53 protein-coding genes and 1 pseudogene are annotated in these 56,250 nt (G+C 38.6%); 28 read left to right on the top strand and 26 right to left on the bottom strand.

The window, feature by feature from the left end; genetic code table 11:
• The first annotated feature begins 107 nt into the window (after positions 1-107).
• The 19 genes from CH377_RS18415 to CH377_RS18325 all read left to right on the top strand — a co-directional run bounded on the left by CH377_RS18415 (position 108) and on the right by CH377_RS18325 (position 18,201).
• The gene (locus CH377_RS18415; RefSeq protein WP_100725202.1) at positions 108-920 is read left to right on the top strand and encodes a MotA/TolQ/ExbB proton channel family protein; all 813 of its coding nucleotides are present in this window, start codon (positions 108-110) and stop codon (positions 918-920) included.
• 33 nt (positions 921-953) lie between these two features.
• Positions 954-1,373, top strand: coding sequence for an ExbD/TolR family protein (locus CH377_RS18410; RefSeq protein ID WP_100725201.1), 420 nt, complete (start codon positions 954-956; stop codon positions 1,371-1,373).
• A gap of 3 nt (positions 1,374-1,376) precedes the next feature.
• Positions 1,377-1,796, top strand: a complete 420-nt coding sequence (locus CH377_RS18405; RefSeq protein WP_086446850.1) for an ExbD/TolR family protein — start codon at positions 1,377-1,379, stop codon at positions 1,794-1,796.
• Positions 1,793-2,386 (top strand): energy transducer TonB, encoded by a 594-nt coding sequence (locus CH377_RS18400; RefSeq protein ID WP_100725200.1) that lies wholly within the window; start codon positions 1,793-1,795, stop codon positions 2,384-2,386. Before CH377_RS18405 ends, CH377_RS18400 begins: the two co-directional genes overlap by 4 nt.
• 145 nt (positions 2,387-2,531) lie before the next feature.
• On the top strand, positions 2,532-3,884 hold the full coding sequence (locus tag CH377_RS18395) for a spinster family MFS transporter (protein ID WP_341476380.1): 1,353 nt from the start codon (positions 2,532-2,534) through the stop codon (positions 3,882-3,884).
• 209 nt (positions 3,885-4,093) lie between these two features.
• Entirely contained in the window at positions 4,094-5,770 is a 1,677-nt protein-coding gene (locus tag CH377_RS18390) for a hypothetical protein (RefSeq protein ID WP_100725198.1), read from the top strand.
• Positions 5,771-5,791: 21 nt separating this feature from the next.
• On the top strand, positions 5,792-6,241 hold the full coding sequence (locus CH377_RS18385; protein ID WP_100725197.1) for an LA_3150 family lipoprotein: 450 nt from the start codon (positions 5,792-5,794) through the stop codon (positions 6,239-6,241).
• A gap of 178 nt (positions 6,242-6,419) precedes the next feature.
• On the top strand, positions 6,420-7,259 hold the full coding sequence (locus CH377_RS18380) for a phosphate ABC transporter substrate-binding protein (RefSeq protein ID WP_100725207.1): 840 nt from the start codon (positions 6,420-6,422) through the stop codon (positions 7,257-7,259).
• A 61-nt stretch (positions 7,260-7,320) separates the two neighbouring features.
• Entirely contained in the window at positions 7,321-8,403 is a 1,083-nt protein-coding gene (pstC, locus tag CH377_RS18375; RefSeq protein ID WP_100725196.1) for a phosphate ABC transporter permease subunit PstC, read from the top strand.
• A 24-nt stretch (positions 8,404-8,427) separates the two neighbouring features.
• Positions 8,428-9,372 carry a phosphate ABC transporter permease PstA gene (gene pstA / locus CH377_RS18370; protein WP_100725195.1) on the top strand — a complete coding sequence of 315 codons (945 nt, stop codon included), beginning with the start codon at positions 8,428-8,430 and terminating at the stop codon, positions 9,370-9,372.
• A 12-nt stretch (positions 9,373-9,384) separates the two neighbouring features.
• Positions 9,385-10,149: a phosphate ABC transporter ATP-binding protein PstB gene (gene pstB / locus CH377_RS18365; RefSeq protein WP_100707948.1), complete on the top strand. Its 765-nt coding sequence runs from the start codon at positions 9,385-9,387 to the stop codon at positions 10,147-10,149.
• A gap of 99 nt (positions 10,150-10,248) precedes the next feature.
• Entirely contained in the window at positions 10,249-10,794 is a 546-nt protein-coding gene (locus CH377_RS18360) for a hypothetical protein (RefSeq protein ID WP_100725194.1), read from the top strand.
• A complete protein-coding gene (locus CH377_RS18355; RefSeq protein ID WP_100725193.1) occupies positions 10,794-11,870 on the top strand; it encodes an ATP-grasp domain-containing protein in 1,077 nt (358 codons plus the stop codon). The genes CH377_RS18360 and CH377_RS18355 overlap by 1 nt, the downstream gene beginning before the upstream one ends.
• Before the next feature lie 78 nt (positions 11,871-11,948).
• Entirely contained in the window at positions 11,949-13,163 is a 1,215-nt protein-coding gene (locus CH377_RS18350; RefSeq protein WP_100725192.1) for an adenylate/guanylate cyclase domain-containing protein, read from the top strand.
• 58 nt (positions 13,164-13,221) lie between these two features.
• Complete coding sequence (locus tag CH377_RS18345; protein WP_100725191.1) at positions 13,222-14,631, top strand: MBOAT family O-acyltransferase; 1,410 nt, start codon at positions 13,222-13,224, stop codon at positions 14,629-14,631.
• Positions 14,632-14,633: 2 nt separating this feature from the next.
• Positions 14,634-15,509 carry a hypothetical protein gene (locus CH377_RS18340; RefSeq protein ID WP_100725190.1) on the top strand — a complete coding sequence of 292 codons (876 nt, stop codon included), beginning with the start codon at positions 14,634-14,636 and terminating at the stop codon, positions 15,507-15,509.
• A 174-nt stretch (positions 15,510-15,683) separates the two neighbouring features.
• A complete protein-coding gene (locus CH377_RS18335) occupies positions 15,684-16,511 on the top strand; it encodes a MetQ/NlpA family ABC transporter substrate-binding protein (RefSeq protein ID WP_100725189.1) in 828 nt (275 codons plus the stop codon).
• Entirely contained in the window at positions 16,490-17,530 is a 1,041-nt protein-coding gene (locus CH377_RS18330) for a methionine ABC transporter ATP-binding protein (protein ID WP_100725188.1), read from the top strand. Before CH377_RS18335 ends, CH377_RS18330 begins: the two co-directional genes overlap by 22 nt.
• Positions 17,527-18,201 carry a methionine ABC transporter permease gene (locus CH377_RS18325; RefSeq protein ID WP_100725187.1) on the top strand — a complete coding sequence of 225 codons (675 nt, stop codon included), beginning with the start codon at positions 17,527-17,529 and terminating at the stop codon, positions 18,199-18,201. The genes CH377_RS18330 and CH377_RS18325 overlap by 4 nt, the downstream gene beginning before the upstream one ends.
• 92 nt (positions 18,202-18,293) lie before the next feature.
• On the opposite strand, the gene CH377_RS18320 is transcribed toward CH377_RS18325, so the two are convergent.
• The 4 genes from CH377_RS18320 to CH377_RS18305 are packed head-to-tail and all read right to left on the bottom strand — an operon-like array spanning position 18,294 to position 21,508.
• Positions 18,294-18,761: a hypothetical protein gene (locus CH377_RS18320; RefSeq protein WP_125172185.1), complete on the bottom strand. Its 468-nt coding sequence runs from the start codon at positions 18,759-18,761 to the stop codon at positions 18,294-18,296.
• An 11-nt stretch (positions 18,762-18,772) separates the two neighbouring features.
• Positions 18,773-19,216 carry a c-type cytochrome gene (locus CH377_RS18315; protein ID WP_243402128.1) on the bottom strand — a complete coding sequence of 148 codons (444 nt, stop codon included), beginning with the start codon at positions 19,214-19,216 and terminating at the stop codon, positions 18,773-18,775.
• A 9-nt stretch (positions 19,217-19,225) separates the two neighbouring features.
• Entirely contained in the window at positions 19,226-20,311 is a 1,086-nt protein-coding gene (locus tag CH377_RS18310) for a metallophosphoesterase family protein (protein WP_207797674.1), read from the bottom strand.
• Between the two features lie 36 nt (positions 20,312-20,347).
• Complete coding sequence (locus CH377_RS18305) at positions 20,348-21,508, bottom strand: cytochrome-c peroxidase (RefSeq protein ID WP_100725185.1); 1,161 nt, start codon at positions 21,506-21,508, stop codon at positions 20,348-20,350.
• Positions 21,509-22,190: 682 nt separating this feature from the next.
• Between CH377_RS18305 and CH377_RS18300 the strand changes: the two genes are divergently transcribed.
• Positions 22,191-22,802 carry a beta-class carbonic anhydrase gene (locus CH377_RS18300; protein ID WP_100725184.1) on the top strand — a complete coding sequence of 204 codons (612 nt, stop codon included), beginning with the start codon at positions 22,191-22,193 and terminating at the stop codon, positions 22,800-22,802.
• A 68-nt stretch (positions 22,803-22,870) separates the two neighbouring features.
• Here the strand turns inward: CH377_RS18300 and CH377_RS18295 are convergent, their stop codons facing one another.
• Positions 22,871-24,220 carry a hypothetical protein gene (locus CH377_RS18295; protein ID WP_100725183.1) on the bottom strand — a complete coding sequence of 450 codons (1,350 nt, stop codon included), beginning with the start codon at positions 24,218-24,220 and terminating at the stop codon, positions 22,871-22,873.
• A gap of 165 nt (positions 24,221-24,385) precedes the next feature.
• Between CH377_RS18295 and CH377_RS18290 the strand changes: the two genes are divergently transcribed.
• Entirely contained in the window at positions 24,386-24,730 is a 345-nt protein-coding gene (locus tag CH377_RS18290) for an ArsR/SmtB family transcription factor (RefSeq protein ID WP_100725182.1), read from the top strand.
• Positions 24,731-24,738: 8 nt separating this feature from the next.
• Here the strand turns inward: CH377_RS18290 and CH377_RS18285 are convergent, their stop codons facing one another.
• Positions 24,739-25,695 carry an NAD-dependent epimerase/dehydratase family protein gene (locus CH377_RS18285; RefSeq protein ID WP_100725204.1) on the bottom strand — a complete coding sequence of 319 codons (957 nt, stop codon included), beginning with the start codon at positions 25,693-25,695 and terminating at the stop codon, positions 24,739-24,741.
• 122 nt (positions 25,696-25,817) lie between these two features.
• Here CH377_RS18285 and CH377_RS18280 point away from each other — a divergent pair, with 122 nt between their 5' ends.
• Entirely contained in the window at positions 25,818-26,759 is a 942-nt protein-coding gene (locus CH377_RS18280; RefSeq protein ID WP_100725181.1) for an LA_2444/LA_4059 family outer membrane protein, read from the top strand.
• Between the two features lie 66 nt (positions 26,760-26,825).
• Positions 26,826-28,802, top strand: coding sequence for a sensor histidine kinase (locus CH377_RS18275; protein WP_100725180.1), 1,977 nt, complete (start codon positions 26,826-26,828; stop codon positions 28,800-28,802).
• On the opposite strand, the gene CH377_RS18270 is transcribed toward CH377_RS18275, so the two are convergent.
• Both CH377_RS18270 and CH377_RS18265 read right to left on the bottom strand, forming a co-directional pair.
• The gene (locus CH377_RS18270; RefSeq protein ID WP_100725179.1) at positions 28,799-30,235 is read right to left on the bottom strand and encodes a RecQ family ATP-dependent DNA helicase; all 1,437 of its coding nucleotides are present in this window, start codon (positions 30,233-30,235) and stop codon (positions 28,799-28,801) included. The two genes, CH377_RS18275 and CH377_RS18270, sit on opposite strands and share 4 nt — an antisense overlap.
• A 133-nt stretch (positions 30,236-30,368) precedes the next feature.
• Complete coding sequence (locus CH377_RS18265) at positions 30,369-33,539, bottom strand: fibronectin type III domain-containing protein (RefSeq protein ID WP_100725178.1); 3,171 nt, start codon at positions 33,537-33,539, stop codon at positions 30,369-30,371.
• A gap of 247 nt (positions 33,540-33,786) precedes the next feature.
• On the opposite strand from CH377_RS18265, the gene CH377_RS18260 reads away from it, so the two are divergent.
• The 3 genes from CH377_RS18260 to CH377_RS18250 all read left to right on the top strand — a co-directional run bounded on the left by CH377_RS18260 (position 33,787) and on the right by CH377_RS18250 (position 35,977).
• The gene (locus CH377_RS18260) at positions 33,787-34,110 is read left to right on the top strand and encodes a DUF2834 domain-containing protein (protein WP_100725177.1); all 324 of its coding nucleotides are present in this window, start codon (positions 33,787-33,789) and stop codon (positions 34,108-34,110) included.
• Between the two features lie 173 nt (positions 34,111-34,283).
• Positions 34,284-35,219, top strand: coding sequence for an ABC transporter ATP-binding protein (locus CH377_RS18255; protein ID WP_100725176.1), 936 nt, complete (start codon positions 34,284-34,286; stop codon positions 35,217-35,219).
• Positions 35,216-35,977, top strand: coding sequence for an ABC transporter permease (locus tag CH377_RS18250; protein WP_100725175.1), 762 nt, complete (start codon positions 35,216-35,218; stop codon positions 35,975-35,977). Before CH377_RS18255 ends, CH377_RS18250 begins: the two co-directional genes overlap by 4 nt.
• Positions 35,978-35,997: 20 nt before the next feature.
• Here the strand turns inward: CH377_RS18250 and CH377_RS18245 are convergent, their stop codons facing one another.
• Positions 35,998-39,177: a SpoIIE family protein phosphatase gene (locus CH377_RS18245; protein ID WP_100725174.1), complete on the bottom strand. Its 3,180-nt coding sequence runs from the start codon at positions 39,175-39,177 to the stop codon at positions 35,998-36,000.
• Positions 39,178-39,289: 112 nt separating this feature from the next.
• Positions 39,290-40,195, bottom strand: a complete 906-nt coding sequence (locus CH377_RS18240) for an AraC family transcriptional regulator (protein WP_100725173.1) — start codon at positions 40,193-40,195, stop codon at positions 39,290-39,292.
• 129 nt (positions 40,196-40,324) lie between these two features.
• Here CH377_RS18240 and CH377_RS18235 point away from each other — a divergent pair, with 129 nt between their 5' ends.
• Together CH377_RS18235 and CH377_RS18230 are read left to right on the top strand one after the other, a co-directional pair.
• Positions 40,325-41,176, top strand: coding sequence for an NmrA family NAD(P)-binding protein (locus CH377_RS18235; protein ID WP_100725172.1), 852 nt, complete (start codon positions 40,325-40,327; stop codon positions 41,174-41,176).
• A gap of 292 nt (positions 41,177-41,468) precedes the next feature.
• Positions 41,469-44,327, top strand: a pseudogene (locus CH377_RS18230) (SpoIIE family protein phosphatase); the annotation flags it as partial.
• A gap of 132 nt (positions 44,328-44,459) precedes the next feature.
• On the opposite strand, the gene CH377_RS18225 reads toward CH377_RS18230, so the two are convergent.
• From CH377_RS18225 to CH377_RS18150, 16 genes are all read right to left on the bottom strand, one after another.
• Complete coding sequence (locus tag CH377_RS18225) at positions 44,460-45,215, bottom strand: phosphatidate cytidylyltransferase (protein ID WP_100725170.1); 756 nt, start codon at positions 45,213-45,215, stop codon at positions 44,460-44,462.
• Positions 45,202-46,080, bottom strand: coding sequence for a diacylglycerol/lipid kinase family protein (locus CH377_RS18220; protein WP_100725169.1), 879 nt, complete (start codon positions 46,078-46,080; stop codon positions 45,202-45,204). The genes CH377_RS18225 and CH377_RS18220 overlap by 14 nt, the downstream gene beginning before the upstream one ends.
• Entirely contained in the window at positions 46,081-46,656 is a 576-nt protein-coding gene (locus CH377_RS18215; RefSeq protein ID WP_100725168.1) for a CDP-alcohol phosphatidyltransferase family protein, read from the bottom strand. It abuts the gene before it with no gap.
• A complete protein-coding gene (locus CH377_RS18210) occupies positions 46,653-47,537 on the bottom strand; it encodes a fatty acid desaturase family protein (RefSeq protein ID WP_100725167.1) in 885 nt (294 codons plus the stop codon). The genes CH377_RS18215 and CH377_RS18210 overlap by 4 nt, the downstream gene beginning before the upstream one ends.
• Positions 47,538-47,598: 61 nt before the next feature.
• The gene (locus tag CH377_RS18205) at positions 47,599-47,961 is read right to left on the bottom strand and encodes a TRL domain-containing protein (RefSeq protein WP_100725166.1); all 363 of its coding nucleotides are present in this window, start codon (positions 47,959-47,961) and stop codon (positions 47,599-47,601) included.
• 3 nt (positions 47,962-47,964) lie between these two features.
• Positions 47,965-48,324 carry a TRL-like family protein gene (locus CH377_RS18200; protein WP_100725165.1) on the bottom strand — a complete coding sequence of 120 codons (360 nt, stop codon included), beginning with the start codon at positions 48,322-48,324 and terminating at the stop codon, positions 47,965-47,967.
• A 2-nt stretch (positions 48,325-48,326) separates the two neighbouring features.
• Complete coding sequence (locus CH377_RS18195; RefSeq protein ID WP_243402129.1) at positions 48,327-48,614, bottom strand: TRL-like family protein; 288 nt, start codon at positions 48,612-48,614, stop codon at positions 48,327-48,329.
• A 6-nt stretch (positions 48,615-48,620) separates the two neighbouring features.
• Complete coding sequence (locus CH377_RS18190; protein WP_100725164.1) at positions 48,621-49,445, bottom strand: hypothetical protein; 825 nt, start codon at positions 49,443-49,445, stop codon at positions 48,621-48,623.
• Positions 49,446-49,582: 137 nt separating this feature from the next.
• A complete protein-coding gene (locus tag CH377_RS18185) occupies positions 49,583-49,912 on the bottom strand; it encodes a hypothetical protein (protein WP_100725163.1) in 330 nt (109 codons plus the stop codon).
• Complete coding sequence (locus CH377_RS18180) at positions 49,909-51,027, bottom strand: serine hydrolase domain-containing protein (protein ID WP_125172184.1); 1,119 nt, start codon at positions 51,025-51,027, stop codon at positions 49,909-49,911. Before CH377_RS18180 ends, CH377_RS18185 begins: the two co-directional genes overlap by 4 nt.
• A gap of 229 nt (positions 51,028-51,256) precedes the next feature.
• On the bottom strand, positions 51,257-51,727 hold the full coding sequence (locus CH377_RS18175; protein ID WP_100725161.1) for an ankyrin repeat domain-containing protein: 471 nt from the start codon (positions 51,725-51,727) through the stop codon (positions 51,257-51,259).
• Positions 51,728-51,787: 60 nt separating this feature from the next.
• Positions 51,788-52,678: an alpha/beta fold hydrolase gene (locus CH377_RS18170; protein ID WP_100725160.1), complete on the bottom strand. Its 891-nt coding sequence runs from the start codon at positions 52,676-52,678 to the stop codon at positions 51,788-51,790.
• Positions 52,679-52,689: 11 nt separating this feature from the next.
• A complete protein-coding gene (locus tag CH377_RS18165) occupies positions 52,690-53,166 on the bottom strand; it encodes an SRPBCC domain-containing protein (RefSeq protein ID WP_100725159.1) in 477 nt (158 codons plus the stop codon).
• Positions 53,167-53,168: 2 nt separating this feature from the next.
• A complete protein-coding gene (locus tag CH377_RS18160) occupies positions 53,169-53,495 on the bottom strand; it encodes an ArsR/SmtB family transcription factor (RefSeq protein ID WP_100725158.1) in 327 nt (108 codons plus the stop codon).
• Positions 53,496-53,599: 104 nt separating this feature from the next.
• The gene (locus CH377_RS18155; RefSeq protein ID WP_100725157.1) at positions 53,600-54,649 is read right to left on the bottom strand and encodes a DUF1574 family protein; all 1,050 of its coding nucleotides are present in this window, start codon (positions 54,647-54,649) and stop codon (positions 53,600-53,602) included.
• A gap of 11 nt (positions 54,650-54,660) precedes the next feature.
• On the bottom strand, positions 54,661-56,031 hold the full coding sequence (locus tag CH377_RS18150) for an MBOAT family O-acyltransferase (RefSeq protein WP_165780521.1): 1,371 nt from the start codon (positions 56,029-56,031) through the stop codon (positions 54,661-54,663).
• Between the last annotated feature and the right edge of the window lie 219 nt (positions 56,032-56,250).

Below are 56,250 nucleotides of genomic sequence, written 5' to 3'. Positions count from 1 at the left end.
CACCCTTCCCCTCCCCAAACTAACCAACCCGTAACTACTTCGTAATAAATATGTAACTCAAATCTCGTAAAAATGTCTCATTACTTCTTATGGAGCTTTCGAAAGCTATGCATAATCGATATACTAATCTCTCTATTCGCCAATGGATTGCCGTTGCGCTTGTTGGAGGATTTGTTCTTACCGCAACATTACCTACTTTTTCTCAAGATGCTGCGCCTACCGACGCAAATAAAACCGAACAAACTACTGCACCTGCAGAACAACCTGCACCGGCTCCTGCTGAAAAAAGTGGAACTTGGGGATTTGTAGACCTGTTCAATAAGGGTGGATGGACAATGTATCCATTGGCTCTTTCTTCTATCATTGCTCTTGCGATTATTTTCGAAAGGATCTACTTCCTTACTACTTCCAAACTTCTTCCTAAAGGTTTTAATATCGATTTAGGGGAGAAGGTTGATGAAAAAGGTTTCGATGGAGCAAAAGAATTCATCGATGCAAATCCTTCTTACAAAATTTCTGATATTTTGAAAAACGGTATCGATGTGTCTGCTGGTAACGCAGAAATTTTCGCAAAAGGTATCGAGAGAGAAGCTGCTGAAGTGATCGTTGTTCTTGAAAGAGGACTCGTGATCTTAGCTGCTGTTTCGACAATCGCTCCTTTGATCGGGTTCTTAGGGACTGTTTCCGGTATGATCAACGCATTCGATGCAATCGCAAATGCTGACCAAGTGAACGCGAAAGTGGTAGCGGGTGGTATTAAAGAAGCTCTTATCACAACTGCGGCCGGTTTGATCATCGCTATTCCTGCTATGACTTTCCACCAATACCTGACTTCCAGAATCGACGGATTCACTTCTGAAGTAGAAGAAGCTGCAAACAGAATTTACAAAGAATTCCTGAAACGTAACGCAAGAGCTTAAGTTTAGCTTTTCCATTAATTAGGAATTCGGAATATGATTCAGCTTAAGAAAAAAAGAGGTTTGGAAGAGATTTCAGCCTCTTCTATGTCAGATATCGCGTTTCTTCTCCTTGTATTCTTTATGGTGACCGCGGTGTTTTTTGTGAAGGAGGGTTTGAATATCCAACTTCCCCGCAAAAACTCCAACCCCACCCTAGTTTTAAGAGAGAATATTTACGAGATATTGGTGGCTGGCGAAACGATCAAGATGAGGAACAAAGTCCTCGGTACTCGGGATTATAAGGATCTAGCAGAATTCAGAAAAGATCTGAACGATATAGAAATCCCGAACCTCGATGAAAAAGTCGCTCTGATCAAAACGACCGGCGAAACAAAATACGGAAATATGTTAGATGCTCTTTCTGCAGTGCAGTTAAGAGGATTTAAACAAGTCTCTGTAAAAAGATTAAAATAAGATATGGCACTTAAAAAGAAAAAAGCTCCACCTTCTATTCCGGTCAGCTCTATGGCCGATATCGCCTTTCTTCTTTTGGTATTCTTTATGGTGACTTCGGTCCTTGATACGGATCCGGATCTTCCAATCGCTCTTCCGGATGTTCCAGGAGGAGAGCAGCTTAATAAAAAAATCGCAAATTTATATTTAAGCGCTGATAACGAGAAGTCCATTTACTTTAACCAAGTAAAGATGCCTTTAAACGAAGCGATCAATAATGTTCGTGCCAAACTTGCAACCACTCCTGATCTAAAAGTTCTTATCCATGCTGATAAGGAACTGAGTTATGCGGATCTGGATAATGTGTTCGAACTTTTGAAAGAAGCCGGAGCATTAAAAGTCTCTCTGGTTACTAAAACTACCCAAGGAGGAGGTTTGAAATGAACCAAGTAGTTTCCTCTCCTTCTTCTTCCAAAAAACGTTCTGGTCTTCGTAGGTTTGTTGATCGTTACAGAATGGAAACCTTCCTAGGTTCTTCCGCTATTCTTCAGATTGCGGCACTTCTTTTCTGGTACACTCCGCCGAATACTTACGATCATCTGGACAAGCTGATCGATGAAGTCGCTTTCGTAGAAAATCTTGTAATCCAGGATCCAAACGTGGGAGAAGCTCCTGACGATGGGGAATTCGAGGTTACTGATACTCTTAAGAAAAAAGAGGATTCCAGGATCGCAGGTGCTCAGGATGCAATCGTTTCCGGTGCCACTGCTCCAGTGGATCTTTCGCCAAACCTTCAACCTGAATATACCAAAGATGCTCAGTCTGCCGGTGTGGGCGGAACTCTTACCTTAGAAGTGATCATCGCCGATTCGGGAGAAGTTTTAAGAGTACGTAATATTGGTAAAACCTTAGGTTACGGATTAGAAGAATCTGCAATCCAAGCATTTTACAAAAAACGTTATTCTCCTTCTATGTTAGAAGGAAAAGCGATCACCGTAAAAGTTTACGTTCCAGTTCGTTTCTCTCTCTATTGATACAATCTTCTTCTTCCAAACGGAAGAAGAAGAGGTTCTAATTTCTAGCCTAACACCCGTTCATTAAGTATCTTTTATATATTATCCCAGAACGATCGTTCGAATTATAATTTTATGATTTGCTTTTTATTCCCCGCCGGAAGTAATTACGGCCCTTGGGAGACACAAAGCGATGGAATCGAACTCAAATCAAGCCAAACATGCATGGAGAATTCTGATCCTTCTATTCTTGGCAAACCTTCTAAATTTTTTTGATAGAACGATCCCTGCAATCATCATAGAACCCATTCGCCATGAATGGGATTTAAGTGATCTTCAATTAGGCATCGTAGGTTCCGCATTCACAGTCATCTATGCCATAGCCGGTCTACCATTAGGAAGACTTGCAGATTCTTGGAGTCGCAAAAAGATCATAGGCTGGGGACTCGCAATATGGAGTACATTCACCGCTTTGAATGGATACGCTTGGAATTATTTATCTTTTGTTTCAGTTCGAATGGGTGTTGGGATTGGAGAAGCAAGTTATGCACCTGCTGCAAACTCTCTTATAGGAGATCTCTTTCCTTCTCATAAAAGAGCAAGAGCAGTCGGGATTTTTATGTTAGGACTACCTTTAGGACTAGTCCTCGCATTCTTCACAGTGGGGGCGATGGTAAAAGCATTCGGAACTTGGAGAGCCCCATTCTTCATCGCAGCCTTGCCTGGGGTCCTTCTTTCTATATTTTTCTTTTTTATCCGAGAACCTGAAAGAGGAGCCGCGGAATCTATCCAAGTATCTAAGGTTCCGCCAACACAACCCATTAAAAAAGTATTAAGAATTCCTACTATGTGGTGGATCATTTTATCAGGCCTCACATTCAATTTTGCAGCATATGCAGTGAATAGTTTCCTAGTTTCTTTATTACAAAGATATTATCATTTCACTTTGGTAAAAGCAGCAATCACAACAGGATTTATAGTAGGGATCACAGGCCTAATTGGGCTCACAGTCGGAGGTTGGATCGCAGATAAGATCCACCAAAGATCGGAAAGAGGTCGCCTTCTTTTCGGCGCATTCAATTTGTTTGTGTCCGGAATTCTGATCCTTCTCGCATTATTACAGTCGGAGGAAATGGTTTTATTCTTCTCCCTATTACTTGGTTTCGGATGGTTACTTTCCTATAACTATTATACCTGCGTCTATCCTGCAATCCAAGACGTGATCGAACCTAGACTCAGAGCAACTGCGATGGCGATCTATTTTGCTGCCATGTATCTATTAGGTGGAGCAGCCGGTCCTGCAGTTGTAGGTTGGTTCTCAGATTATCTGACTCGATCAGCAATGCTCCGTTCAGGTACTTCTGAAATGACCGAACAATTTAAAGCAATTGGTCTTCATGATTCTCTTTATCTGATCCCAGTGACTGTGTTATTGACTTCCCTATTCGTATTCCTTGGTTCCAAAAGTTTTGCTAAGGATGCATCTGAAATGAAGAGAAGTTTAGAAGGAAAGACATGAATACCAATCATATGATTAGCATATTTAGTCTTATTTCTGTAACTTAAATGATACCAGTTTTGCATAAAACTTGGCCCCAGGAGGCTTGTAACTAAATCCTCGTCATACTGTAATCATTTTGTAACCAAAAAAGACCATTCTGTTACCTGAACGTAAAACAGAATTCGCGAGGGGAAAACCCGGGAAGCGAATCGAAAAGGTAACTCTGAATGAAGCAGAAATCTAAAAAGAGAAAGAACTTAGAAGGGATAGTATCTCAATTTCTTATTCTAGGACTCGTCATCTATTCCCAAGCGATTTTCTCCCAGGGAACTTCGCCGGGAGCAGAACTTGCGCAGGCTGGCGAGCCCGCTAAAGTGGAAAAACCTAAACCGGAAGAATTCACTATTTATGAAGATCAGGACGGGCAATTGTATACCAAGCCTGGCCCAGGTCGTTTTAAAAGTAAGATGGATAAAGCCATCAATAAGAACGATCCTAAGTTCAATCCTTATCCAAACCATTTCACTAGCAGACCTGACGAACCTCAAAAGGAAAGACTTACCATCACAGGTAGGATACAATTTAGAGGTATTTCCGCTCAGACCGGATCCAACTATAATAACGGAAATGAAGACTTCAATTCAGTAGATTGGAACTTCAGACGTCTTCGTTTGGGATTCCAATACCAAGGTAATTCTTGGTGGGGAATGGCACTGAACTTAAGGGGAGAGAACATGTTGAATGCTCCTTATATCACCCAAACCAAAAATACTACAGGAGAAGTAACTAATGTTTCCTTAAGAGAAAACAGAGGTTATATCCAAGAAGCGTTCCTTTATGTGAACATTCCGATCTTGGGAGCAAGATTGAGTTTTGGTCAATTGCCTACCCAATTCCACAGAGAATATCTAATGTCTTCCGCGAACTTTATCGCATTAGAACGTTCTTATATGACAAACGCGTATCCTCAGTTCGATATGGGTGTAAACCTAAGACTTTCTCCTTTGAAAGATTTTTTCGAAGGAAAATATGAAAAATATCTAACCGTAGATCTAATGGCCGGTAATGGACACGGTGGCGGCGGTGACTATGGAACAGGTAGACGCCAAGATCTTACCGTTGCTGGTAGACCGAACCAACCTATTTTGAATTCTCCCTTATACTTTGCGAGAGTTCAATGGAACGTGTTGGGTGGTATCGTAAAAGAGAACGGTAGTAATGTAGGCTGGCAAGAAGGGGAAGAGATCTTCCAAAAAGATCTGAAAATTTCCCTGGGTGCTGCAACCATGCAAACTAAGAACGTAAGTTTTAGTTCCGGTCCTGCATCCACTCTTGCTGTGGACGGCGCTATCCCAAGAGGAGCTCCGACTCAGTATCTTCTCACTACTCAAACCACTGCGGACAATAGTACTTACGATTGTACTGCTCCAAGCTACCAAACCAGCTATTGCCAAAAAAATCTGGACCTAAGAGGTTATACCTACGACGGAACCATGACTTGGAATGGTATTTATCTGAGCGGAGCTTATACTACCTATACGGGAGCGGCTTCCAATAATCTCTCCGGATGGCAGGCAACAGTCGGATATAATATCCAATTATTCGATAAATATTATATCATGCCTGTTTTCAGATACGATTTCCTAAAAGGAGATTTCAATCGTAACGGTAAGATAGAAGATAACGATCTGAAAAAATATTACTGGGTTGGTTTAAATCTTTTCGGAGACAAACACCTATTCAAGGCGCAATTGTTCTATCAAATTCCTGTTTTGAAATTGGGAATAGATCCTGTGACCAGAGAACCTGAGACGATTAATAACCAAACCATCTACTTCCAGCTTCAGGCAACTTTCTGGACCGGAATGGTTACACCGGACCAATTAAACACTAGGTTAGATTAAGAAGAGGAAAAAGTAAATATTATGAAATCTAAACTTAAATTCATACTTCCACTTTTGGGACTTTTAGCAATTTCCTGCTCTTCCGATACAAAGGATGATACGGCTCTATTACAAGCATTAGTAGGAAACCCTGATGATGGGAATAATTCCATCGTAGTGGTAGAGGTTGCAGGAAACTTCACGGACTATACCGGAGAATGTTACGATCACTTCACCCTTTTTGGAGCGTCCAATTCCACGATCTCTCCGACTAACTATTATCTTAATGTAATGTTTGGGCATTCTCTGGATACTCAACTTAGGAAATCAGCTCTTTCCAAGCAAACTTGTGGAGCGCTAGGGTTCTTGGGTTCAGGAATTCCTACAAATGCAAGTCCATTGAATTTTAGATATTATACCTGTGATCCGAACCTGGGACAAGCTGGGGGAGATTGTGGGAAAAAGATCAAATCTGCAGTTGGATTTCCATAACAACTAACAATCAAAAGCCCTTGTACTTCTTGCGGACAAGGGCCTTTTTCATAGAATGCGTTAAAATGCCATTTCTATGCAGCAAAACAGAGTGTATCAGGATTGTAATATTCGAGAAATCCATTCGTAACGGTTCTCATTTATGATTCAAAAATATTTCAGGAGAAATATCAAACAGATGAAAAAGATAGGTTTAAGACTTATTGTCTTATTAGCATTCGCTCTTTCTTCATTTTCCGTATCCGGGGAAGAGAAAAAGACAATCACCATTAAAGGATCCGATACGATGGTTATCCTGGTTCAAAAATGGACCGAAACCTTCCCGGACAAATCCGTTCAATTCCAAGTTACTGGAGGAGGATCCGGAACTGGAATCGCAGCTCTAATCAACGGAACTACGGATATTTGCTCAGCTTCTCGCCCTCTCAAACCTCAAGAAATCCAACAATTAAAGGAAAAATATAATTCCAACGGTGTGGAAATCAAGGTTGCAATCGACGGTATTTCTCTTTATGTAAACAAAAAGAATCCAGTCGCAAAACTTTCTCTGGAAGAAATCCGCAAAATTTTCACCGGAAAGATCACCAATTGGAAAGAAGTTGGCGGAGAAGATCATAAAATCGTATTGTATAGCCGCGAGAATAACTCCGGAACTTACGAGTATTTCAAAGAGCATGCTTTGGAAAAACAAGACTTTGATCCTTCTGCTCAACATATGGTAGGAACTGCAGCACTAGTAAACGCTATCTCCAAAGACAAATGGGGAATCGGTTACGGTGGAGCTGCTTACGCTTCCGGAGTTAAAGACCTTGCAGTATCTGCTGACGCAAACTCCAAAGCGGAACTCCCGACTGAAGCGAATATTTTAACCAATAAATATCCTATCTCCAGATATCTATATTTCTATCTGAGAGAAGCACCTAAAGACCAAACTAAAAAGTTTATCGATTGGGTGATTGGAAAAGACGGACAAAAAGTTGTGAAGGACGTAGGTTACTTCCCTCTTAAGAAAAAGTAATATTGTGTGACCGGCTCCCGGAAACGGGGGCCGTTCTTAAATCCAGAATTCGGAATATTCAATGAGCAAACTCGATCCTCTGCTGAGATATCTTTTACATCCGAGCAGAAGAAAAATAGACGTTTTCGCGGAAACCTTAATAAAAGGAACCGCTGCAACTTCCATCCTTATCATTCTTCTTATTTTTTTCTTCGTCTTTAGAGAAGCTTCTTCCTTATTCTTCTCCGATTCTCCGCAAGCCACTTCTACTATCCAAAGCTCTGGAGCTCCAACGGAATATAATCCTGACTCCAGCTCGGATGCTCCTGCGGAATACAATCCAGATGGAGATACTTTAGAATTAAATAAACCTCTAACCGTTGCCGCTCCGGAACCTGAAAAACTTTCTCTTTTTGAGAATCTTTTCAGCAAGGTTTGGCAGCCTGTTTCTTCCGTTCCTAAATTCGGTATTCTACCTTTGATAGTAGGAACTGCAAAAACGACGATCATAGCGATCCTACTCGGAGCACCTTTAGCCATTTTGGCCGCTTTGAATATTACGTTTTTTGTACCTACAAGAGTGCGGGAGATAGTAAAACCAGCTATCGAAATGCTTGCAAACTTCCCTTCCGTAGTAATCGGATTTTTCTGTTTGATGGATGTTGCTACCTTAGTAAAGGCAACCTTCGATATAGATTTCAGATTGAACGCTTTGACTGGAGGGATCGGTCTTGCAATCGCAGTCACTCCAATCATATTTACGGTAGCAGAAGATGCACTAAGCACTGTACCTCAATCTTATAGACAGGCATCCTTGGCATTAGGTGCTACCGAATGGCAAACTGCTTATAGAGTTATGCTTCCAGCCGCGCTACCTGGCGTTTTTGCCGCAGTCCTTTTAGGCGTGGGAAGAGCTTTTGGAGAGACTATGATCGCTCTAATGGCTACAGGTAATGCCCCTATGATGAGTTTCGGTATTTTTGATCCGAGTAGGACATTTGCCGCCACGATCGGTGCGGAAATGGGAGAAGTTATCTGGGGATCAGAACATTATAATATTCTGTTCTTCCTGGGAGTTCTCCTATTCTTATTCACTTTTTCCTTGAACGCAATCACTGAGCTGTATGTTAAAAAACGGCTTATGAAAAAGTTCCAAGGCTCCTAAACAAACAAGATTTGGTAAACCTCTTTGAAATGGAAAAAAGTCAGACTTAAAAGAAGAAGAGTCGTTAAAGATAAAATTTATTCCATATTAGCTCTCGGTGCTCCCATGCTTGCTACAGGACTTATTTTATCTGCAGTCCTTCTCATGCTGGGCAATATATTCTATAAGGGAATTTCTGGTGTTAACTGGGAGTTCCTGACGGAAGCACCAAGAAATAATAACTTAGAAGGCGGGATATTTCCCGCGATCTACGGGACTGTATATCTAGTTTTTATAATGATCTTATTCAGCATTCCAATTGGAACTGCCACTGGGATCTTTCTTTCCGAATATACTGCAAGAGACTCTAAGTTCGCTATGACTGTTAGATTTGCTATCAATACCCTGGCAGGAGTTCCTTCCATTGTATTCGGTCTATTCGGTGTAGGATTTTTCATCCAATTCCTTGGAAAAGGAATGGATTATGTTGCGAGTAACACCACACCAGTTTGGGGAAAACCTGCTCTGATCTGGGCAGCTGCAACCCTTGCAATCCTAACCCTGCCTGTAGTCATTATCTCTGTAGAAGAAACAATGAGAAGTATTCCGAGAGAAATGAGAGAATCAAGCCTTGCGTTAGGCGCAACCAAATGGCAAACCATCTGGAAATTGATCCTACCGAATTCTTTGACCGGAATTTTAACAGGAGCAATCCTTGCAATCGGAAGAGGAGCAGGAGAAGTCGCTCCGATCTTATTCGTGGGAGTTGTATATTCCCTACCGGAATTACCTTCTCACCTTTCAGATCAGTTCATGCAATTAGGTTATCATCTATTCGTATTGGCGACCCAATCGCCTGATGTAGACGCAGCAATGCCCAAACAATATGCAACCACAGTGGTATTATTAACTCTTACCTTCGGGATGAGTTTTTTCGCTACTTTCTTAAGATACAGAATCAGGAAATCCAGGGGTAAGGCCCATGTATAACGTTAATCGCAGATGAAAGATACAAAAGTAAAAATAAAATCCCGCCATTTCAATTTTTTCTACGGTGAAAACCAGGCACTACATGATATCTCTTTAGAAATTCATGCGAAGAAGGTTACAGCGTTCATTGGACCTTCTGGCTGCGGCAAATCCACTTTTTTAAGATCTATCAATCGTATGAATGATGTGATCGATAGTTCCAAAGTGAATGGCAAACTGGAAATAGACGGAATCAATATTTATGATCCTCTAATGAATGTCGTAGAACTCAGAAAAAGGGTCGGAATGGTTTTCCAAAAGTCCTTCCCTTTTCCTAAATCCATTTATGAGAATATCGCGTACGGCCTAAAACTGAACGGCGGAGTTTCCAAAGACCAAATGGATCATATTGTTGAAGAAAGTTTAAGGAAGTCCGCACTCTGGAAAGAAGTAAAAGACAGACTGAACGATAGCGCACTTGGACTTTCTGGTGGGCAACAACAAAGGTTATGTATCGCAAGAGCGATTGCAATGAACCCTGAAGTGATCCTAATGGATGAACCTTGTTCTGCATTGGATCCGATCTCCACTAAAAAGGTAGAAGAGTTCATCTCAGAATTTAAGGATTCTTATACGATCGTGATCGTGACACATAATATGCAACAAGCAGCTAGGGTAAGCGATTATACAGGATTTTTCTATATGGGTCGTTTGGTGGAATTCGATACTACCAAAAAAATGTTCCATGATCCTTCTAAAAAGGAAACGGAAGATTATATTTCCGGAAAATTCGGCTGATCATTTTAGCCTATTTTTCCTGCTCAAAACGCCTGCAAAATGCAGGCGTTTTTTATTCTACACTGTAACCTAACCCACTATTCTTCGAAGTTTCATCCAATGAGGCAGACGAAATCAGACTTAACCGATTCACTCGAGATCATTTTTTTGAGATTTGCGGATTTACTCCTTAGGATCTCAGAAAGAAATTATGCTCGTCCATTACATCTATTGTCAGGTGCAAGTATAGGCAAACAGGTCCGCCATTGTTTGGAATTTGCAGAAGCATTAATAAACGGATATGATACCGGACTTGTCTCTTATGACCAAAGAGTAAGAAATCCTCTTTATGAAAATTCCCCGAAAGCTGCTGCAGATCGCCTTCTTGAACTAATAAAGGAATACGATTTAAAGGATTGGGAAGGAGAAGTCCAAGTTTCTTACTTAGTCCATTCTTCTTCCGGGATAGAGAATATAGTAAATTCCTCATGGGAAAGAGAACTACTCTATGTACAAGAACATACGATTCATCATGAAGCAATTATAAGAGTCGCACTTGAACATGATCTCGGATTTGAAGATATTCCGGATAGTTTTGGGTTTGCAATTTCAACCCTACAATATAATTCAAATCAGCTTATTCTCTCCTGGGACCCAGTCATCTAATGTTAGAAACTCAGACAGAACAAGATCTTCTTAGGCAATCAGATCCTATGGAATTCTGGCCTACGTGGAAATTGTATCTTCCTCTGATCCCGTACATTGTATATGAATCGATTCGCTCTATTCGATCCGGCTCAATTACTTCCTTAGGATTTGGAACAATTGCAGCGGCTAATCCGGAGATCCATCTCGGAGGGCTTGTTGGGGAATCCAAATATCAAATCTTACGAAAACTGGATCCTCAGAATGTATTAAAATTCTTTTTAATTCCAAAAGGTTCCAAAGACACAAATTCTATTTTAGAAAAAATGAATTCATTTGGATTAGAATTTCCGATCATACTCAAACCTGACTCAGGGCAAAGAGGGCAAGGTGTCAGAAAAGTCCAAAATTTAGAACATTTGGAAGAATGTTTACTGGAATCAAACGTAGACCTTATTGTCCAAGAATATCACCCTGGCCCATTCGAAGTTGGGGTTTTCTATTATAGATATCCTAATGAATCCAAAGGCAGGATATTTTCTATCACCAGAAAAGTATTTCCTAAGATAGCCGGAAATGGAATATCAACTCTTTCCCAATTAGTAGAAAACCATCCCAGATTTAAAATACAGAAAGAAACATTTCAAAAAAGATTTTCCGAAACTTGGGATAAAATCCCAAAATTAGGAGAGATCATTTGCCTTTCAGAAGCAGGAAACCATTGCCAGGGGACTTTATTTTTGGATGGTTCCGAATGGATCACTCCAGAATTAGAAAGTAAGATCCATGAAATCTCTTCTTCCTTTAAAGGTTTCAATTTTGGCAGATATGATATTCGATTTAACTCTCTTAAAGATTTTTTAGAAGGAAAGGACCTGCATATCGTAGAATTGAACGGAGTTACTTCGGAATCCACGAACATATACGACCCCAGGTTTTCGCGGGGAGAAAGATATTCCATACTATTCTCCCAATGGAAGATCTTATTTCGAATTTCCAGACAATCCAATGTAAAAGGTGCCGGCCTAGTCTCTATCCTAAAGGCTTTGTATAATTTTTATTTCGGGGACAGGATCGTGTCCGATCTTTCCAGTTGAGGCTTGCAATTATTTCCGAAGTATGAAAGGTTTATCCCTGCTCTAAATATTTAAACTTCTCAAACCCCGGAGAGTTTTATGAAACAAAAGCTAATCCAGCTTATTTATTTGATCTTCGGAGATCCTAAAAAGAACTCCTTAGAGCATAGATTATTCAATGCTATTTCCTTAGTGAACGGAAGTTTGAATATCCTAGGCTCCATCTTCGAAGAAACAACGGAATATTCTCACCGGGTCATTTTTCTAAATCTGATCTCCGGCTCCATTCTACTTATCATGTATTATTTTTCCAGATTTAAGAATATTTATTATGTTCTATTCTGGCCTTTAAATCTGACCATACTCGTATATCTATCTTCTCTTTGGTTTCTACATGGAGGCTCTAATGGAGGGAACCATTATTATTTCATTCCCGCACTCGTAATAGCCACCATTTTATTAAAAAATCATAATATATTTTTCATCTATGCATTTTATGCTTTTGTCACCGGTTTCTTATATATATTCGAATATCTTTATCCGAATTTTATAGTCCCCCAAAAAGACAGAGATGCCGAATATATGGACCTGGGTGGAAACTATATTTTTGTCCAGATCCTAACAGGTATACTTATCTTCATACTCAGTAGAAACCTGAATATAGAGAGAAAAAAATCAGACAATCTACTTCGGAACATTCTGCCCGAATCGATCGCGGATGAGCTGAAAATGAACGATACCGTCCAACCGAAACGTTATGATAGTGTCACTGTATTATTTACTGATATGGCAGGGTTTACTAATATCGCAGAAAAAATGAGTCCTGAAGAATTAGTGAAGGAACTCCACTTCTTCTTTGCAGAATTTGATACGATCGCAAAAAAATACGGCTTAGAGAAGATCAAAACGATCGGAGACGCTTATATGGCTGTCGCAGGACTTCCTACACCGAATAATACTCACGCGAGAGATGCGGTTTTCTGTGGGTTGGAATTCCAACAATTCATGAAAAAACAAAAAATGGAAAGACAGAACCAAGGCCTACCTACCTGGGAACTACGTTTGGGTATTCATACCGGCAGCGTAGTGGCAGGAGTGATCGGAACCGAAAAATTCGCTTACGATATTTGGGGAGACACAGTCAACACTGCAAGTCGTATGGAGAGCTCCGGAGTTGCCGGAGAAGTGAACATCTCCTTAGATACATTCCATTTTGTGAGAGAAGATTTTATCTGCGAGTCCAGAGGATTGATAAAAGCTAAGAACAAGGGAGAGATCGAAATGTTTTTGGTGAAGGAAGCCAGAGAAGTATAATAGGTTCTTGACCTAAGGGTCCCAGGAAAGAATTTGAACCAGTCAGATTTTCTTTCCCATGAATTTTAATAGTTTTGGATTTTTCATATTTTTATTAATCACCTTTACTCTTTACTACCTTCCTTTCCTAAAAAGATTCCAACTTCTGACAGTAGTCGCCGCGAGTTTTTATTTTTACGCTTACACCGATCCTTGGTTGCTCATCTTACTTTTGTTCTCTATCTTTTGGAATGCGAGTATCGTATATCTGATCCAGACCCCGGATTTCAAATCTAAAAAAGCTGTCTTGGCGTTAGGTGTAGTCCTTAACCTAAGCGTATTATTCTTCTTTAAATATAGCGGGTTATTCGCAAAAACTTTCATAGGAAGTTCAGGGTCCTCGGATCTACATTGGATTTTTTTAATCCCTCTTCCGATCGGTATTTCTTTTTATACCTTTCATGGGATCAGCATGGTGGTGGACTTTTATAGAATTGGTCCCGACATATTCAAGGAGAAGGTTCCCTACCCTAAACTGATCCTACAATCCTCTCTCTATATCAATTTTTTCCCTCAGTTGGTAGCCGGGCCAATCGTTAAGGCAAAGGAATTTTTTCCTCAGATAAAAACGAAAAATTTCAAGGACATTCCTTGGATTGCAGCGGCGAAAATATTAATACTTGGATACTTTCTAAAAACTGTGATAGCAGATAACTTGAATGATCTTACGTTCGTTATCGATTTTCCTTATAACGCTCATCACTCTACACTTACGTTGATACTTTTGATCTTCGGTTATTCCGCTCAGATATTTGCGGACTTTGCCGGATATTCTTTGATCGCGATCGGAACTGCATTCTTATTCGGCTACAGGTTACCGACCAATTTCAATTTTCCTTATATATCCTCCAACTTTTCGGAGTTTTGGAGAAGATGGCATATTTCCCTTTCCACTTGGCTCAGGGATTATTTGTATATTCCTCTGGGTGGAAATAGAAAAGGGAATATCCGAACTTATATAAATCTATTTTTGGTCATGGCCTTAGGCGGGCTTTGGCATGGAGCGGAATGGAGGTATATGGTTTGGGGAATCGGACACGGGCTACTATTATTGATCGAAAGATTTTTAGATCAGAATATTCCATTTAAACTTCCTGAGAATCGTTTTTTCTCCTTCATAAAAGCAGGATTTGTATTCTTAAGTGTTTCTCTTTTGTGGCTATTATTCCGTTTGCCTGATTTCGAAACTGCAGTTAAATATTTAAAATTATTGGGAACAAATCTAAGCTTAGGAACGGATGGGGAACTTTGTACATTCTTAATATTCTTTTCGATCCCTGTATTCTTCTATCATTTTTACGGATGGTATAACGAAAAGTATCAGGAAGAAACAAGGGAGAATGTCTCGAATATAGGTTATGCATTTCTTCTATTCCTGATCGTTTTAAACAAGGGGCCTTCTGCCGCATTTATCTATTTTCAGTTTTAATTATGAAATTTTTTATCCGACTCATTATCTTTTTTCTCATCTTCTTAGGAATATACTCTAGTTTTGTATATTTTTTCTCCCCTCATAAAATACCGAAACAAAGTTGGTGGCAGCATAATAGAGTTCGAGTAGAGAGTTTTTTGACCGAAGGAAAAGATTCTAAATTCGTGATCGTTGGATCTTCCATGTCGGACAGAATGTTGCCTAAACCGAACTCAGGTTGGTTCAATCTTTCCTTAGTCGGAGAAGGTGCCCTAACAGGATTATCTATATTAAAGAATTCGGATACTTCTCCCAAATTCGTTCTGATAGAAGTTAATCAACTTTCCGTAAAGGAAAATGAAAAATTTTCCCGAGATAATACTGAGCCTTTTTTCGTTTTTACAAGAAGGAATTTCCCGGTTCTCAAATCCGAAAAACAACCCTTGAATTATGCAGTAGGATTTGTAATCCAATTTACGGATCTTTTTTTTGCGGTAGAAGCAAAACCTAATCCAAATGAAGAAAAAGAAGCTCTCGAAATTTCCAAACGATTAAAAGAAGAACATTTGCAGGAAGTGAAACGTTGGTATGGTGCTGCGGTAGAGCAGAAAAAGTTAAATGAGAGAATGACATATCTATCTTCCGTTCTGAAAGAATTGGAAGCCAAAGGAGTCCGACCAATATTTTTCGAAATGCCAATGCATCCTGAAATTTTGGTCTCAGCGAAAGAAACCAGGACAAGAGAAACTGTTCTAAAAAACTTCCCTCCTTCTCAATACCTTTGGTTTATTGATCATAAAGATATCTACGAAGACAGCGATGCACTTCACCTTGCCTATCCGGAAGCGGATCGATTCTTGTCTAAACTGAAAGAATACGCAGAGTCCTTGCAATAAAGGAGTTCCTACCACCTCCAAAGCCTGATTCTCCTTCTAATTTGAATGAACGAGGGCAATTGCAAATTCGAGTTATATTAAACATTTTATTCAATATAACAGATTTTTCTACTATCCAAGAAGACAGGATTTAAAAATCATTGGACTAGTCTAATTCCGACTATAGGTGAATCAATGAATCGAAAGTTATTTATCATATTACTTGGCCTTCTTCCTTTTTTTATAAATTGCGGAAAGAAAGAAGCCCCTAATCTTCCGGGCGATCGAAAAAATTTGAAGATCGGGATTTGCCCCGGGCCTTATGGGGATCTTTTGAAAAAAGGTGTTTTCCCAGATCTTGAGAAGAAGGGATACAAGATAGAGATCGTTCAGTTCAGCGATTATATACAACCGAATCTAGCGCTGGCTTCCGGGGATATAGATGCGAATTTGTTCCAACATCTTCCTTATCTAAAAAAATTCACTGCGGATAAAAATCTAAAGTTAAGCGCGATCATAAATATTCCAACTGCTCCTATGTCGGTGTTTGCGGGAAAAACCAAAATCCCTAAGGATATAAAAGAGAAGGCGTCGATCGCTCTTCCAAATGATCCGACCAATTTGCTAAGGGCATTAAAACTTTTTCAAGAATTAGGCTTTATTAAAGTAAATCCGGACGCACTTCCCACTAAGGCTTCTTTAAACGACATTACTGAAAATAAAAAACAAATCCAATTTTTACCTTTAGAAGCAGCTCAACTTCCTAGATCTTTAGAGAGCACAGATTTTTCTGCGATCAATGGAAATTTCGCACTTGCATCCGGTTTGGATCTGACAAAAGCAGTGATCTTAGAAAAGCTGGCAGAAGAACATAAAAATATAATAGTAGTTCGTGAAACAGAAAAAGACAGCATATTTGCTAAAGATATAGTCGAAGCTGTAAAATCTGAAAACTTCGAAACTATCGTAGACAAAGACTTTAAAGGATTCCAAAAGCCGGAATGGTTCGGGAAACGGAAGTAAAAGAAAACTCGGGAACTATATTAGAATTTCGGAACGTTTTTAAAACGTTTCCGAAATCTACGCATCCTTCTATTGAGGATATTTCCTTAAAGATAGATAAGGGAGAAATTTTCGGTATCATAGGAACTACCGGAGCCGGAAAAAGTACCTTACTTAGATTCGCAAATTTACTAGAAACACCTGACTCAGGACAAGTATTTTTCCAATCCTCAGATATCTCTCATTTAAAAGGAGAAGAGCTCAGAAATCACAGATCCAAGGTTGGAATGGTTTTCCAACAATCTCATCTGATCTTAAACAAGAAAGTTTTCGATAATATCGCACTCCCATTAAAAGCTGCCGGTTGGAAAAAAGAAAAGATCCGAGAGAGAGTGACTGAACTTCTTTCCTTAATAGGACTCGAAGATAAGATAGATTCTTATCCGAACCAACTCAGTGGAGGACAAAAACAAAGAGTAGGAATCGCAAGAGCGATCGCAAATCATCCGACCCTGCTCTTATGCGATGAACCAACTTCTGCCCTAGATCCGGAAACTACTCGTTCTATTTTAGGACTTTTAAGAGACATTCATAAAAAATTCTCTATAACAATACTTATCGTAACTCACGAAATGAACGTCGTAAGAGAGATCTGTAATTCCGTAGCCGTATTAGAAAAAGGTAAATTGATAGAAACAGGCTCCGTTTATTCCCTGTTCGCGGACCCTTCTCAAGAAATTACTAAAAAGCTTACGGGCCACGCATTCACAAATTCTATTCCGGAAGAGACCTTAGCTAGAACAGAAGGTAGAATACTGAGAGTTGTATTAAAAAACGAGATAGCTACGGAACCTGTACTTGGAAAAGTGATCCGTGCTACAAATCATGTCCCTAATATCATTCACAGTAAAATTGAATATATTTCAGGGAAACCAATCGGAGTTTTTTATCTGGAAACAGATCCTGCGGATAATAGTACAGACACAATCAGAGCTGCATTCGTAAGGTATGGAGCCACTGTGGAGGAGATTTACAAATGAATCTTTCCAAATGGATCGAATTATACCCGGAACTAGTAAATGCATTCGGGCAAACATTCTTAATGCTCGGGATTTCCCTATCTTCCGCCTTAGTATTTGGAATTCCTTTGGGATTTCTGATCTATCTCACTGATAAAAAACTATTTATTCCAAATAAATTTTTTCATGCAGTGCTCGGAGTATTGGCCAACTTGATCCGTTCTATTCCATTCGTGATCTTACTCGTAGCACTGATCCCTCTGACTCAGTCATTGGTAGGAACTACAATAGGCCCGCTTGCTGCCTCAGTTCCACTTTCCGTGGCAGCTATCCCATTTTTAGCCAGATTAGTCGAAACATCTCTAAGAGAAATTCCGGAAGGAGTTTTAGAAGCGGCAGTCTCCACTGGAGCAAAACTCTCATTGATCATTAAAGAAGTTCTAATACCGGAAGCGAAGCCAGGAATTTATTCAGCTATTACCGTTACGATCATCAGTTTATTAGGATATTCCGCAATGGCCGGGATTGTAGGCGGCGGAGGAATTGGGGATCTTGCGATCCGATTCGGTTATTACAGATACGAGGACGATATAATGTTTGCAACAGTTTTCGTTCTGATCACTTTAGTCCAAACATTTCAATGGATCGGAGATACAACCCGCAGAAGAAGTGACAAAAGGGTCTCTCATTAGTTCTTATAGAAAGTTGTATACGACCCCAAGGCAAAAAGAATCCGCAAGTTAACCTGCGGATCAAATGCTGTGGTGTTGCATATTCAAAAATTTTAATTATCAAACGCACCTAAAGAAATCCATTCGCTTCCCTCTTTTTTATATCTCAAAACTCCTTTTAAAGGAATGATCTGCCCACTTTTTGCGTCATACCAACGAACAGAAGACAGATTCGCAAGCAAAGAGAAATGTAATAACTTCTCTGTTCCGGGTTTATTTGTGGAATTTTGCATTACCCAACCAACATATTCCCTATGATATCTTCCTTCTTGTGCATGATGAACATAGTTACGAACATCTTCTTTCAGTTTTACGTTAGCGGAGAAGGGAACGTACAGTAAATCCTTACTTCCTGAAGAAAAAGATTCCTTAACGGAAATTGCTTTTTCAGCATGTATATCTTCTACGGTTCCAAATAAAGAGAGTCCGTTTTCCAGATCCGTTTTATACCTAGAATCGCTAATCTCAGATCGACAAGATAAAATCGCTAGAATCCCTATAAACAAACAAAATCGGATCATATTCATTTCTCCTAATGTTTTCCGGGAACCAGAACAGAGTTCCTTCTCTCATACATGATATAAGCTTCCAATGCAATCATCTTAGGATCATCATACGCCAAAGGTTTACCTTGAAGAGGGTTTTGGATACACCAGTTGATCATTTCCCTTAATGTGGAGACCTTCCCTATCTGTTTCTGAAATTTTGGATACGTTTCAGGATGTGTATTGGTGGCATTCGGATGACACATAGCACATTGTACAGTATTTCCTCCCAATTCAGGCCCATGGAAAAGTTTTTCTCCTCGAGCCACCGTTTCCATAAATGCTGCATTCCATTTATCTTCGTTGGACTTTTCCCAATCATCCCCAAAGACTAAAGACACAGTCCCGAAAATCAAAAAGAAAAAAGAAGTGTAGATCCCAAATAAAATTTTGGATTTAGATCTATTACTAAAAGTATGCCGACCGTCCATAAGTTTCTCCTAATAATGTGTTTGAGGTAGAATTCTAGATTCAGGCTTTTGATAAGCCGAATCTACCGGATGTCCTGCGGATTCATCGTATTTTACGATCCGATCCTTATTCTCCCAAAGTTTATAATGCATTTCTTCTCTTGCATTATCCATGTTTACGAATGCCCAACCGGTTCCATCTCTCTCATGGAACGGATCCTGACGGTTCATGAATACAGTCATCTTGGGAATGTAATGTGGTGACTGAGTGTAACTTTCCGGATAAGGCCAAGGCCAAGCCGTGGACATCAACGCATAGAAGCTTATATTCTTGATCTGGTTGTATAAGACTTGGTGCACATGTCCATGAAAGACTGTCACATTATCAAATCTACTTAGGACTGATTGGATCTTCTCTGCGTCGTCCGTCCAAAAATTCCAAGGTTTATAAATTTTATATAATGGAGAATGGGAAAGGACCACTAAAGGAGTCCCACTTTTAATATTCTCCAGATCCTTTTTCAACCAAGCGATCTGATCATCACCAACCATAAATGGAGATCCATTTGGATTATCCAAACGAGCCATCTCATTCATCCTTTCTTCAGGGGTTTTCCAACGTTTGATCCAAGTATCGTAAGTAAGAATACTATTCAGAACTACGAAATGGACTCCTTTATGATCGAAGGAATAATTAAGTTTGCTGATCTTATCCTGCCAATAATTTCCCATATCCAAGTAATAATCATGTTCTCCGATCACAAACTTGACCGGAACTTTAAGTTTGGATAAAAGCTCCATACCATGATCGAGCTCTTCTCTTTTTCCTAATTGAGCCAGATCTCCTCCGAATACGACAAAGTCAGGCCTCGGGAACATTAGATTCACCGTTTCGATCGCCTTATTCAAACCAGTATCAAAATTCCGAACGAAACTAGTTCCTTTAATATGTGTTAGGTGAGGATCCGATATAAATGCAAAGGTAAATTTTTCATGAGTGCCCTTCCCTCTTCCTCCACAGGCAATCTCCACCAAACTCATTGGAACAATACTCGCGGCGAGTAGACCTCCCGTTCTGCGCAAAAAATCCTTCCTGCTCAGTTTACCTTCTTCCATAACTCTCCTCCTCATCGGAATATTTCCAGTCCTCAATCATTTTGGCATGCTAGGCAAAACCGGACTTGTTAAGGATTTTAAAAAAGATACAAGGTCTGCTTTTTCTTGACCAGTCAGTCCCAAAGGACGGATTCCACTACTCAAGAAAGGATTTGTTTCTCCACCCTTATCATACAGATCAATAACCTGTTCGAGGCTTGTTAAACTTCCATCATGCATATAAGGAGAAGTTAATGCGATATTTCTGAGACCTGGGGTTTTAAATGCTCCCAAGTCTTCACTGATTCCTGTGACCGCAAATCTACCCAACTCGGAAGATTCAATATTAGTAAGTATTTCTTCGTCAGAAGTGGGACTGTTTTTGGATTCTGCTTTTTTCTGTAGTATCTCTTCTAATTTAGGTTGTATCCTTTTGAAGCCAACTCCCAGATTATGGAATTTATCATCGATAAAGATTGCGTATGTTTCTCCTATCGTATGGCAATCTTGGCATCTCGCCTTCCCCATATATAAATTTAAACCGCGGATCGCGGATTCAGATAATGCCTTTTCTTCTTTTCCGAATCTATAACGATCAAAAGGGGAATTTCCGGAGATGATCGTTCTTTCAAAAGATGCGATTGCCATGGCAACATGGTCTATCTTGATAGAATCTGATTCGATACCGAATACAGTTTTAAACTTTGAAGTATAGTCCGGATCTGATTTTACGATCTTTATAAGGTCATCATGACTAGAAAGACCATGCTCTACAGGATTTAAGAGAGGATCTTTGGACTGTCCTTCCAAATCGTTTCTTCTTCCATCCCAAAACTGCGTTTTATAATAGACTGCATTTAATACAGTAGGTGCGTTCCTGGTTCCGGTAAAATTTTTAATACCTTTAGAGACCTTCAGCTTATCTACAAATGCCTGTTCGGGCTTATGACATGTAGCACAAGATACAGTTCCATCAGAGCTAAATCGTTTATCAGAATACAATTTAGCACCTAACGACACTTTATCGTTCGATTGAGGGTTATTCTTAGGAACAGGTAAGTCCGGTAATCCCAAAATTCCGCTTGGAATATAGGTAAGTTCCGTCAGGTCATTGTCTTTCTTCTTTTGGGAATCACAACCTATACAATAAAAAACGAATATAAGAACTATATATCCTAAAAACCTGGAATCGATTCGTGAAAACGTAGTTACTTTCATTCGACATCGCCGACAAAATTTCCGCTTAGAATAATTCTAGAATTAAAATAGGTCAAGACCCGAAGGCGGAAAAAATGAAAATTATAGGAATTTTTTATCTACCAACTTGAGAGTAAGTTTCAAAATTCATAACTAAGTTAAAACATTCGTTTTATTTAAAGTAGTTATACCACAATAAAAACTATACATTCTTAAAGTATAATACGATTGAAAGGAGATATGTTAATTTCGTTTATCTTCTTCTTTTGAACTTTTTTACATTATTTTGCGCTCGGATGAAGTTCAGGAAAAATCGGAAGTTCGAATAAATCAGAAATAATTTATTTCAAATAAAAAATCAATACAGGCTCTTCAAGAATCGAAACAATATATACCAATCCCTCTCTTCTTAATGTAGGAATTCCTACTACTAAGTGTGAGAAAATTTCTCTCGCAAAAAAGAATAAAACATGCTAAGGAATCCGCTTGCGTACCACCGCACCGGCCCCCACCCAAAGAGGGCGGGGACAACTTTACACTAAGCCCTAATAGGAACTCCAACCGATTGTTTCTCATGTCTATCAATCCATCCCATACAAAATACTAACCTTCTCCCTAACTAATTATACAATCTAAGACCCTTTTTCCGCCTTCTCTACTAAAACTGGATGCCATATCCGCTATTACGGATATAATTTCCACTATGTCAAATTCAGCAGTTTTGCAAAAAGAAACCAGTAAGATCCACCAAGAAGTAATCGAAGCAAACAATAAGTATGTTTCCGAGTTCGGCAAAAAGGGAGAATTGGCCCTTCCCCCTGCCAGAAGTTTTACGATCCTGACCTGCATGGACGCACGTTTGGACCCAGCTAAATATGCGGGACTTTCAGAAGGAGATGCTCACGTTATACGAAATGCCGGAGGAAGAGCAAGTGACGACGCGATCAGATCTCTTATAATCTCCCACAAACTTTTGGGCACGAAAGAATTTTTCGTGATCCATCACTCCGATTGTGGGATGGAATTATTCAATGACCAGATCATCCGAAATTTATTAGCGAAAAGTTTGAAAACTGCAACTGTAGATGCAAACGGTTGGAGAAACTTGGAAGAATCCGGAGGATCAGACGAAGCAAAATATATCCCGTTCTTAACTTTTGAAAATTTGGAAAAGAGCGTGGTAGATGATGTAAAAAGGATCAGAAACCATCCGTTGATCCCTAAGGACATCCCTGTTTATGGATACTTCTACGATGTGAAAACCGGAAAACTTGTGGAAGTGGAAGAAGCAACCAAAATCGGAAGAGCTTCTTGATCTTTGGGAAAACCAACCGGAAGAAACATTAGATCCTTAATATCCAATATTTTCTTCCGGTTTTCATTTTAGATCCTGATAGAATATCCGAAAGACCAGATAATACTATGAAGAGGGATCTTTTGCTCTAAATGTTTATTCACAAGAGCCTGTTTCACATTAGGATCTAATCCTGAATTCTGGATGGAACTTAAGATAAAATCATTCACAAAACCATAACCTTTAGAAGGATCTATGGTCAGTCCATCATTAGAATTTCCTGTTAATGGGCCTACCCAGGTCGCTCCAGGAACTGTCCCGACCGTTTGGCCGCCTACAGTATTTGGATAGTAATAATTATTATCTATCATATAAGTATTCGGTCTGTAAACGTCAGTAAGTGAAAAAGAGAATCCTAAATACTTTAAGGTTACCTTATAGTCTATATTCTTAAATCCGGACCTTCTATCTATATTATCATTATAGTATTGGTATCCGAAATCGATCCCGGGTTGGATCTTAAAGTTTTCAGTGACCTCGTATTCATGGAATACAGAGAATCTATGAAAAGTTGTACCGTTAAACGCATTAGTTGGATATCCGGACTCCAAGTCCTTCTCCCCTGCGATATTAGAACCTCCAATTCTTTCGGAAGTCACCCTCACGTTATAAGTATAAGTGGGGTGAATATACTTCAGAACAGGTAATGCCCAACCAAAAGTAAAAAGTCCCAGAGCAAAACTTGGCTGATTATTCGCATAATAGATCCAACCTGCATTCCAATCCCCTAAACGATTTGTAGACCATTTATAATTAAGAAGAGTGGCAAGACCTTCTCTCAGCCCGTTAGGCTCCTTTCTCAATCTGTTTGTATTTGGATCTTCTGCAACTTTATCCAGATCAACTCCCGGTCCGTACGGATGTGATTGAAAAACGCCGTCCACATCTCTGTTTGTTCTTCCTGTCAAAGGAGAATAATCTCTGATGATCAGTTGTAAACCTTCTACTGGAGTAGGAATATTGACCATTGTATCTAGGATCAAAGATTTAGGTACTCCTGAATAATGAAGATCCCCTCTTCTATCAAAAGCATTTCCGAATAAACTGTTACCATTGATGAACACATCATTGGTCAAAGATTGGGTCCAGACTAGATCATAATTTCTTTTTTGAGGGACCGATTTTTGTTCCTTCAAGTCTTGACTATTGTTTTCGGCTTGGACACTTGCAATCTCGGACTTTGGAATCCTGACTGGAATAGAATCCTCTAAACTAAAAATATAATATTCTTCCGCTTCCTTCTCCAGTTTCAAATTTTTCAGGACTTTTCCTGATTTCAGCCGTACCTCATCTCCGAAAAGAGGAACGATGAAAAAGAAAGAAAACAGCAAAATCGGCAAACTTTGGTAGGTTTTCTGAATCGACCTAGGTATTTTCATAGGAGTCTCCTTTGGTCCCTTTTGCACAATTTTTAGGTTTTAAGGCAAAACGGAGCATTTCCCTATTAGTTCAATAATATTTGAACTATAGAACTTAGAAAGTGCTTGTCAATCTTTTGTTCAAATATTATTGAACTTTATAAGGAGTATTGGAAAAAAATTCCGATGTCTAAACAACCTACTCATCCAAATTTAGATCAGATAGAATTGAACTCTATATTCGAAGCCGTAAGTGATCCAATCCGAAGAAAGATACTATTAGATCTTTCGGATAAAGGAGAATCTAATTGTTCTACCTTTCTAGTTTATGCCCCCAAAACAAATCTTTCCTACCATATGGGGAAATTAAGGGATGCAGGGATGATTTTCACTAGATACGAAGGAACCCAGAGATTTTCCATCATCCGTAAAGATGACCTGGAAAAAAAATTTCCAGGCCTACTCGACACAATTTTAAAAAGTGCGAGGAAGGAAAGCGATCAAAAAGAAGACTCCAGGATCAAAGTCTAACGCAAAACTTAACCTTTCATTAATTGTAAACCTTGTGCAATACTAACCACAGGTTTATATCCCAATTCCTTTTTGGCCTTATCAATACGGATCGTACATTCTTTTCCCATAATATCGACCGGGAATCTCATCATAGGAGGTTCTTTACGAATTCCGAATATTCTCCAGATCGTCTCCACTATCATTGCTAAAAATCCAGCCAAGGCAGAGGGAACGGAAGCCTTAGGAAGTGTAATCCCTTGGGTTTGCATCATCTCTGTTAAAAATGTTTTAACCGTTTTATCTTCGTCATCCGTAATGAAATAGATTTGCCCTGGTACACCCTTAGTTAAAGCGAGTTCAGTTGCATAGACTAGGTTCGGAATGCAGGTCACAGAAGTTTTAGCTCTTCCCTCATCCAGCCACATAAATTTTCCTTCGGCTACCATCTTCTTGAGGACAGGAAGAACCGATGTGTCTCCCGGACCCCAAACTAGTCTTGGTCTCAGAGTAATTGTTTCAAAACCTGGACGATTTGCGGAGACTACTCTTCTTTCCGCCTCTCCTTTACTGAGGCTATAATAGTAAGGAGTTTTTTTGGGATAAGGATAGGTCTCATCTATTTGGATCATATCCTGTCCGTAAAAGAGTGCAGCCTCAGTTCCCATATGTATAAATCTTTTGACACCCGCTTTCTGAGAGACTTCTAATAAACGAGTTGTTCCTTCTACATTTCCTTTCCAAAAATCTTGGTAATTTCCCCATGGACCTACAAACGCCGCACAGTGGATTACAATATCTATTCCTACTAAATCTTGTGAACTGATAGATTCTAAACTTCCACTTACTATTTCAAAACCTTGTTGAGTTAAAGTAGAATCTGTCTTTGGAGATCTGGATAATACTTTTACCTTATGTTTTTCCTTTAAATGGCGAGCAATTGCTCCACCAACAAATCCGGAAGCTCCAGTAATAAATAAATTCATATTTTCTCCAAGATCCAATTCTCCATCGGAAAGTTTAGGAAGTATACCAGAAAACCTGAAAGTCGTTGACCTTTCGTATTTTAAAAAGAGAATCTAACTTATTCTTTTAGGTGCAGAAGAATATGGATCTTTTTCAAAAATATAATATTTTCATTCTATTAAATTTAATATTAATTTCGAGTTTACAAGGTTCGGAGGAGACTCCAAAGAACGGGACCTCTGAAAAGAAAAAACAAAAATTCGAATTATTATTAAAAAGACAAACTTACAGTTTTATTCCCTATAATTTCACATCTTATTCGGAAAAAACGGATCCGAATGAATCTATAGAAACGAGGCATTTGCAACAAAACCAAAAGGTATTAGTTCCTGCAGTTTTTAGTTACGAAAATTATGAGAAAAATTACAGAGCAGAGATCTCTTATTATGAAGTAGAATTGGTAAATCCGAATTCAAATGTGATCCGATCCAATTCTAGCGGCTTATCTGCAGAGAGATTTTATTATTCCCCTTTAGCAAGATCGGAATTTGAAGCAAATTTTTATAAGATCATTTCTCCCATTCAAAACTGGAATTTATATTTAGGCGGCGGACTTCGTAATATCAATAAATATACCTACGGTAAATACATGTTAGACGGAGCTTTCCAGGAATATTTTTATACTTACGGCCCTCAGGTTTCTATCCAATCTTCTTACCAATTTATCGAAAATTTTACGGCAAATTTAAGCGTAGATGTGTTTTATACGGAAGGGACTAGATTTTTTAGAACTCCTATGATTTCTACGGATACATTGGTTTTTACGAATGGAAGCGCCGGAACCAGAGGGATTTTCAGAGGTTATGAATCTGAAATTTCTCTCCAATATAAATTCCATGAGAATATGAGATTTCATCTGGGGTATAACCAAATTTATTCTTATTTCAGCTATCTACACTTCGACCAATTGAATTTAAGTTATCATCTATCCTCACCTTCTTATATCTCTATTAGTAATGGTTCCAGATCGGGGAACTATGAGATTTTAAGAGGATTCTTCTTAGGGTTTTCAGTCTTTTTTTAAAAATATCCTTATACAATTTTCTATACAGAGTTCAGGCGGAGAATAAACTGGAGACCAGAGATTAGAATGAGGTCATCTATCTTTCATTTACTATTTCTCTTGGTTTTTCTGGGGTGTTCTCAAAAAGCCGAGGTCTATTCTCCACAAGCAAAAGATGGAGTTCTAGATCTGAGAGATTGGGACAGAGATCGTTTCTATACGGTTGCCTTAGATGGAGATTGGGAATTTGCGGACGGAATTATAACTCCCGAAAATTTTACAAAAGATGGATTCATTTCCGTTCCTGGCGCATGGAACTCATTTATAAAAAACGGCAACCAACATGAGGGAGAAGGTCTCGGGACTTACAAACTCACAGTCTTACTGGATAAACCGGTAAAAGATTTGGCCTTTCAAATCGGAGATGTTTCTACAGCATTCAAACTTTTTCTAAACGGAAAATTACTGATCGAGAACGGGAAGGTCGGGAATTCAAGAGAAGAAATGCTTCCTTCCTATAAACATCCGATTGTTCTAATAGACGAAGAGTCCAAAGAACTAAAACTCACCTTACAAATATCAAATTTTTATCATAGAACAGGCGGGCTCCGTAAATCTATTAAGATCGGAGATACCTTAGCCGTTTTCGAGGAGAAAAAAAGACAAGTCGCACTTGGCTGGGTGGTTTTCGGTGCCACCTTCTTCATGGGCCTTTATCATTTAATTCTGTTTCTGATGAGAAGGGTGGATAAATCCGCACTTTGGTTCGGATTATTCTGTATAGATTTAAGTATCAGAGGATTTTTTACGGGGTCCGTATTTATATACGAGGTTACTCCCGATTCTTTCTGGGTTTATATCCATAAACTGGATATTTTAACCTTCGTTTTGGCCCTACCATTATTCTCCGTTTTTCTAAAAGCGGTTTTCCCAGATGAAAAATTCCATTATTACTTTAATCATCTATTCATAGGTGTAAGCTCTATATTTTTTATTTTAGTCCTTGCCCTACCTTCCACTGAATACATGAACTATATTAGAATATTCCAAACTTTTGTTGGTATAGGTATAGTTTACTTTTTCATAATGATCTCTCTTTGTATTTTCAAGAGAAGAGAAGGTGCGATCCTATTTGCAGTGGGATCCCTAATACTTTTTTTAACTACATTAAATGATATTTTAAATCAAAGTTTGATCATAAAAGCGGAATATTTAGCAAGTTGGGGCCTTTTAGCCTTCTTATTCTCTCAAACCGTTATGCTTTCGGTCAGATTCTCCAATGCATTCGTAAGATTGGAAGAACTTCAAAAATCATTGGAACAAAAAGTAACCGAGAGAACCAAACAATTAGAAGAAGCAAAACATATCGCCGAAGAAGCGAATTCGCTCAAAGACACATTCTTATCTTTAGCGACTCATGATTTAAGATCTCCGATTACAACGGTAATCGGAATCTTACATTTGATCAAAAATGATTACAACCAATTGGATGATGAATCCTTATTGGAATGGGTTGATAGAGCGGAATATACGTCTTCTCAATCTTTAGAGATGATCGCGACACTCTTGGATCTAAATCGACTTAAATCAGGTTCTTTTCCTTTAGACAATAGTTTGATCTACGTATATCCAGAGGTAGAAGGTGTATTAGCTAAACTTCTTCCTCAAGCGGAAGCAAAAAAGATCCGTATCATAAATAATATCCCGGATGATGTGAAGTTAAACGTAGACCGAGCCTTATTCGCCGAAATATTTATCAACTTAGTTTCCAATTCCATAAAATTCTGTAGAGAAAATGATACGATTAGTATAGGATTTTCTAATCAGAAGAATGATCCGGAATTTTTTGTAGAAGATACCGGAATAGGGATACCTAAGGATATGATCCCGAATCTATTCTTAACCGAGATCAAATCTACTCGATTAGGAACCAAAAACGAATCCGGAACAGGTTTAGGTCTACCATTGGTTTATAGCATTATAAAAGCTTATAATGGAAAAATTTCGGTCGAATCTGAAGAGAAAAAAGGAAGCAAATTTACTTTCTGTATTCCGAGAGTTTAAGTTTTAGAACAAATATCACAATTTTCGCAAGAATGGAAACTTGCTCCGAAATATTCGTATAAAAATTCCCTTCTACATTTTTCAGATTTTAAATACATTAACATCTGATATAGCCGATTCAAACTCGCCTTCTTTCTTTCTGCCAGGACTTTCGGGTCTGTTAGAACATCCGGTAATTCTCCCCGTAAAACAAGAGACTTTCTTTCCAAGTCTCCCGAAGTAACTCCATGCCTTTCGAAAAGATTGAGAACTGTCTGTAAACGATGATCACCTCGATTTTTATGAACTACCATCGATTGCAATTCTTCATATTCCAGGGAAGATAATTTTTCTCCCGCTGATTTTAAGACTCGATAGGCTCGGATCATAAAATTTTCATCCGGATTCTGCCATTCAATAAAATCCATCAGAACGGATAGGTCGTCTTGGTTATAAAATAGAAGACAATCAGAAGGATTACCATCCCTGCCAGCTCTACCTATTTCTTGGTAATAGGATTCTAAAGAAGAAGGTAACTCTGCATGAATGATTGTACGAATATTTGCCTTATCAACTCCCATCCCGAATGCATTCGTAGCCAAAAGTAACGTATTTTTAGAATTTAGAAAATCGTTTTGGATCTTTCTTCTTTTATCAGAAGGTAACATACCATGATATACTCTATACCGGATCTTTTCTATATCCAAAAGTTCTGAAAAAATTTCGATATTTTTGATCAGATTAAAGTAAACGATCGTATTTCCTTTCAGATTTTTCAGATATGAGATCAGCTCCTTTGCTTTAGAGGAAGAATCCACAAAAGTCCTAACTTCCAAATAAAGATTCGGTCTAGAAATCCCTTCGTTATAGATTTGGATATCGGATTCAGATAATCCAATCTGTTTGATTATATCTTTCTGGATCTCGTTTGTCGCGGTTGCAGTTAAAGCGATGATCCTAGGATATTTTAGGATCTTTCTGAATTCAGAAATTTTGGTATAGTCAGGTCTAAAATCATGCCCCCATTGACTGATACAATGAGCTTCATCTACAACCAATAAAGAAACTTTTCGAGTTTTGAATATTTCCAAGAAGTGAAATTTACGAAATCTTTCCGGAGAAACATAAAGAATTTTATATTTTCCATTCTTTAAGTTTTCATAACGAAGATTACGTTCTTCTTTAGAAAGAGATGAGTTTACGAATTCAGCATCAATTCCCAAAGACTTTAATTTATCTACTTGGTCCTGCATAAGAGCGATTAATGGGGAAATAACAACGGTCAATTCTTCCAATGCCAAGGCAGGCAATTGGTAACATAAAGATTTGCCCATGCCGGTAGGCATGATCACTAGGCAATTTTTACCTTCTAAAACATCTGTGATAATTTTTTCTTGAGAGGATCTGAATTCGGAGACTCCGAACTTCTTTTTTAATTCTTGTAGATCGGACATTCGGGCAATTTCCTTTTTGGATCCGATCCAGTTTTTGCCAATCCGGTTTTTAAATTCTTTTGGAGAATAAAAAAGCCCCCGTCTCGCGACGAGGGCTTGTAAACTGTTCTATAGATTTAAAGTTATAACCTACTTAGTATTGTTTCTCCATACAATAGACCGTCGTAGACCGATTACTTATTATTGTATGAGAAACACAATAATTCTCTACAGGAGGCGGATTATTTACTGCGTAATAGAAAGTTGCTGTAGTTGGACTGAGAGAATATGTGTAGTAGCTACCCGAACTAGCAGTTCGATCTTCTCTCGGGATAATTCCACACGCCCAGCCTTCTCCCCAATAATCATATACAACTCTCCTGAAATACCCAGGATTGCTATTTGCCGTGTAGCTAGAAAACCCGCTTGGACAACTTGCAGTTGGAGTTGTTCCGTTATCCTCTGAAGTATAATTCGTATACGCACAAGCATGCAAATTACAACTTTGAGTTTCTACTGCAGAACCTGCACAGCCTTGAGTTGGATCCAAACAAACCCTGGACCTAGATTGGTTCCCAGGACCACATTTGGTACTACAAGTTCCCCAACTAGTAAATGTTCCCCAGCCGGATATTCCTTCTAAAGTTTTCGCACTTAGAGTTCCACTCCATGGACTTTTGTTCCCTACATCGTCATAAGCTACGATACAGAAATTATAAACTGTATTCTGTAATAAGCCCCCGATGATAAAGGAAACTGCCTGGCCTGGAACATAGTTATTCAAATTCGGATAACGTGTATCCACTGCGGCATCACATTCTATACTGTTTGTGATCGGAGACAGAGATACCCCAATTTTATAGCTGGATACCGGTCCGACCATTCCGTCGTCCCCTACATTGTACCAATTCAATTGGATCTGGTCCAAAGAAACAGCTGCTGCTGATCTACTGGAAACAGGATCTGGATTTACGCTGTCTAAGTCCTTTGCAGAAATTAAAACCGAGTCAATGCCAGTTCTTGCTCCACCATAACAGGTTCCCGCATCGTCTCTAAAGGATAATTCGAGCAAATAATTTCCTGGAATATCCGGAACGAAGGAAGCAGACAATTGGTTTCCGTTAGAAATATTAGAATCCAATAATGCAGAGCCGACCGGTCTAGAAATAAATCTCCATTGGTATGAATAATTGGATACGTTTGCTCCGCAAATCCCTTTATCAGGATCCGATGAATTTGTTCCATTTAAGTTCACAACTTGAGAGATCATTCTATCCAATTGATCCAGTCCTGCATCTACGATCGGAGCCTTATTGCTCATACGCGTTCTTACAGAAACTGTTCCGTTCCAACTACTACGATTACTTACCTCATCGTATGCTCTCACACAGAAATAATATCTGGTATCTTCAGATAGATCATTTACTCTAAACGTAATCGAAGTTCCGGAAGTAATTCCGAATAACGCATTTGGAATGGAAACGGCTCCATCACAATCATTATCAGTATTGATCACGTTCGTAGACTTACGAATATCATAAGCAGCCGCGATTCCCGTATTATTATCATCGCCCACAGCGGTCCAAGTTAGATCCACTGAAGTTTCGTTTACAACAACTGCATTTAAGTTAGTGATATTTCCGGGACGAGTTAAATCAGGAGTAGCAGGAGTTGTTGCTTGAACAGTCCCTGTCCAAGAACTTCTGTTTCCATTCCAATCGAATGCACGAATACAATAATAGTATGTGTTATTCGGAGAATGTCCATTGATATCCAACACTTCCGGCAAGCCAGAATTTTTAGGCACTAAAGAATGTGCGATCGCAGGTGCCGAATCACACTGAAGATTATTAGTGATCGCGCTGGAAGCTCTTCTTATCTCATATGCAGCGGCACGACCGGAACCACTATCATTCCCCGGAGCAGTCCAACGAAGTCTTACTTGAGTGAATGTCATAGCAGTTGCAGTCAAGTCAGTGATAGAACTTGGAGCAACAGAATCCACTACTGTCACTTTCGTAGTAGCGTTAATATTCCCTACAGTTGCAGTCACTCCCGCAAGCCCAGGTGCATTCGCATGTAATGTAGAATTTGTTAAAGTTCCGACAGGAACTCCGCTAACCGCATTCCCAGTAACGACGATATTCGGACGAACATAACGAGGTTGACCGGCAAAAGATGCTGATACTGCAAAAGTAACATTTTCACCCACGTCCATTTTCAGAACAGAAGGGATCAAAGTTAAACTATCAATAGGTGGATTTGTTTCTCCGTTAGGAGTGCGGTCTGCAATATTCGGGATTCCATCGTTATCCGAATCAGGGAATAGAGTAGCAGGCGGAGAAGTAGCGCTATTTGGATTAAAACCGTTATCCACTTCCCAAGCGTCTAAATATCCATCATTATCCTGGTCCGTTTTAAATCCGGCAGTATAGGTAGAATTCCCAGCATCTGCAGGATATCTAAATGTATCCGAAGTAGGATGAGAGGAATTATTTCCGTAAGAATCCACAGCTAAGACCTGCATTTGGATCCCACCTGCGACCATCGCTTCATACGGGATATTTGCGCTGTACCAATTTCCTGATTCAGGAGTCATAGGAATAGCAACCACGCTGCTTCCGACAGTTCCGGTAAGAAGATACACTTGCATTGGATCCCCATCAGGCTCTATCACTCTAGTTCTAACCATATAAGGTAGATATGAACAATTCGTTTTGAAATAATAGAAAGCTCCCATTATATTTGGAGCATTATTCCCTGCTGGAGGAGTTCCTCCACCGAATACGGAAAATGTACGAGTAGTAATCGTAATTTTATCACCGTTTATAGATGTTCTTCCCGTATTCCAACCGCCGGTAATCCTGCCTGAATTATCATCTTCAGGAGTTTGGCTGACCACAAATCCTTGTGATTTTTTCTTATTTAGATTCAAAGAACTTAATTTATCTGAATCTAATGTGATCGTTATGATAACGTCTTTTTTAAATCTATAAGAAGGAGTTATTTCATACAACTGAGAAGTCGGAAAATATCCTTGTGGAAGGGAATTGGAAGGTGGATCATATTTAGTGATCTCAAAAGATTCTTCTCCATCCATTGCACCTTCCGGGATGAAGACGCTAAAAAGACCATCTGTGGATTGTATGGTGGTCCCGCTTGGTCCGGACTTTCCGCTACCTGCGAAAACTCCCGCCTTCTCCAATGATAAGAATGACAAATTGGATTTTCCATCCCATCCGACAACTTTATTCAAAATTTGACAGCTCGCGAGAAAGCCTGTGACAGCTAAAGCAATCCCCATCGAGCGAATTAGATTACGCATCTTAGTTCTCCTAATCTGAAATTTCACTTAACGTTCATTTTTAGATTTTGAAGAATATAACCCAAACAGATTAAGATCCGTCAACTTGAGAAAATTTTTTAACTAATTTTAGATAAAATTTGGAAAAAATTTATAAATTAGGGAACCTTCTCTTTATTTTTTTACCCCGTTTTGGATAAAATTTATTGTAGCGCTCCCTACAAAAATTCCTACTCTTTGTCATTAAACTTTTAACCAAGAGAACAAAATGAATCTTTCAACATTTAGAAATCTTCTGATCATTCTAGGCTCTGTGTTTACCACAGGCTTTTTATATTTAGTACTTCCACCTTTATCACAAAACTTCGATGTGATCGGTGCATTTTTAGGAGGATTTGTAAATCCGTTCTCCAGCGCTTATGCTCTAGATATAATTTTTACCTGGCTTGTTCTCGCCGCTTGGATTGTATACGATGCGAAAACAAAAGGGATCAAGAACGGATGGATCGCACTTCTACTCGGTGTGGTTCCTGGAGTGGCAGTTGGAGCTGCTTACTATATTTATCTTAGAGAAAAACAAGGCCGTAACTGATTCACTTTTTCACCTTTCTAGGAGTTCCGATATTCGGTTTCCGCACTTGGAAACCGACCGTTCTCCATGGACCTAGAAAACCATCTTATCTTCTAAAATTGGTGTGGGCCAACCAACCTGAGTTTCGTATTTTGGATAATCTTATAATTTATTGAACGGTTTGAAGGAATCGTATGAACTCCAACTCTCCCATTGTTTCCATCCAAAACCTCTCCAAATCCTATTCTAACGGATTCCAAGCATTAAAAAAAATAAACTTGGATATTCAAAAGGGAGAGATCATAGCTCTTTTAGGCCCAAATGGCGCCGGAAAAACGACTCTGATCTCCATTATCTGTGGGATAGTCAATCCGACCTCCGGTTCTGTTTCCGTAGGCGGTTACGATATTATCAAGGATTATAGAAAGACCAGATCTATGATCGGTCTTGTTCCCCAAGAACTCACAGTTCATGCATTTGAATCAGTTTTGACTACTACGAATTTCACTCGTGGACTATTCGGAAAGTCACCTAACAAAGAATATATCGATGAGATCCTAAAATCCCTTTCTCTTTTAGAGAGGAAGGACCAAATGATTATGACCTTATCCGGCGGAATGAAAAGAAGGGTCATGATCGCAAAGGCATTATCCCATGAACCATTGGTTTTATTTTTAGATGAGCCTACAGCAGGTGTGGATGTAGAACTCAGAAAAGATATGTGGAATGTGGTAAGAGCCCTAAGGGACAAAGGTGTTACCATTATTCTCACTACACATTATATCGAAGAAGCGGAAGAGATCGCTGACAGGGTCGGTATCATGAACAAGGGAGAATTAGTCCTTGTAGAAAAGAAAACCGAACTAATGCATAAGCTTGGGAAAAAACAAATCTTATTGGATCTTGTTTCTCCCCTCCAAAGTCTTCCGAATAATTTTAACGGTTATGAACTGGAATTAAAGAACGAGGGAAAACAATTATTGTATACCTATGACGGCCAGGAAAAACAAACCGGAATCGCAAACTTCTTGGAACAATTGAAAAAATCCGGAATAGAATTCAGAGATCTGAATACCACCCAAAGCAGTTTGGAAGAAATTTTCGTACAATTAGTGAAGGAACCCAAATGAACCTGAACGCAATCAAAGCCATCTATTTTTTCGAAATGGCAAGAACAAGAAGGACATTGATGCAAAGTATTGCATCACCAGTTCTTTCTACTTCTTTGTATTTTATAGTTTTCGGTTCAGCGATCGGATCCAGGATCCAAGAAGTGAACGGAGTGTCTTATGGTTCTTTTATTGTGCCGGGGCTTGTAATGCTTTCATTACTTACTGAAAGTATCTCCAATGCTTCCTTTGGGATATATTTCCCTAAGTTTACAGGGACCATTTACGAAATTTTATCCGCTCCTGTTTCCAGTATGGAAGCTGTGATCGGCTTCGTAGGAGCTGCTGCAACCAAATCTTTGATCTTAGGTTCCATCATGCTTGCTACTGCTTCTATGTTTGTGGAAATTAAGATCGCTCATCCATTTTTGATGGTGTTCTTTTTGATACTGACCTGTGTTTCTTTCAGTCTCTTCGGGTTTATCATAGGGATTTGGGCGGATAATTTCGAAAAACTACAAGTGATCCCGATGTTAGTCATCACTCCTTTGGTCTTTTTGGGAGGAAGTTTCTATTCCGCAAGTATGCTTCCTCCTTTCTGGCAAACAGTAACTCTATTCAACCCAATCCTATATCTGGTCAGCGGGTTCAGATGGAGTTTCTATGAGATTGGAGATGTAAGTCTCGAGATTAGTTTAGCTATGATCTCTCTTTTTTTAATTTCTTGCCTTTGTGTTGTAGCCTGGATGTTCAAGACAGGATATCATATTAAGAAATAATGAAGCGGCTAGAAAGCGGCCTATGATTCCTTAGGCTGCCCATTTCCATTCGAAAAACGATCCGAATATTTTTTCAAAAGCTCTTCTACTTTCGAAATGGATTCGTTAGTAGGATCTATACGGATCGCATCCTTTAAGATAGAATCTGCCCTATCAAAATTTTTAACCGCTATATAGATCTCCGCAAGATTTGTCAAATTTTTGATATGAGAAGGTTCTCTCAAACGAAGACGTTCACTGAAATCCAAGGCCTTTCTGATCTGACCTGCTTTTCTAGCCGCAAAAGAAGCCACATATAAGATCTCACTATCAATCGGATTCATCTTAAAATAATCTTCCGCGTATCTGGCGGCCTTTTGGTAATCTTTTAACTTCAGGAAAAGTTTTATAAAATTTTTCTTCACTTCCGGAACCCTGCTATCCAAAGCTTCAGCTTCTTCTAAATAGCTAAGGGCTTCTTGTGTATCTTTATTTAAGAAGGTTTCCTTTGCGTTCCTGAGTAATTCCTTGATCCTTTGCCTTTTTTCGTCTTGAGGGATCGAATGTTTTCCATTTCCGGTAAAAGACAATCGAATGAGAGAAAGGTCATCACTCAATTTACCGTTATTTAAAATAACATTATAGATCTCCTGGAGATTTCCTCTTCCCTTTTCCACGGAATTTAAAAATAATTTTTCATCATCATTGATGATCCTATCACCATCCGAATCCATACCCACGATAATATCATCTCTACCATCAGAACCCACAAAGATACAATCTCCCGGCTCCAACTGGAAAGTTTTGATAAAAATAGTACCTTCTACGCCTGTTGTTCCCAATTTCCTGAACATGAACTCTTTTTCGATAAAACTTGCGATCCCATCCCGATACAAAACCGTCCAAGGATGTTCTGCATTAATATAATATAATATTCCAAGTTCATCATCCACAAGCCCTATCACAGAAGAGACCAACATGGAACCTTCAAAACTTTCGAATACCTTATGCAATTCAATAAATGCGTTCTTTAACCATCTTTCAGGAGATTGTTTTTTGATCGTGTCCACTACTCTGGTTCTTTCAATGATTGATTCAAAAACAGATCCTAAAACTAACGCACCCCCCGCACCTTGCATGGATTTACCCATCGCGTCTCCGTTTAAAAAGACAGTGTAAGACCTTCCCTGCAAGTCTATATGATTGGAGATATTCAGATCTCCCCCGATCTCATCCTCATGTTTTCTAAAGGTGAATCTTTTCTTTTGTTTCAGAAGAAATTCCACTTTTACATTTTCTTGATTTGCCTTATTCGAACCTAAAGGTTTGATCAAAAGAGAAGTTAAAAAATAATCCGCGTCTTGCTGTTGTTTTAATTCCTGGACTTCATTTAAGGTTTGTTCTAATTCTTTTGTTCGATCCTTTACCTTTTCTTCCAGTTCATTAGCATATTGTTCCAATCTCTTCCTAGCGGCTTGAATGGATCTAGCCATTCTATTAAAAGACCTAGCAATAAATCCGATCTCATCCTCTACCCTTGGAACCAATCTGTATTCTAAATTTCCGGAGTTTACTTCGGTTAATCCGACTACAATTTCCTCCATTGGTTTTACGATCGCATTATGGAAGAAAAATCTAAATCCAAAACTAATGGTAACAATCATTACCAAAAGACAGATCACCATTACTAAAGATGGAGAATGTAAATACTCTCTGAAGGATTTATAAGTGAACCCCACTTCGTAAATTTTTTCGTCTTGAGGATGGACCACCAAATAAGCCAAATAGAACTCGGGAGTTTTTTCATTCGCCTTATTAAACTTGGCTCCTCTATACATCCGCTCTCCCGCTTCTCTTAAAGAAGTTAAGGGAAGAATAAAAGAAGATCTCACTTCTAACTCAGATTTTCCGGATGAAATATCCTTCTCCACTTTTTTGCGGACTTGTTCAAGTATGGATTTTAAACCTATCTCTTCTGAATTTAAGAGTTTAGTCACCGCCGCTGGATCATTTTTAGAAGGAAGATTGGAAAATTTATTTTTTATAATATTCAGTTTTTTATTTAAAAAACGAAAGAAATCCAGAAGTTCCGCATCGGAAATTTTTTCGTCTCCTTTTGATTCGTAAAAATTCTTTATCCCTTCCGAATATGCATAAAACTCCTTGGGGGAATTGGATAAAATAACCTTAGATCTCTCCCATCTTTCCTTTGCGTTCAATGTTCCCAAATTGGTAAGTTTTCGGCTTATATTGAAAAATTTAATCTCTAAACGATCTTCCGAATCGAACCTAGAGTCCTTCTCTCCTTTTTCCAAGATGAACTCTTTGGAATCCGGATCAAAAGATAGAAGATACGCAAATCCCTCCGGCTTTTTCCCCTGAAACGCGGCAAGTTCGGAAGCTTGTACCTTTAATGTATCGAAAGAAGTTTCATAACCGTTTAATATTGCATAACCCACTAACTGGAAAGCCAAAAGAAAAGTAGCCATAGTCACGGCTACTATCTTACTCAAAATAGTAGTCCTTTCCTTAGTCGCATTTGCGTAAATGATCAATACAAGAAACAAACCGGCTACAAGCGCAATATCGGTGGTGTGTTGGAATACTTTCCTAGAAACTGAACCATCCCTACTCATTACATTCAGAATACCTGGAATGATCGTAATCGTAGAATATGCGATAGCGATATAGATAATCCATCTTCTCTCTTTTCCTCTTTCTACGATCGCTCTCCAAGTAGCAGATGCTAAAAAGGAAAAGTTATATACTAAAATTATGATGGAGAAAATTTTATAGAACTTATGGGATTCGAAATCCCAATAATTACTACCTACATTAAAACGATGATCCGATTGTAATGTCACTGCAATAAACGTAGCTTCAACAATCGCGAGCCCCGCATATAAGATAGAATAAACAGTCAAACCGAACTTAACGTTTCTTGGATTTGGAAAATAAAAGAAAAATATAAAACACTGAACAAACCCCATCATTGGAGAAGGAATCGCCAGCCAACGATGGATGATCGTCCATTGATCAAAAGAGATAAATGCAATAATGTAAGCTAAATGAAATAAGGTCATCGCCAAAGTGGAAAGACCTAAATGAAATGCTGCCTTACTTCTATCCTTGATACTTAAAAAGAAGAAGGTAACATAGATGGAAAAAAGACAGGCTAATAGAGAACCGAAAAAGTAAAAATTAAAATAGAACTGATCCATATCGGCAGCATAAAAAGAATCTCAAAACCTGTTTCCGTCAAGAAGATTGTTTCTGGATTAGAACCGGTTATAGTAGAAGCTTTGATTAGAACGATTCCATCCGAAAAAATGGCTAAGCCCCCAATCTCTCCTGCTCTGAATTTCTAGGAGAAAGACCATGTATCCTTTTGTAAGCTTTAGAAAAAGCAAACGCAGAAGAATAACCAACAGTCCTTGCAATCTCTTCTAAGGTAAAATTTTCCTCCACCATTAGAGTTTTTCCCTTATCTATTCTTAATTTTGCCAAATAATCCATAGGAGTACATCCCAAAACATCCCTGAATCGATTTGCGATAGAAGCCCTGGAAACACCGACTGCTCTGGATAATTTTTCCAAGGTCCAAGGATAAGAAAGTTTTCTATGTAATGCCTCTAATGCTCTTAGGATTTTTTCGTCTTTAAATGCGCTTCTCCAACCAGGAGAAGAGGAAGGATGGATCTCCAACCAGTGTCGGATTACGTAGTATAAAAGAATATCGGTTAATCTTTGTAGTATCAAATCGGAACCAATGCCGGAATCCAATTCCTGAGAGATCAATACTTGAGTAGTATTTAAAGGATGATGTGCGAGAACATCAGACGATTTTACTAAAATAAAATCCGGTAGTTCTAAGAAGAATGGATGCTGGGGAGTTTCAGGAACCTCATAACGAACGGAAACAAATGTGGTTAGAGGAAGTTTATCTGACTTCTTTTGTTTTTCGGACATATCCAGGAACTTGGAAATATGTACTACCTTATCATCAGGAGAATATACAAGATCATGATCCAAACTTTTTGCAACGAATAGAATATCTCCTTTTTCCAAATGGATCAGTTTTCCTTTGATCCTCGCGTAACAGGAACCTTGGGAAAGAATATGGAATCCACCGCTCCTTTCACATGGAAAGCGAAATCCCCAAGGTTTATATAGAGAAGTCCTAGCGAGCAGATCGGCCTTCCAGCCTGCATTTGTCAATATTTCCGAAAGAATATCCATATTTTAAGTATATGCTATAATATCCAAAAGTCGATTCCTTTATACTCTTGGATATGTTTTTTAGATCCTGAGACATAGCCTAATTTCAGAACATCTTGTATCATTCAAAGTTACAGGAGAATAAATCAAATGAAAATTTTCGTTTATGGCGGAGCAGGACAGATCTCTAGTTCAGTAATTTCCAAACTTTTGGATTTAGGTCATGAAGTGTATGCAGGGACTAGAAAACCTGAAACAGGCAAAAAACTTCCGGGACTAACATGGGTATTTGCGGATGCCACCCAGCCTACAAAAGGGATCGAAGTTTTGGAAAAAGTGGAGAGCGCCTTCTTCATTTCCCCTCCAGGATATACGGATCAATATTCAGTATTAAATCCTTGGTTTGAAAAAGCTAAAACTTCTTCTTTAAAGAAGGTAGTTCTAATGAGCGCAATGGGTGTGGACTTTGCTCCTCCTGAGGCTCCATTCAGAAAATTAGAGATCAGCTTGGAAAACTCTGGAGTTCCTTATACGATCCTAAGACCGAATTGGTTCATGCAAAATTTCCAAACATATTGGCTTTCCGGAATATTGAAAGATAAGAAGATATCCTTCCCTGCAGGAAATGCAAAGACTAGCTTTATCCATACGGATGATATATCTTCTTCCGTTGTTTCCGCTCTTTTGAACGACCAATTCAATGGAAAAGGGATCACATTAACTGGAAAGGAAGCGCTTACTCATGAAGAAGTTGCTGAAAAAATTTCCAAACATACCGGCCTAAAGGTGAGTTACGCAGATATCAGCCCCGAGACATTCAAGGCAGGTCTTTTGCAAGCCGGTGTGCCGGAAGATTATGCAAGTTTTATGGTATTCATTGCAGGAGCATTGAAAGAAGGTCATTCTTCTCCTATACTAAATACCGTTCGGGAGATTACAGGAAAAGATCCTATCTCTTTTGATGAGTACGCTGAGCAAAACAAAAAGGTCTGGTTGAATTAAAACCGACTCTCTTGTTCGACCTTGATCCGATCTTCGGATCGATTAGGGTCGAGCGATTGTTACAGAACCTGAAATCACCTAATTAGAAAAAGTCGATATGAGAAAATAATACGAAAGTTTTAGTGCATATAGCAATTTAGAGTAAATTCTGAAACAGATTTGAAATGATTTTCCTTTGTTGATCAAACGCTCGATAAAAACCTAAAATAGAGGACTCATTTATTGCTATTTATCATGTATTCAGTAATCCTCTTGACAATTAGTCATTTATGCAAAATCTAACAAGTCCGATATGGACGCCTCCATTCTTTTCTCCCATCATGCAAGCGGAGTTTTCTCCTTATTCCTTTTAACCGTTGTCCTGAGCGGATTCTTGATATTCAAGAAAGGCAAAACATTGCCCACATATTATTTACTTATAATGTATGCGGGATATGGGACTATGTTTTTCGGTTACTTCCTGTCCTATTCCATATTCAATCCTCTAGGAGCTTATCATAGGTATCTTACCGTTTTTGTGATATTCGCTATCGTAGCATTCATAGGTTTCTCTTATCATTTTCCTAGAAATATTTATCCTAAAGAATCCAAAGTTGTTATTCCATTAACCTTGGTAATCGCTTTAGTCGCGTGGATCCATTTCATCATAAACACAGCAGGAAAGGAAAAGATATACCTATTCTCTGCACATCATTACAGTTTCGATTTCGGAAAAGAAGCTAGTTTTGCGATCCTTCTCTGCTTTGTTCTCAGCACGATTATCCTGATCAGAAAAACGATCTATTTCTCTCGTTATTCTGGAATATTCCAAAAATGGAATACTTCCGCAGATTCTCAGGCTTTACCAGTACGTGTTCTTATAAAAGCCCTCGTTTTCCTTCCTCTGAATATTATGAGGATCGTTCTCCCCTCCAGAAAGGAAGGGATTGCACTCCGAGCATTTTTAGTCACCGTACTTATAAATATACTAAACGCGTATAATAACGTATTAAACAAGTCCGGAGTCCTATCCTACGACACTTACGCGATCGTATATTTTATCCTATCGGTAAGCACCATGTTTCTTATACAAAGTGCCTACCTGAACCATTCTCCGGAACCTACAAGCTTTATGGGAAAGATACTTTCCAGTGCCGTGGTTACCGTTGTATTAGCATTGGGAGCGATCAGTTATATTACGTTATTCTCCATCGATAAGTCCATTGAAAAAGAAAATCTAGTGGAGATAAACTCGGTCAAAACGGAGATCAGAAATGGAGATACTAATTTTCCTCCGAATGTAAGATACATACTTTCTCGCCCGGTCGGCCCAGGTATATTCGATCATAAATATGAGATCCTTTTTTCCAAAGACGGTTTAAACCAAACGACCTTGAAAGAAGGAGAAAAATATTACAAAAACCAACAGCTTAAAGAAGCCATCGAAAAGAACAAAAAACTACATAAAGGAAAATCTGAATCCGAATTAGAATCAATCACTCTGAAACAAATGAAGGAAACGGATCTTCCTTTAAGTTCCAGACTTTTCAGGGTTGCCGGTGATTTTTATATCCATTATGATTTCGTGATAGGACAAACAAGATACGAAGTCGGATTCGCGTATGTAGAATTTAGACAGGTGATCCATGATGTTGCCCGCTGGTTGATCCTGATCATTCTTGGAACTACGATCTTCATACTGATCGCATTCCCCATCCTACTTAGAGTCAGCTTAATACATCCTCTCAACAATCTATTATCCGGAGTGGAGAAGGTAAACCATGGGGATCTGAATGTAAACGTCCCGGTCAAGACCATGGACGAGATCGGTTTCTTATCCTTATCATTCAACTCTATGGTAGATTCTATCCGAGGTGCCAGAGAACAATTACAAGAACATGCGGATCATCTGGAAGAAAAGGTAGAAGAACGTACAAAAGAAGTCCAAGAAAAAATGGAAGAAGTTCAAAGACTAAAAATCCAACAGGATGGAGACTATTTCTTAACTTCCCTACTGGCGAAACCTCTATTCTATAACGCAAATAAGTCTTCCAAGGTAAATACCAACTTCCTTATCAGACAAAAGAAATATTTCGAATTTCGTAATAAGCAAGGAGAACTCGGAGGAGATATCTGCTTAACCGGAAATTTAAGATTAGGAACCCCTGATAATTATAAAAAATACACCATGGCAATGAATGGGGATGCCATGGGAAAATCAATGCAAGGAGCGGGAGGTTCCTTGGTCATGGGAGTCGTGATGAACTCTATCATGGCAAGGTCCGCCGCAAACAAAAGGGTCCTTTCAAAAACACCGGAAGAATGGCTGACTGAAACCTATATGGAAATTCATTCGGTATTCAAAAGTTTCGACGGAACCATGGTAATCTCTGCGACTGTAGCATTAATAGACGATGAAACAGGAGAGATGTTTTACTGGAATGCGGAACATCCATTTTCGGTATTGTATAGGGACGGAAAGGCATCGTTTATTGAAGATACATTAGAACTTCGTAAATTAGGTTTAGATTCCGAATTCGAATTTAAGGTAAAAAAATTCCAACTTCATCCGGGAGATTTGATCATACTTGCTTCCGACGGAAGAGACGATCTTTTATTATCCGTACATAATGAAAAAAGGATTATAAATGAAGACGAAAATGTATTCTTAGATGTTGTAGAAAAATCTCATGGAGACATCAAATCCATGGAGAAAAATATCCGAAGTATAGGAGAGGTCATAGACGATCTTTCTATCCTAAGGATCGGTTTTCAGGAAGTGAATGCTCCTTCTATCGAGCAAAGAGAAGAGAATAACGAATTTGCGGATAAAGTAGTTTTACAAAGCCTCTACAAAGAAGGAAAAGAATTATACCGAAATGGAGAAGCTCAAAAAGCGATTTCCATTCTTCTGGATGCATATGCAACGGATAATAATAACCAAAAATTGAACAAACTACTCGGGCTGATCAGCTTCAAAGAGAAAGATTATCCGTTAGCAGTAAAAGTGCTTAGCAAGTATCTAACTCAAGACCCCGACACGGCAGAACTCTGGTATTATCTATCTATTGCGGAAAAACGTATTGGTAACTTAGCACAATCCTTAGAAGCAGCAATGATGGTGAACCAAATGCAACCGATGAATGTGCAAAATTTAGTACATCTCTCAGATCTAAATCGACTTTTAGGAAACAAAGAAGAAGCCATAGGTTTCACAAAATCCGCAGAAGAAATAGATCCCGATAATAAGAATATTCGAAAACTCAAAAAATTATTAGAGATGGAATCTTAAACTTTTCCTCTTTTAGTTCCAAGGTTCTCTGAAAACGCCGAAAGGAATCGAGATAAAGGTCCAAACACTTAGAGTAAATAGGAAAGAGTCGAATCGATCCAGAAAACCTCCATGTCCCGGAAGTATAGAGGAAAAGTCTTTGATCGAAACTTTTCTTTTGATCCAACTTGCAGCTAAATCTCCCGCTAAGGCCAAAAATCCGAAAAGAGGAAGAACCCAAATACATTTCCAAGAAAAATTCCCCCAGAAGGAAAATACGAATCCAGAAAATAGAAATAGGTACACTAACCCTCCCATAAATCCTTCCCAAGTTTTATTCGGACTAACCCTAGGAGAAATTTTAGTTTTTCCGAAACTTTGCCCTACGATCTGACTAAAAGCGTCAAATCCTGCGATCCCCAAATACAACCATAGGCACAATTTAGAAGAAAGAACCGAAAAGGAAAGAGTTGCTCCGATCCCTAATATTAGATAGATTCCTAAAACGGAAACAAATTGAAGTGTTTTCTCAGTGGAAAGATTACGAATAAGTTCAATACCACCTAACAACAAAAGCGCAGAAATATATCCGAACCATAAATATCCGCCGCATACTGCGAATAAGGAAGACAAGGAGACGATTAAAGCATAGGACCAGTATTTACGAAATCTTAAAATCCTTTCTTCTTTAGAGCGCCCTTTGGAAGAACGAAAAAACCAAATCCCTCCTACCAAAAAGCCGAAAATTACGAAACCAAGTAAAGGTAAAGATTCCTTATCTAGGTCCATGTATCCCCAAAGACTTAGGCAGAACCTTTACAGAAAAATTAATGACGTTTTTATAAATCTCGCCATCCACCATAAGGATCTCCGGAGATTCAAAATTTATAACAACTGAATTCACCTGAAATGGAGCCTTCGGTTCATAAAAATATTTTCGAGAAAGAACAGAAAGATTATGTAAGGTCTGTCCCAAAATTCCCGAGTTCAATTCCAGAACTTCCAATTTTCCGTCATCCGGTTTTGCATTTGGAAAAGCTAAAAAATTCGCAACATGTCTAGTATTATTCAGAATACAACCGGTAAGAGGAATTCTATTCTTTGTATCACCGTTATAAGAAACCTCATACATTTTTCTTTTTTGAAAAAATACTCCGATACCAGCCGCCACGGGATAACAATATTTTTTCAACTTTTTGAATCTGGAATTTGCTATTTCAGTAACCGCAGCAGGAAAACCGAACGCAATAGTACTTGCTGAATAACATAAAAAAGTTTCATCCTCAGTAGTAACCTCTATTTGCAGGAGATCTAATATTGTCTCCTTTGTCAGGTTCAAGTTTTCTTCCTTTCGGTTCCATTTTTCCCAGCCAAAATCTCTCGCTAAAGAATTCCCGGTTCCGGCTGGAATCAAACGGATCTTAGGAAATGGAGATTTCAAAGAAGAAAGCACCTCATGTAAAGTTCCATCTCCTCCTACGACGATGATCTCAGAATTGTTTCTTTCCTTTTGAGCCAGATTTTTGGCATGCCCCGGAAATTGGGTCACCAAAAGACGTATCCCCTCATTCTCCAATCTGGATCGAACTAATGAATCAATTCCAGATTTTTCCTTGCGAAGTCTTCCATTTACGATCGCAACCGATTTTCCCATTTAAATTTTCCTCTTTTCTTTTTGTATCCAATATAATCCACGCACGTTAGAGCGGAGTTCTTCCAATACTCTTAAGATCAGAATCTCTTCCGCGTAAGCAAAACAACTCACAAAAAAAGAAACGTATACGATAGGAGAGAAGATACCGAACCAAAATAGGCTCATAAATAATATCCCTATACAATAAGCTGCAACCCTACTCGCATACGTGTGAAAACTCGAGATGGTCTTAAACTTCCACAAGGAATAAAACATCTCTCCAAAATATAGAATTAAGACGATTGTTATCCAAATCCTGTACTCGTAAAAAAAATCAGGTTCGAATATTAATATACCCGCGATCCCGACGAAAAAAAGAAGAAGGTCCGCCCAAGAGTCCAACTTTGCTCCGAATTCGGATTGCAAACGAAAAATCCTAGCAATCAATCCGTCTGCGATATCGCTCAATAACGCCGCGAAAAAAAGCCAAGAAAACAACGATCTATCATTTTTATAGATGAAATAAACAAGAAACGGAAGAGTTAAAAAACGTAAAATCGTAATACAATTTGGAATGTATTTACTATAAGAATTCATGAAAACTCCGAAGAAGATGATAAAGAAGCACCGTTTTGTTTTGTCGCTGCGTAGTGTATGTATTTTTTAGAAAAACAAATTCCGATAAAACATTCAGAAATTGAAATATTCTTTTTTCTTTTTTGAAGTCCAAGGGCGAGACTTAGCCAGGAAAGACTCGGATTTTCATGATGGATCTCATGGTTTCCTATCCCAAATCCTAATGGAAAATAAAACGTATTACTTTCTCTTTCCTTGGAATATCCAGTGTGTTCGCACCAATGACGAAAACATCCCCAGAAATTTGCAAAGAAGAATGTTCCGAAAATAAACCATAGATCAGGTCGAAGCCAATAAAATAGAACTCCGGAAACGATAAAGGATAGAAGTAAGAAGAATAAAGTCTCCTTAGAGAAGACAGGTTTATTATCTTTCTCAGCTACTACATATGAAGGTTTCCAAAACAAAGAAAAAATACTAGAAACAAGCGGTAGGAATTCCAACAAAATGTAAAGAGTTCGGTTCTTTTTAAATAATTCTAATTTCCATCTTGGCCATAATGGATCATCGGGAAGGTTTGTTTTTGCATGATGTTTTAAGTGAGAAAGCCTAAAAGGTTCTCCATAAAAAGGTAGAAAAACGAAAGCGCTTGCAAGATTCAAGATCCATCGATCGAATTTGGAACGAGTAAGATTTCTGTGAGTTCCTTCATGGACTAAAAGTATCATCCAAGAATGTAAAAATAAACCGCTGATAGGAAGGATCCAAATCCCTCCGGATACGAATATTTCGTGAAAATACGATAAACAAACATACAAACAAGAAGCCAAAACACCAGTGAATATCGGGATCCACCAAGGGAACTTTCTAAATCTGTTTTCTATTACTTCTTCATAATTCATAAAATTTTTTAGATCTAGACTGATCTATTTTTCAAAAACGGAAATCTGAAAAAAATATCCGTTATTCTCCCCTAACAATAATACATTCTTTTATAAAAATCCCTAATAGGTTAAAGTGAGAATATTCGATAGTACCTATCATTTTTATACCGGCAGTTTGAGCGGCGTCTCTTACACTACCACCTTTAATAAAAACATATGTGTCTAGATAAGCTACAGAAGAAGAACAAGAACGTCCTTCTTTAATTAATCTTGCCTGCCCTATCACATTCGCATTTTGCTCCGGGCGAGAAGGATAAAATATATTAGATTCTCCCCTCGAAGTATGTTTGGCACTTATTATTAAAGCACTATAAGGAACCCTATATTCCGGGAAACAGGAGCATAATAGGAGAAGGATCGGAAAAAAAATAGTAAACTTCATACATCATTCTCCGTAGACATAGGTGCAATATCTTCCGTAGAAGATAAAAAAGTCTGTCACACTATGATCTATATATGATATTTTCGTAATTAATTCCCGCCAAGCTATGGAACCAGCAGCAGCATCTCCCCATGAGTAAATCCTAAAAATATGATGGACACAACCTTTTCCGAATCGTAAGGGTCGAACAGAATTCTGAGGATTAAAATCTCCATCAAAAGACACACTATTATAGAGAAGTCCTGGGATGGGACGATATGAATCTCCCAAACTCATACAATTCAAACCAAGAAGATGGATCGATAGGATTATGAGTAAAACAGATAGTTGCGTTGTATTTTTACAGAAAGATCCACGAATCATATCTAATCCCCCGTTAAGATCAAACAATGGCGCCTAAAAAAGATAAAAAGAAAGGAAGAAACTTCGATTTCCACAGAACGTATCCGATCAATCTCACCTACACGTTTTGCTTCCGTTATGCTAGCGTCTCCTGCGGAAACCAAGAAGAGAAAATTATAAGCACATACCTTAGCACTTTTTATACCCTCCACATTCCCAATTTTACCTGGGATCTTTTCCTGGCGATATATGAGTCCCTTACAAGCTTCGAACGTAAATACTAGAAGAATAGAAAATAAAATTCGATTCAAGCTGATTTACCTTTCGGAATATTTAGCGATGTTTTCGAAATTGAATAGGAAGCCCATTTGGATCTGAGCAGATTCCAAACTTGTATTCCCAATAATATCCGACTTAAGCCATTTTTTTTGTCCTGAAACTTCTAACTGTAATCCAAACTCCGGAGTTAGAAAAAAATTTACACCGACGCCAGCTCTCACTCCATAACCTGTACCAGTAGAACTTGCCGGTTCGAAGGCGGTGCTTGGATGTATATTCCTAGAACTAGTAGTATATTGCACAATCCCTGCTTCTAAGTTTACGAAAGGATCTATACGAGACCGAGAAAGAGGATGGAAAGAAACTGCCAAAGAATACATTCTATCATTATAGAATTTTTTAGTATTAGGAAACGCCTCCACATAAGTAGGATTCGGCTGGCTTTGGGATAAACGAGGAAGATCTACATACTCCCTACTATTGGTCACATCCATTGAAAAGGAACTAGCTGCAAATCCCAATCCAATCTTATCAGTTATTCCGTATTCAAAAAATAAACGATAAGATACAGGCGTAGAAAACTGAGAATCAGGAAGACCTAATAGAGGAGATACATCCCGACCAACGAGCCTAAGAGGAATTTGTCCGGAGGCAGTTTCTGTTTTTAGATTTTTTTGGATCTCTTTTTCTCTCGAGATCAAACTTCCTCCTGTATGAAAAGAATTTCCAGTAGTTCCGGATAAAAGAAAAATCCCTTTATAAAATCCGTAAGGATGTTCCGACTGTCCTGGATTCGGCTCTGACCAGAGGAACACAGGAATTAAAAATAGAAACAAACATGAAAAAAAACGAAACCCTAGCATTTAAGCCCACCCAATCAATATAGCACTACAATCTATACATTCTCCCTCTGATTGAGCCAGAAAAAAGTTATATCCGATTCAGAATTTTCAATTTTTTTGAAGTTATTTACCTTCGTTAGGCGCTTCTTGAAGGATTTTCAAGGAAAATGTAAGCTACAACCTTGTTTTGGTTTAAAAATAGCCTTTAATTTAAAATTGGTGAACAAAGTATAAAATTCGATAGACAGAGAATTATCATCCTGAGCCCAAAGGTCCGGAGAAAAAAATTGTCTTGTATAATCCTTACAATATTTTTCAGAACCTTTCGATACGAATAAACAAGAACAACCTTCCTTTGCGGCAAAATTGGAATATGTTCTGCCGAGTGAATCAGGGAGAATTCTCCATTTCCAAACAGAGAATATTAACAAGAACAGCATCAAGACAATAACTCCAAGAATATATAATATTTTTATAAAATTATTCATGGTAGTTTTCTTTGTTCCATTTTATTCAAAACGGGAAGCAAACGATCTATAAATTCCCTCATCGGAAATCTTGCTCCTCTATCGTTTCCTAATCGGACTACTACCAATTTTTTCTTGGGATCTACGATCATATATTGTCCCCAATGACCTGAAGCAAAAAAGGATTCAGGAGAAAGTCCAGGATAATAAAGATCTTTTGGATCTGGAGAGAATTGGTTCAGATATACATGTCCACCCATGCTTGGAAGACGAAGCATATCCAAATACCATGGCCTTTTACTCTTATGATCATATATTCGAAACGTCTTTGAGATCCAATCCTTTGGAAAAATACCGGACGGATTTCCTGAAATTTCTTCAGAATACAAAAGTCCGATTTTTGCAAGATCTTTTGCAGATAAATAGGCATAAGAAGAAGCTACCGGAACTCCACTTCCGTCCCTTTCCCAAACATAGGATTCGATCCCGATCCGTTTAAAATAGAACTCAGGGAAATCCTTTTCCACAGAACTCAAAACAGCTGACAATAGATTCGAATCGCCGCTGGAATAGGAAATTTTTTCTCCAGGAACATTATAAAATTTTAATTTACAAATATAATCAGCTATATCTCTATTTCCTTCCCCGTACAATATTTCTAGAATATCCGAATTAAATGGCGCCCATTCATACCTCTCTTTCCAATCAATCCCGGATGCAAAAAAAAGAAGATGTTTTACTTTTAGTTCTTCAGAATTTGATAGAATGGATTTATGGAGATAAAATTGGACGGGTTTTTCTAAATCCAATTTTCCTAACGCAACGGCTTGCCCGACTGCTCCGTTCAATAAAAATTTACTAATGGACCAGGTTGGATGTAATGTTTTCGGCCCGAATTCGGAAGAGTAAGCTTCTAATATCGTTTTTCCATCTTGGATCACCAGAATTGCATTTGTGCGGATCCTAGATTTGTTTGATTGGAATTGAACTTCTGTCGCCCATTTAGATAAGGATAGAATTTCTACGTTCTCGTCGAAATGAATCGTATAGGAAGAGTATGGAAAATTTTCTATATTGGAGCATACACCAAAGAATAAAAGAAAAAGTAACCAGGCTTTTTTTAAGTAAATTCCCATCGAGATCTCGCTATAAATGGGAAAGATCCTGATTATAAAATATTCCAAAATATTCGGATTGAATATGAAATTTTAGATACAAAGTAAAATTTCAAGCGGCAGCGATGCGTAGATCTTTAGTCCGGGACGCGAAGCGTCACGGATGAGCGCGTATGCGCGAAATCGGAGCAGCGCGGTCCGAGCGTTAGCGAGCGAGCCGCCCGAAATTTTTTACACGGCAAGGTAGAAATTACATTAAATATCTCTTGCCCAAATTATCTCTTTTGTCCGTATCTGCTCCGTTAGAAATTAGAAGTTCCGAGATTTCGGCTAACCCATCGTAACTATAAGAAATATGTAATGGAGTCACTCCCTTCGGATCCGCAACGTTCGGATCCGCTCCATGTTCCAACAGGATCTGAACAGGTTTAATCTTGCCATTTTCAACAGCTTTATGAATAGGAAAGATCCCGTTTCCATCCGGAAGGTTCGGATCTAAACCAGCATTCAACAAAGTTTCCAAATAGAAAGGGTCTTGGATCTCCGAAGCACAAAACCCGAGAAGGCCTTTAGTACATTCTTTCAATTCACCTTTATTTGGAATCAGAGCTAAAATTTTCCTGAAGCCTTGTTTGTCTCCATCTTGGATTTTAGAAAATAATTCCCGTCCCCTCTGCAGCGTTTTTCGATCCTGAATCCAGTTTTTAATCCAATCTAGCATGTTATTTCCCAATCTTTATTTAGAAAGTAGACTGGCTGGATCCGAATTTTGATCTCACCTTTATGGAGAATCCAAAAAATCTTGGACTAAAGCGGAGGTCAATTCAGGATACCGATCCTTTCCTTGAGACATGATCGCTTCACCTAAATAATCCCCATGTCCTCCGGGCAAAACCAATAGCCTTGCCTTTGGTATCATCCTGACCATCTCAACGGCATGTTCCAGTTTTGGAACATCTCTATCTCCGAGTAGGATCAAGGTCGGAATTCCAACAGTTCTAATTTCTTTATCGCTAAGATCCTTGAAGTTGCGCATTCTAGCAGCATCTTTCTCATACATTGTATGTAATTTTTTAGGGTCCGGATTTACTTTAAGAAAAGCATCCTTAAGTGCCTGAGGCATATTTTCAAAAGTTGCATTCTTCATAAAATTCCAAAACATAGGATAAGCCCCTTCTCTCTTTGTAATCGAAGAGGCAAATACAAGTTTACGCACCAGTTTCGGATATCTGATCGCTATATTCAGTGCAACACTCGCTCCATTACTAAAACCGAAAATATCCGCTTGGTCCACTTTTAGAAATTTCAGAAGAGCGACTACATCTTCTGCAGAAGTTTCAAAACTAACAGGCACATTTCGATCTGTCGTTCTTCCATGGCCTTGTTCATCCAAAGCAATCACTTTACGATTTTGAGCGAGAAGAGGGAGAATTCTGCTATAAGTCACTTCAATCGTTGAACCTCCACCGTTTAACAGGACAAGCGGAACTCCATCTTTTTTGCCGTGGATCTCATAATACATCTGTATATCTCTGATAGGTGCGAGACCTTTTTCGATTGGCTCGGATGAAATTTCAAGAGGTGTTTCACGAAGCTGAAGAGGTCTACCTCCGGAACATGCAGCAACTATAAATAGTATAAAAATATAATATATAAAATCAGTGATTTTCATCTAAGTTCTCCTTATTTGACTTTTTCGAGATAGTCTGTTAATCTTATTAAATGCGCCAAGGTTCCTTCTTTCCGGGAAGCAACACCTTCTCTTCCGATGGTTTGGTCTAAAAATGCGACTTGTTCTGTGAACGTTAGTTTTGTGGAGGAAGAATCCAGTATTTCGATTTCTACGGAAGCGATGGATACCGAGTGGATCTTTCCACTTAAGATCATATCATATACAAATACGATCCTTCGGTTTTCGATTAGATCGGAAAATCTTGCTTTGTATAAAGTTTCTTTTCCATTTGGGAAACGACCATGCAGAATTTCTTCCCCACCTATTCTGAAATCTAGTTTTCTCTGTACAACGGACCAATCGCCAGGACCGATAAACCAATTTGCTTTTGCTTCTACATTACTCCATGCGGAATATACCGACTCCGGATCGGATTTATATACTCTTTCTATGCTAAAAATTTCATGAGCGACCTTTAGGTTTTCCATAATCATTTCTTTCCTTTTTCCAAAAATTCTCCCAATCGATCTAAGTTCCTTTCCCAGAATTTTCTGCGCTGTTGGACCCAGTTTTCGATCAATTCCAATGAATTCGTCTCAACCCGACAAGAACGCACTCGCCCTATCTTCTGGGTTTTGATCAAACCGCTCTCTTCTAGAATTTGCACATGCTGGACGACCGCAGCCATACTCATGGCCAATGGACTGGCAAGTTCGCTCACAGAAGCCGGTTTCTTGCTAAGCCTTTCTACGATATCCCTACGAGTCGGATCCGACAAAGCATAGAAGATCCTGTCCAGGGATGAATTGTTAAGCATTTACTTAAGTATCAGAGTAAGTGAAAAATAGTCAAGCATTTGCTTAAGTATTTTTAGGGCACCCGAGTCTTCCCTTGCGGAGAATTGAGGTTATTGGAGAAAAACTACTTTCCGGCACCGTATAAAGAATCAGCTAACCCTTTATAACACACCGAACCTAAATGAACGGAATCAGCCCATGAATCACAGCTTTTCCCAAATGATCTGGCGTCGAAAACGATCAAGTCTCCGGAATCTTTCATTCTTTTCTTAAAATTAGAAATGAATTTCTCTTCGACTCCCTGAGGTTTATAAACGTATTTTTCATGTATTGGATGAATTGCAGGGATCCAAAGGACATATTTGATACCTAACTCTTCCATTTTTCGGATTCGTTTGAGTAAGATATTATAAAAACCATCCCATACTCGGAAGTTTTTATAATAGCCGAAATGATCCTGAGTTTCTCCGGTTTTGGTATATTCTTCTTCGAAAAATTCTTCGGCTTTCTTTCCTTTTAAGTCCGGTTCTTCTCTCGAAAATAATGCGAATTCCAAAACTCCTTGGATTGCATTAGGATCGATCCCAAAACCATTTTGGCGTTTAGAATATGTGGCCAAATTATAAAAGCTCACTCCATACTGTAGCGAGTTAAAAAACTTTCCGGTACGGAATTTAGAACGTAAGGTTATAGGCAAATCGTCCTGAGAGAAAGTATCTAAAAATGATTTTTCATATATGTTTGAATCCCATCTGAAAATCTGAAGGGATTCATTTGCAAGAAAGGGTGAAATCTCCACCGCAATAAAATCAGGACGACGTTTAGCCTCAAGAATTTCGTCGAGGATCGCCATCTCCGCAAAAAAATCAATAGCGGTTAGTGCAAACCCGTTCTGGATTCCTAATATAACTCCGGCTTCAGGCTCCCAGTTATTTTCCTTATCCGATAAGGTAGAAAAGTAGAAAGATTGTGAAGAGCCTAAAAAAACTGCAGTTTTCTTATCTTTTTCTTCCAATTCGCCGAGTTTTAATCGGATCAAATCTAAGGAATTCTCCTGCATAGTTTTTTGTTTTCTAACAAATTGTATGACCGGATCAGATGTGATCAATCGATCGAGCAAAAGAAGAGTTACGAAAAAGGCAGGAATGGAAAGAATAAAGAAAATTTTACGCATTCTATCTATCCTTAAAATTGAAAATATATAAAAGTCATAACATTAGTGACTGTAGACGGGAATAAGGCAAATAACGCGATACCGAAAGCAGGCAATAGCCAAAACTTTCGTGTTACAAAATCCAATTTACGATAATTACGTTCGAATATATGAAGCACTATCGCAGCGAATATCAACCAACCTGCAAGACTATTATTAGATAAATTAGAACCTACGTTTCGAGTAAATCCTTCGAAAAACACGATCGCGTCCCTTAAATTGGAACTACGAAAGAATATCCAGGTAATACAAACGAAATGAAATATGATAAAACTTCGAATTCCGAGCTGCCAAAATTTGGAATATTTCTGAAACGTCCCGACAAAAGGTCTTTCTATCGCCAAAAATAAGCCGTGCATGCCTCCCCATATTAAGAAATTATAATTTGCCCCATGCCAAAGCCCGCCCAATAGCATCGTTAAAAGTAAATTTACATATGTATGAATTTTACCTGATTTATTTCCACCTAAGGGAATGTACAAATAATCCCTTAACCAACGAGAAAGAGTAATATGCCATCTTTGCCAAAACTCCTGTAAGGTAGTTGCGAAATAGGGAGTATCAAAATTCCTCGGAATATTAAACCCAAGAAGAATTGCCAATCCACGGGCGATATCGGAATAGCCGGAAAAATCGGAATAAATCTGAACGGCAAAACCGTAGGTGCTTAATAAGATCGCAGCCTGGTTGTATTTTTCGGGAGATTGAAAAACGGGATCTATTAATGTTCCTAATTGATCTCCGATAACAACCTTCTTCAATAAACCGAAAAAGATAAGAACACTTCCTGTTCGTAGTAAATCCGCATGAGGTAATTTGTTACGATCGATTTGCCTCTTAAGTTCAGCCCATCGAATAATAGGGCCGGCGATTAACTGAGGAAAGAAAAGTATGAAAAAGAAAAAATCTTCAGGGCTTACTTTCTCCTTCAGCTCGCCTCTGTAACAATCTATATGAAAAGCGATGATCTGAAAAGTATAGAAACTAATCGCTAGAGGAAGTACGAAATCTTTCAAAGGATATGCGACCTGGATCGAAAATCCCAAATCATGTAAAATGGTTTCGAAAAAGATTAGGTATTTAAAAATCGCGAGATTGAACAGGTTTACGACGACAAGAAAGGAAACTTTTGCCTTGGTATACGAACCATGCGCAAAATAATAAAACAAATAATTAAAAGCTAATATTCCTAAAAAATGAAATAGAAATCCGATGCTCCAGAAACCGTAAAAGAATACGGAGGCTGAAATTAACCAGACCTTTCTATATACGTTAGGTACCGTCCAGTAAACCGTAAAAACAACTAGCAGGAATAGGAAAAAATCCAATGAATTGAAGAGCAAGAAATTTCCGCCTAAAAAGAAATCAAGGCCGGCGATTGGTTATAGTAACTTAAAGCCGTATTCAACCTTTTCCAAAATACATATCATTATGCAATAAAAAAGCCGAAGGTTTTTGCCCTCGGCTTTTCCATAACTTCAACATTGATATAACTGCGAATCGATTCGATCTGTTTGCTGATCATCTTGTATGGATGTTCATGCTGGGCATCTTTTGGATGC

This window comes from Leptospira haakeii (genome assembly GCF_002812045.1).
Lineage (GTDB): Bacteria > Spirochaetota > Leptospiria > Leptospirales > Leptospiraceae > Leptospira_B > Leptospira_B haakeii.
This window is presented reverse-complemented; position numbering and strand designations above follow the sequence as displayed.

What these genes read in the sequence shown, in the direction of transcription:
- pstC (WP_100725196.1), top strand. Translation starts at nt 7,321, where the DNA reads ATGAGCAAACTCGATCCTCTGCTGAGATATCTTTTACATCCGAGCAGA.
- CH377_RS18220 (WP_100725169.1), bottom strand. Translation starts at nt 46,080, where the DNA reads ATGGGAAAATCGGTTGCGATCGTAAATGGAAGACTTCGCAAGGAAAAA.
- CH377_RS18250 (WP_100725175.1), top strand. Translation starts at nt 35,216, where the DNA reads ATGAACCTGAACGCAATCAAAGCCATCTATTTTTTCGAAATGGCAAGA.
- CH377_RS18315 (WP_243402128.1), bottom strand. Translation starts at nt 19,216, where the DNA reads ATGGACGGTCGGCATACTTTTAGTAATAGATCTAAATCCAAAATTTTA.
- CH377_RS18270 (WP_100725179.1), bottom strand. Translation starts at nt 30,235, where the DNA reads ATGTCCGATCTACAAGAATTAAAAAAGAAGTTCGGAGTCTCCGAATTC.
- CH377_RS18320 (WP_125172185.1), bottom strand. Translation starts at nt 18,761, where the DNA reads ATGATCCGATTTTGTTTGTTTATAGGGATTCTAGCGATTTTATCTTGT.
- CH377_RS18165 (WP_100725159.1), bottom strand. Translation starts at nt 53,166, where the DNA reads ATGGAAAACCTAAAGGTCGCTCATGAAATTTTTAGCATAGAAAGAGTA.
- CH377_RS18340 (WP_100725190.1), top strand. Translation starts at nt 14,634, where the DNA reads ATGAAATTTTTTATCCGACTCATTATCTTTTTTCTCATCTTCTTAGGA.
- CH377_RS18245 (WP_100725174.1), bottom strand. Translation starts at nt 39,177, where the DNA reads ATGGATCAGTTCTATTTTAATTTTTACTTTTTCGGTTCTCTATTAGCC.
- CH377_RS18285 (WP_100725204.1), bottom strand. Translation starts at nt 25,695, where the DNA reads ATGAATTTATTTATTACTGGAGCTTCCGGATTTGTTGGTGGAGCAATT.
- CH377_RS18200 (WP_100725165.1), bottom strand. Translation starts at nt 48,324, where the DNA reads ATGATTCGTGGATCTTTCTGTAAAAATACAACGCAACTATCTGTTTTA.
- CH377_RS18390 (WP_100725198.1), top strand. Translation starts at nt 4,094, where the DNA reads ATGAAGCAGAAATCTAAAAAGAGAAAGAACTTAGAAGGGATAGTATCT.
- CH377_RS18210 (WP_100725167.1), bottom strand. Translation starts at nt 47,537, where the DNA reads ATGAATTATGAAGAAGTAATAGAAAACAGATTTAGAAAGTTCCCTTGG.
- CH377_RS18280 (WP_100725181.1), top strand. Translation starts at nt 25,818, where the DNA reads ATGGATCTTTTTCAAAAATATAATATTTTCATTCTATTAAATTTAATA.
- CH377_RS18305 (WP_100725185.1), bottom strand. Translation starts at nt 21,508, where the DNA reads ATGAAAGTAACTACGTTTTCACGAATCGATTCCAGGTTTTTAGGATAT.
- CH377_RS18400 (WP_100725200.1), top strand. Translation starts at nt 1,793, where the DNA reads ATGAACCAAGTAGTTTCCTCTCCTTCTTCTTCCAAAAAACGTTCTGGT.
- pstB (WP_100707948.1), top strand. Translation starts at nt 9,385, where the DNA reads ATGAAAGATACAAAAGTAAAAATAAAATCCCGCCATTTCAATTTTTTC.
- CH377_RS18190 (WP_100725164.1), bottom strand. Translation starts at nt 49,445, where the DNA reads ATGCTAGGGTTTCGTTTTTTTTCATGTTTGTTTCTATTTTTAATTCCT.
- CH377_RS18415 (WP_100725202.1), top strand. Translation starts at nt 108, where the DNA reads ATGCATAATCGATATACTAATCTCTCTATTCGCCAATGGATTGCCGTT.
- CH377_RS18330 (WP_100725188.1), top strand. Translation starts at nt 16,490, where the DNA reads ATGGTTCGGGAAACGGAAGTAAAAGAAAACTCGGGAACTATATTAGAA.
- CH377_RS18240 (WP_100725173.1), bottom strand. Translation starts at nt 40,195, where the DNA reads ATGGATATTCTTTCGGAAATATTGACAAATGCAGGCTGGAAGGCCGAT.
- CH377_RS18385 (WP_100725197.1), top strand. Translation starts at nt 5,792, where the DNA reads ATGAAATCTAAACTTAAATTCATACTTCCACTTTTGGGACTTTTAGCA.
- CH377_RS18225 (WP_100725170.1), bottom strand. Translation starts at nt 45,215, where the DNA reads ATGGACCTAGATAAGGAATCTTTACCTTTACTTGGTTTCGTAATTTTC.
- CH377_RS18260 (WP_100725177.1), top strand. Translation starts at nt 33,787, where the DNA reads ATGAATCTTTCAACATTTAGAAATCTTCTGATCATTCTAGGCTCTGTG.
- CH377_RS18335 (WP_100725189.1), top strand. Translation starts at nt 15,684, where the DNA reads ATGAATCGAAAGTTATTTATCATATTACTTGGCCTTCTTCCTTTTTTT.
- CH377_RS18380 (WP_100725207.1), top strand. Translation starts at nt 6,420, where the DNA reads ATGAAAAAGATAGGTTTAAGACTTATTGTCTTATTAGCATTCGCTCTT.
- CH377_RS18205 (WP_100725166.1), bottom strand. Translation starts at nt 47,961, where the DNA reads ATGAAGTTTACTATTTTTTTTCCGATCCTTCTCCTATTATGCTCCTGT.
- CH377_RS18295 (WP_100725183.1), bottom strand. Translation starts at nt 24,220, where the DNA reads ATGAAAATACCTAGGTCGATTCAGAAAACCTACCAAAGTTTGCCGATT.
- CH377_RS18345 (WP_100725191.1), top strand. Translation starts at nt 13,222, where the DNA reads ATGAATTTTAATAGTTTTGGATTTTTCATATTTTTATTAATCACCTTT.
- CH377_RS18360 (WP_100725194.1), top strand. Translation starts at nt 10,249, where the DNA reads ATGAGGCAGACGAAATCAGACTTAACCGATTCACTCGAGATCATTTTT.
- CH377_RS18215 (WP_100725168.1), bottom strand. Translation starts at nt 46,656, where the DNA reads ATGAATTCTTATAGTAAATACATTCCAAATTGTATTACGATTTTACGT.
- CH377_RS18410 (WP_100725201.1), top strand. Translation starts at nt 954, where the DNA reads ATGATTCAGCTTAAGAAAAAAAGAGGTTTGGAAGAGATTTCAGCCTCT.
- CH377_RS18235 (WP_100725172.1), top strand. Translation starts at nt 40,325, where the DNA reads ATGAAAATTTTCGTTTATGGCGGAGCAGGACAGATCTCTAGTTCAGTA.
- CH377_RS18160 (WP_100725158.1), bottom strand. Translation starts at nt 53,495, where the DNA reads ATGCTTAACAATTCATCCCTGGACAGGATCTTCTATGCTTTGTCGGAT.
- CH377_RS18275 (WP_100725180.1), top strand. Translation starts at nt 26,826, where the DNA reads ATGAGGTCATCTATCTTTCATTTACTATTTCTCTTGGTTTTTCTGGGG.
- CH377_RS18355 (WP_100725193.1), top strand. Translation starts at nt 10,794, where the DNA reads ATGTTAGAAACTCAGACAGAACAAGATCTTCTTAGGCAATCAGATCCT.
- CH377_RS18255 (WP_100725176.1), top strand. Translation starts at nt 34,284, where the DNA reads ATGAACTCCAACTCTCCCATTGTTTCCATCCAAAACCTCTCCAAATCC.
- CH377_RS18265 (WP_100725178.1), bottom strand. Translation starts at nt 33,539, where the DNA reads ATGCGTAATCTAATTCGCTCGATGGGGATTGCTTTAGCTGTCACAGGC.
- CH377_RS18300 (WP_100725184.1), top strand. Translation starts at nt 22,191, where the DNA reads ATGTCAAATTCAGCAGTTTTGCAAAAAGAAACCAGTAAGATCCACCAA.
- CH377_RS18310 (WP_207797674.1), bottom strand. Translation starts at nt 20,311, where the DNA reads ATGGAAGAAGGTAAACTGAGCAGGAAGGATTTTTTGCGCAGAACGGGA.
- CH377_RS18170 (WP_100725160.1), bottom strand. Translation starts at nt 52,678, where the DNA reads ATGAAAATCACTGATTTTATATATTATATTTTTATACTATTTATAGTT.
- CH377_RS18290 (WP_100725182.1), top strand. Translation starts at nt 24,386, where the DNA reads ATGTCTAAACAACCTACTCATCCAAATTTAGATCAGATAGAATTGAAC.
- CH377_RS18180 (WP_125172184.1), bottom strand. Translation starts at nt 51,027, where the DNA reads ATGGGAATTTACTTAAAAAAAGCCTGGTTACTTTTTCTTTTATTCTTT.
- CH377_RS18405 (WP_086446850.1), top strand. Translation starts at nt 1,377, where the DNA reads ATGGCACTTAAAAAGAAAAAAGCTCCACCTTCTATTCCGGTCAGCTCT.
- CH377_RS18185 (WP_100725163.1), bottom strand. Translation starts at nt 49,912, where the DNA reads ATGAATAATTTTATAAAAATATTATATATTCTTGGAGTTATTGTCTTG.
- CH377_RS18350 (WP_100725192.1), top strand. Translation starts at nt 11,949, where the DNA reads ATGAAACAAAAGCTAATCCAGCTTATTTATTTGATCTTCGGAGATCCT.
- CH377_RS18155 (WP_100725157.1), bottom strand. Translation starts at nt 54,649, where the DNA reads ATGCGTAAAATTTTCTTTATTCTTTCCATTCCTGCCTTTTTCGTAACT.
- CH377_RS18325 (WP_100725187.1), top strand. Translation starts at nt 17,527, where the DNA reads ATGAATCTTTCCAAATGGATCGAATTATACCCGGAACTAGTAAATGCA.
- CH377_RS18175 (WP_100725161.1), bottom strand. Translation starts at nt 51,727, where the DNA reads ATGCTAGATTGGATTAAAAACTGGATTCAGGATCGAAAAACGCTGCAG.